Below are 56585 nucleotides of genomic sequence, written 5' to 3'. Positions count from 1 at the left end.
TGCTCCTGCCCGGCCTGGCCCTGAACGCGCTGATCTTCCGGTACCGCACGCTGAGCGCGGTAGAGCGGACCGTCCTCACCCCGGCGCTCAGCCTGGCCACGATGATCGTCGCCGGCCTGGGCCTCTACGTGGCCGGATTCCGGCTGGACCGGATCTCGTGGGCGCTCGGCACGGCCGGGATCACGCTCGCGGTGCTCGCCCTCAAGGCGGTGCCCGAGCGGGTCTGGCAGGGCGAGGAGGAGGACGAGGAAGAAGGCCCCGAGACCCAGGTCATCCCGATCTTCCGGGACGACGCCCCGGCCCCCGACCCGGCTGCGCGGCGGCCCGGCCCGTTCGCACCCCGATCGGCGGAACAGAAGGCCGACCGGCGCATGGTCGTCCGGCAGCTGCTGCCGATGCTCCTGGTGCTGGCCGTGCTCGGCGGCGCGGGCTGGCTGTCGTACGCGAACTCGCAGGACAGCTACCGGGTCACCGTCACCACGCTCTACTCCGACCTGCCGGGGCCGGTGGGCACGGACGGCGGCTGGGACGTGAGCATCCGCGCGTCGGGGCTGGTCGAGGCGGACGGGCCGTACACGGTGGTGGCGACCGACCCGACCGGGAACCGGACCGTCGAGCGGACCATCCCGGGCGGCGACGGCGTGTGGGGCGCGACGATCCGGCTGCCCTCGGCGACCCGGATGACGATCGGGTTGTATCGCGCGGGGGACACGGCGGCGTACCGCACCGTGATCGTCGCGGCCGCCCAGTAGCCGCCGCCGGGGCGCGGGGTAGGTTGGTCTCCTTCACGCGACTGGCGGCACCGAGGATGGCGACCACCATCGGGGAGCGCGGTCGTGGGCGCCGTCCGCCTGGGTGCCCACGGCTGAAGTGTTGGGAGACTTCGCATGACTGACCAAGCAAGGCTGCTGCCCGGCGCACCCGTCGCCGAGGCCGTGCTCGCCGACGTGGCCCGCCGCGCCGCGGCCCTCCGGGAGCGGGGCGTCGAACCGGCCCTGGCCACCATCCTGGTCGGCGACGACCCGGCCAGCGCCGGGTACATCCGGATCAAGCAGAAGCAGGCCGCCGAGCTGGGCTTCGTGTCGCCGCACGAGCACCTGCCGGCCGACACCACGCAGACCGACCTGCACCGCGTGATCGCCCGGTTCAACGACGACCCGGCGGTACACGGGCTGCTCATCCAGTACCCGATCCCCGGGCACCTGGACTACGACGCGGCCCTGGCGACCGTCGACCCGGACATGGACGTCGACGGCATGCACCCGCTCAACCTGGGCCGGTTGTCCAGCGGCCTGCCCGGCCCGATCCCGTGCACGCCCGCCGGCATCGAGGCGCTGCTCGCCCACTACGAGATCCCGGTCGCCGGGCACGAGGTGGTGATCCTCGGCCGGGGCGCGACCATCGGCCGCCCGCTGGCCATGCTGCTCGCGCAGAAACGGCCGACCGCCAACGCCGCCGTCACCGTGGTGCACACCGGCGTGCCGGACTGGTCCCGCTACACCCGCCGGGCCGACGTCCTCGTCGCGGCCGCCGGCGTCCCCGGCATCATCCAGCCCGAGCACGTCCGCCCGGGCGCGACCGTGATCGGCGCGGGCGTCCGCTACGAGGGCCGCCGCCTGCTGCCGGACGTCGACGAGTCGGTCGCCGAGGTGGCCGGCGCGATCACCCCGCGCGTCGGCGGCGTCGGCCCCACCACGGTCGCGATGCTCTTCCGCAACGCGGTCGCAGCCGCCGAGCGCGCCTGATCTCCGTCGTCACGCCGTCCGGCTCTTGGGCCGGGCGGCGCGACGTTAAGGTGTTCGTGACGCCGCGCCGTATCGACATCGGTACGCAGCGGCGCCGTGACACCCGAGTCAGGACGGCGAAGGGACGCGGCTGTGGGCGACGATCCGAACTCACTGCTGGCCCAGGCACGTGCGCGGCTACGGTCCCCATCGGGATCGGGTCTCGGCCTCTCCCGGCAGGAACTCGCCGACGCGGTCAGCGCCTACATCTGGAACACGTGGGATGAGACCGATCGGGTCGACGCGACCTGGATCGGCCACTTGGAGCAGGGTCGATACCGCTGGCCTCGTCAGCGCAGGCGTGAGGCTCTGCGCGCGGTCCTCGGTGTGGTCACGGACGCCGAGCTTGGCCTTTTCTGCACCCCTCGGGGACCTCACTCCCGAGATCAGCGACGGGGCGGCACACCGGCTTCGCCCGTCTCTGAACCGCCGTGGCACGCTCCCGGCGATCTGCTTTCCGAACTCGCGACCGAACCCGGCGACGTCGCCGGGCCGACGTGGCGTTGGGGGTCCTTCGCCTCGCAACTCAACAGCTCGATCGAGCGACGCCAGGCCTGACGACGATTCTGAGAGGCGCCGAGGCCGCGTCTCGTGCTGCGATCGGCGACTTCGACCGTGCGAGAAGGGCACTGGACCAATCCAGTGACGCGTTCACTGCCATCCGACCAGGCGGCGAAATCGAACGGATCGCCGATCTGCGGCGCGACGCGGGCAAACACATCGACCGGCCGGCGGTGGCCGAGTTCGTGCGAGCCCTGCCGCGACCAGTTTCCTCCGCCGTATGACCGCTCCTACAGGCCGGTTCACCGAGCCGGCGATGTGGGAGAGCCTCGGCCGGATCGCCGCGGCGCTGGGCGTCGAGGTCACCGGCGCGCAGCTGCTGCACCTGGCCAACAACGCCGTATTCGCCCTGCCGGCCGCGGAACTGGTCGTGCGGATCACGCGCACGACCACGCTGCACGCCAGGGTGCGCAAGGTTGCCATGCTCGGTGCCTGGTTCGACCAGGCGAACGCGCCGACGATCCGCCTCAGCCGGCTCACCACCACACAGCCGATAGCCGACCGAGAGCTGCTCGCCACCGTGTGGGAGTACGTGGTTCCGTACGGCCCGCCCCCCGACGCCGGGGATCTCGGTCGGGTCTTGCGTACGTTCCATGAAATCGATGTGGACCGACTACCGCTACCCGCGTGGGATCCGATCGGGGACGTCCGAGCCCGCCTCGACGACGCTGAGGAGATCGACGAGGCTGACCGTGACTTCCTGCTCTTCTGGTGTGCGGAGCTTGAGCCTCGCCTGCGCGCGTTCGCGGAACGCGGGATCGTCGGGCTGGTGCACGGAGACGCGCACGAGGGCAATCTGCTCCGCGGGAAGTCCGGACGCGTGCTGCTCTGCGATTTCGATGCCACCTGTCTCGGCCCCTGGCAGGTCGACCTGGTCCCGGCTCCGGCAAACGAGGCCCGTTTCGGCCGCACGGGGTCGCACGGGAGACTCGCCGCCGCGTACGGCTACGACGTCACGGACGACCCGGCCTGGCCTCTGCTGCGGCAGGCGCGAGAGCTGAAGATGATTGCCGCCGCCGTACCGCTGCTCGGCACCGATCCCCGGATTGCCAACGAGTTCCGGCTACGCCTCGATTCCGTCCGCACCGGAGACACGGCTGACCGGTGGACCGCCTTCGCCGACCTCGTCCGTTGACGCCACGTCGAATCGGCCAAATCACCGAACAGAACCACCGGCAACTGCACCTTCCCGCGTCGCCGCCGCTCGGACATCGTGGCATTGCGCCCGACGCGCTCCCGGCGGTCTGTCGCCGATCATTCCTCCGCGTGGAAAGGACGTGGCTGACGTGCTCTTTGGAGCAGTGGCCGGTGCATCGGTCATCGGATTCCTGGCCGGTCTGCTGGCCTTCCGTATCAAGCAGCAGTGGTGCCCGGCCTGCGGTGTGACGCTGACCTGTCCGGAGTCGAGCGGACACAGCCGATGATGCGTGATGAATTGCTGGAAAGGATCGCAGAACTTCCGCCGGACGTGGACGTCGGTATTCGGCTCGGCGACGACTGTCTTGACATCGCCGGACTCGAGACCTGGGGGAACGGCCTCTTCGTGGCCCTGACGTGCGATGAGAATGACCTTCGCGACGTCTTCCTCGGGTGGCGGAGGCCCGGTCCCATCACCGACCGCCCGGGCCTGGGCGGCTCCTTCTGACGCGCGACGCGGGGGTCAGCTGTTGATCGCGTCCAGGTCCCGCACGGCGTAGCGGTGGTGCTCCCACTCCTCCTCGAGGATGGTGTGCAGGCACGAGAGCGTCGTCTCCGGGTGCTGGGGGTTCCACGGGTTGCGGCGCGCCACCGTCAGGTCGTCCACGGTGACGGTGGCCAGGAAGTCGCGCACCATCGCGACGTGTCCCGCCCGGACCTCGAGCACCTCGGCGTACGCCGGTTTCTCCGCCTGGAAGACCGCCATGTCGTAGCCGTCGGTCTCGTACTCGATGTTGGGTTGACCGAGGGGGTGGAACGGCTCGGCCACCTCCAGGATCGCGCGGCGCAGCCAGGTGTCCGTCGCCATGACCAGGTGGCGCAGCGTCTGCGCGAACGACCACTCGCCGGCCACCGAGACGTCGACCAGGTCCGCCGGGACACGCTCCACGGTGGCCGCCCAGGTGCGCTCGATCGCGGCCCAGGCCGCCCGCAGGCCCTCCGGATCCGCCGCACGCCGCTCGGCACGGCCGGGGAAGCGGCGGTTGAGCTCGGCGTCGACCAGCGGGACGACGTCGACGCCGTTGACGACGAGCGTGCCGTCGAACAGCCAGGGCGCCTCGATCTCGGCGCCGTTCACGTCGACGCCGCGCAGGACGGCCTCGGACAGGTCGGCCCGCACGAAACGGGCGCCGCTGAGATCCGCGTCGGTGAAGTCCTTCACCACCGCAACCTACGCGAACGCGGCGTCCGATCCTCGCCAGACGTGCGGCCCGTGGTCGGCCAGTCTCGGTCCATGAACACGCAACTTGACGGCAAGGTCGCTCTGGTCACCGGCGGCGGACGCGGCATCGGCGCCGCCGTGGCGCTGCGCCTGGCCCGGCACGGCGCCGATGTGGTGCTGACGTACCAGCAGAATCAGGAACGCGCCGCGGACGTGGTGGACCGGATCGAGGCCACCGGGCGCCGGGCGATCGCCGTACGGGCGGACAGCGCCGACCCGGTGGCGGTGGTCGCCGCGGTCGACCGGGCCGCGCACGAGCTGGGCCGGCTGGACATCCTGGTGAACAACGCCGGCGCGTTCCTGCTCGGGCCGCTGGAGCAGCTGAGCCTGGCGGACTTCGAGCAGACCGTAGCGGTCAACGTCCGGGCGCCGTTCGTCGCCTCCCAGGCCGCGGTGCGGCACATGGCGGCCGGTGGCCGGATCATCACCATCGGCAGCAACATGGCCGAGCGGGCCGTCTTCCCGGGCTTCACGCTGTACTCGATGAGCAAGACCGCCCTGATCGGGCTGACCAAGGCGCTGGGACGCGAGCTCGGGCCGCGGGCGATCACCGTGAACCTGGTGAACCCCGGACCCACCGACACCGAGTTGAATCCCGCCGACGGCCCGAACGCCGACACGATCAACGGGTTGACCGCCCTCGGCCACTTCGCGGAACCGGACGACGTGGCCGCCGCGGTGGCGTTCCTCGCCGGGCCGGACGGGCGCTACGTCACCGGCGCGACCGTCAACGTCGACGGCGGCTTCACGATCTGACCAGGCGGCCTGATCAAGCCGCGAAGTGCGGGTCCTTGGCCATGGCGACGTACGCCGCGAGGGACCGCGGGTCCGTGTCGACGCGCCACTTCTCGTGGTAGTTGTAGTGCGTGTCGGTGTCGAACCAGACCACCGCGCCGAAGGCCGGGTGCTGCTCGACCCAGGTGGCCAGGGCGGTCGTCCAGTCGGCCTTGGTGCGGCCGCCGCGGTCCACCGAGCCGGTCTCGGTGATCATCAGCGGCTTCCGCGCGCTGTAGAGGTCATAGATCGGCTGGAAGAGGGTGCCGGGCAGCTCGCGGTGCAGGTTGTAGCCGGACACCCCGACCCAGTCGACCATGTCGTCGCCCGGGTAGTACTTCGCCTTGGTGTTCCAGGCCGCCACCGGCTCGTCGTTCCAGTTCGGACTCCACACCCAGGAGACGTTGTCCGCCTTCGCGTCGGCGAACTTCTCCCGGATGCGCTTCCACGCCGCCACGTACCCGGCCGCGTTGTTGCCGTTCTTCGCGGCGCTCCAGGCGTACCAGTCGCCGTTCATCTCCCAGCCCCAGCGCAGCAGCACCGGCCGGCCGAGCCGCTTCAACTGCCGGGCGTTGCGCTCGATCAGGTCGTCGAACTTCCCCGAGAGGATCGAGGCGTGGTCGGTGCCGCGCCAGGAGATCATCGGGTACGTGTCGTCCGGCAGCCACGGGATCGATCGGGGCAGGGTGTCCTGCCACGCGTAGAAGTAGTGCAGGATCCGCGGGTCGCGGCCGGTCTGCTGCCGGCGCAGCTTGATCGCCTGGGTCTCGGACAGACCTTCCAGATCCAGGTACGCGCCCAGCATCGCCTTGCCGGGGCGGAACGGCACCGTGCCCCCGCCCTTCGTCACGATCGCGGGTCCGGCGGGCTTGGTGGCCTTGCCCGGCGCGGACGCGGAGGCCGACGGCGTGTGCACCGGCCCGGTCGTCGCCTCGGCCGGTGCCGACCTGGACCGCACCTGGCCCACGGCCAGCGCCGCGACGGGGGCGACGGCCAGCGCGGCCAGCCCGGCGACCGCCTGCCGACGGCCGAAGCGGCCCGGCGCCCGGTGGATGCCCGCGTTCACGTGAGGTTCCGTCCGGCACGCAGGGCCATCTTGCGCGTCATCCGCCAGGCCGGCTGGGCCAGCCGCTTCACCTGCGGCACCAGCTGCGGGCCGCCGTCGCGGACCAGCGCCACCAGGTCCGCGCCGCTGTGCGCCGGGGTCGGCTGCAGCCGCGGCACGGCGAACCGGTGCTCGCCCGGCCGGTGCAGCCGCCGCCCGACCTCGGTGGCGTGGTCGTAGCCGGTCTCCCGGACCAGCTCACGCACCCGCCGCCCGTTGTAGCCGTGCGGGTAGGCGAACCCGCGCATCTTGAGCTGCAGCCGCTGCTCCAGCTCCTCGTGGCTGCGGACGATCTCGTCCTTCAGCTGGTCCGGGGGCAGCACGTCCAGCGGGTGGTGGATCAGGCTGTGGTTGCCGATCTCGACGCCCGCGGCGGCGACCTCGCCCAGCTCGTCCCAGGTCAGCAGCCGGCCGAAGTCGGGCGCCCAGCGGCCCAGCCAGCCGGCCCGGTCGCCCAGGTGGCCGACGGAGGCGTACAGGGTGGCGCGGGCGCCGGTCTCGGCGAGCACCGGCAGGCCGGCGGTGAGGAAGTCGCGGTAGCCGTCGTCGAAGGTGACCGCGATCAGCTTGTCGGTGGTTCCGGCGCTGAGCAGGTCCAGCGCCTCGGCCAGCCCGACCAGGCGGTAGCCCGCGGCGGTCAGCGCGCTCAGCTGCTCGGTGAGGCGACGCGGCGGCACGGCGAGCTCGCTCAGCGGCCCGCCGACGGCGGACACCGAGTGGTACATGAGCGCCGGCAGGGTCTCCCGGGTCGGCGTGGCCATGTCGGTCACCGCATTCCTTCCTCGTTCGCTACCGGACCACACCCCTATCGGACGGCGCCCAGCCGAGTTTCGAGGTTTCCCCCGCGTTTCGCCCGGCAAAGGCTAGACGGTCCCGCCCCAGGTCAGTAGCTATCCGGGCGATTCCGGGCGAGCGTCGCACCAACGGACGATCAAGCTCGGACCCATCGGCCGACCCGCCGACTCGGCCGAAAGTCATAGGCGTGGATCGGCCCACCGGCAGAAGCGCGGGGGGCGCCTCGACCGGCAGGGTGCTTCACCATGACCGGAAATCGTGCGATCGACCCGCTGCGCCTGGCCGAGTCGGCCCTCGAGGCGGCGGTGATCCTGGGCGTCACCGCGATGCCGGTGGCCTGGCGAGTCCTCGACGGCTCACTCACAGCGATTCTCACGCTGATGCTGGCACTCCTGACGTCTGGCGTCTACGCACTACACGCCGTAACCTTCGACTGCTTCCGGATGACGGGCCACCGCGTGAAACGCAGTTTTTCGGTTACCCAAAGTAAGGACTGAACCGCTACCGCGCGCCGCCCGTACCCCGAGGTAGAGACCCGCAGCACTACCCACGGGAGCGGCCAATGTTCCGGCTCATTCAGCTGAACACTCACCTCGGTGTCCCTCGCATCGGCGTCGACCCGGACGGCTACGCCTCCGAACGCGCCGCCCTCGCCCGCTATCGCGCCACGCCCGCCAGCTTCTTCGGCGTCGGCCGCTTCGACGACGAGGGCACCCTCGCCGAGATCATCATGGACACCGTCTGCGGCCCGATGGGCGACTGCCCCCGGCCCGCGACCGTGGTGCACGCCCGGACCTTCCAGCGCCTCTGCGACACGTGCGGCTTCGGCCTCGAGGTGCTGACCGTGCCGGAGCTGGCGTTACGACTGGGGATAGCGGTACGCCTGGCGCCCGTGCTGGCCCGGTCCGGCCGGCACGCGGCGGCGGAGTTCGCGTTCACGGCGAGCAACCGGATAGCCCGCGAGTTCGCCACCCACATCGACGACCCGACCTGGCGCAACGAGGTCTGCGCGGAGCTCGCCCGCAACCCGAGCTCGGTCAACGGCCTGCTGATCGGCGTGGGCGCCCTGAGTCACCGCGAGGTCCTCGACCTCTATCCCGCGCTCCGCACCCTGGGCGAGCAGATCCCGGCCTGCGTCCACGGCGATCTCCTCCGGGCGACCGCCCGCCCGCTCTCCCCCGCCGGCGTCGCGGCACTGCGCCTGTGCATCTGATCCAGCGGCGCTGGGCTCAACCCACCGGCGCCGACTGAGCCCGGTCCACCGGCGCTGGGCTCAGCTCGCCGGCGCGTGCGCGGGTTGAGCCCGGTCCACCTGCGCCTCGGCCGCGGTGCGCCACCAGCGGCGCGACAGCAGCGCGGCCAGGGCCGCGCCGGTCGCGTTGACCAGGACGTCGTCCACCGACGACACCCGGTCCAGCTGGAAGACGTACTGCGCGGTCTCGATCAGGACCGAGCAGACCGCCCCGAGCGCCAGGATCCGCGGCACGGAGGCCAGCGCGGCGAACCGCATCGGCGCGAAGAACCCCAGCGCCGCGAGGACCAGCAGGTTGCCGCCGATTCCCAGCGGCCCCATCGTGATCAGGTCCCGCAGCGGGATCAGGCTCACCCGGCCGGGTACGACGCCGGCGCCCGGCCCGGGCATCACGGTCAGCCACACGAACGGCAGCGTCCCGTAGATCATCCCCACCTCGGCCAGCGAAAACCGCCACGCCGAGCCGCCGCGGGTCCTCCGCAGCCACGCCAGAGCCCCCGCCAGCAGCAGGGCGAGCGGCACCCCGGCCAGCGTCATGAGCACCACACCGTTGTCGGTGCTGAGGCAGCCGTCCCACAGCCCGTCCAGGCACGCCGGCCCGGCCATCAACAGCGGCCTCCGCACGACGTACGCCCCACCGGCCAGGCCGAGAATCGCCAGGCCGAGGAGCACGATCTTCCGGTTCATGCCCCCATTACAGACGGTGATTCGTATCGCGGGCGTAAGCATCTCCGCCTACGCCCGCGATACACGGCCGTCAGGGCCCCGACGATGTCTCGCCGCCACGGCCGCGTGGTCCCGGCGGCTGCGGGCCGGGCACGCTCAGCACGTCGATCGTCGTGGGTGTGCCGGTGGCCGGCCGGTCCATGCGCCACCGCCGGACGGTCTGGTCCGTGCCGGTGCTGGCGAGGGTGGTGCCGTCGTGGACGAAGGCGAGGGCGTTGACCGCGCCGGTGTGGCCCTGCAACGTCTTGCCCTCGTGCGAGCCGGTCCTGCTCCACAGCCGCACCGTGGCGTCGCTGCTGCCGCTGGCGAGCCACCGGCCGTCGGGGCTGAACGCGAGGGTGTTGACGGCACCGCCATGCCCCTTGCCGTCGTTGTTCTCCGATGCCGGCAACCACCGCCGGCGCTGCCCGGTGATGTCGCTCAACCAGATGCGCGCGTCGGCCTTGTACGGCTCGTGATACCGCTCGCGGGCGACGTTCCGGCGCCCGCCGGCGGCGGCGAGGGTCGTGCCGTCGGGTGCGACGGCGAGCGCGAGGACCTCGTCGTCGTTGGCCCGCCACGGCCCCAGCCGCGGCCGCCCCGGGTGGTGCGGATCCCAGACCGTCACCCAGCCACCGGCCCCGCCGGCCGCCAGCCTCGGCTTCCCCTTCCGCTCGGCGAAGGCGAGGGCGTTGACCCGCCGGCCGGGGGCCGGGGTGAACGTGCCGGAAGCCTTGAAGGTCTTGGCGCCCCGCATGTGGATCTTCACCGTGTCACCGGCGGCGACCGCGAGGGTGGTGCTGTCCCGGCTGAACGCCAGCGCGCTGACCGCGGCGGAGCGGCCGGTCACGTTCCTGGTGGCGGGCAGGGTCAGCATCGGTGCGGTGAACCGCTCACGCCCCGGTGCCGTGTCCCACAGCCGGACCGCGCCGTCCACGCCGGCGATCGCCAACCGCTTGCCGTCCGGGGCGAACGCCACCGGGCACGGGACCTGACCGGTTTCCGCGCTGGTCTCCACCCGCTCGGTCACCTGAGGCGCGGGCACGGTTCCCAGCGGCTGCCCGGCCCGGTCCCACAAGCCGAACGCGCAGTCCCACCCGGCGGCGACGAGCATCCCCCCGGCCGGCCGGTAGGTCAGCCCGCGCGGTGGCAGCAGTGATTCCCGCAGCGTCTCGCAGGTGATGTTGTGTGAGTTGTAGGTGATGCCGCGCAGCGTCATCAGGATCGGCGCCTTGCCGGGAAGTTGATCGCGGTCGCGATGGCAGGCAGGTTGCGTGACGACGCTGTCGTAGGGCAACCGCACGATGCGGCGGGTATCGGCCTCCAGGACCGTCAGCTCGTTCTCGTCCTTGGCGAGCAGGTATCCCTCGAGCACCCCGACCCGCACCACGGACAGCAGCCGCGGCTCGATCGTCTTGTCCTGGGTGGAGATCTCCGCCGGATACGACACCGCGTAGATCTGGGCCGGCATCCACGGCACCTCGATGGTGTGCACCAGGTACGCCGTCGCCGCGACGGTGCCCAGCACCAGGAACGTGCGGCCGCGCAGCCATCGGGCACGGCCCGCGAACCGGGCCAGCTTCCGTGCCCTCACCAGGGCGTTGACGGCCGCGTCGGCCGCGACGGTGGCCACCACAAGGACCAGGCACGGCTCCCACAGGTCCCTCGGCACCGGCAGGCGCAGATAGACCAAGCCGCCGGCGGCGAACGCCAGCAGGAGCCACCGGGCCTTCACCGTGTGCCGGCGCGACGGGCGCAAGCCCAGTTCCAGCCGGACACAGACGGCGACGAGCGTCACGCCGGTCACGAAGAATTCGGTCGGTGACAGCAACGCCGTCACCGCGACGATCGCGACCACGATCGGCCAGGTCGCCACCGGGAAGCGAGACCGATCCGGGTCGCGCCACCAGGACACGCCGAGCCACCCGACACCCAGCGCGAGCGCGGGCATCACCGGATAGGCGTACATGGCGATCGTCCCCAGCAGCACCTGCAACGGCGCGGCCGCGATCAGCCCGGTCGTCGTGGTCAGCGAGTACTTCGCCACCGCGAAGACCTTCACCAGGAAGAGCACCGCGAGCAGGACGGAGCCCACGGCGGTGGCCTGCCCCAGGTCGATCGGCGTCCGCCGGGCCCGTTCCCCGGCCGGCGGCGTGACCGCCCCGGTCGATACGGCGGGAGGTTCCGGCGTCCGCGCCGAAGGGGGCTTGCTCCGCTGTCTGGCCGGCAAGGCCGGGCGCTGAGGGCGGGATCCTGGGTTACGAGACACGATGGCTAACCGCGCGGCCCGCATGACGGTTGCTGCCCCGACGGCTGACACCCGACGGTTAGGGCATCGGTGTGCGGGAAGCCCAAGGGTGGACATTCGCCGAACGTGAGGAGCACCCGGTGGCTGAGAAGACCGAGCAGGAGAAGCGGGAGACCGTCAAGGAGCTGGTCAAGGACGCTCGGATCTGCATGATCACGACGATGACGGACGACGGGCGGCACGTGAGCCGCCCGATGGCCGTGCAGGATGTCGAGTTCGACGGCGATCTGTGGTTCTTCGCGTACGGCGACTCGGATCTCGTGGCGCAGATCGGCCGGCACCCGCAGGTGAACGTCGCGTTCAGCGACACCAGGCACAAGTCGTGGATCTCCATCTCCGGCGAGGCCGTGCGGACCGACGCGCCGGCCAAGGCCAAGGATCTGTGGAGCCCGGCGCTCAAGGCGTGGTTCCCGGAGGGTCTGGAGACCCCGGGACTGACGCTGGTCAAGGTGCACGCCGAGACCGCCGAGTACTGGGACGCCGCGCACAGCAGCACCGTGCTCACCCTGATCGGGTACGCCAAGGCCGCCGCCACCGGCAGGCAGCCGGACGCCGGCGAGAACGAGACCGTCCGCATGTAGGTTCCGTGCATGACCTTTGACGACCTGGTCCGGCGGGCGACAGCGCTGGTCGAGGATGGGCGCCGGGCGGTGCTGGGCATCGCCGGCGCCCCGGCCGCGGGCAAGACGACGCTGGCCGAGGAGCTGGTGAAGGCGATCGACTCGGACCGGGTCGCGCACGTACCCATGGATGGTTTTCATCTCGCCGACGTCGAGCTGGAACGCCTCGGGCGGCGCAACGCCAAGGGCGCGCCGGACACCTTCGACGCCCTCGGGTACGCCGCCCTGCTGAGGCGGCTGCACGCCGACGAGGACGACGTGATCTACGCGCCGGGCTTCGAGCGGACCATCGAGCAGCCGATCGCCGGCGCCATCCCGGTGTTCCGCAGCGCGCGGCTGATCGTCTCCGAGGGCAACTACCTGATGGTGGGCGACGGACCGTGGGCGGGCGTGCAGCCGCTGCTGAGCGAGGTCTGGTACGCCGACCTGGACCAGGAGGAGCGGATCCGGCGGCTGATCGACCGGCACCGGCGCTTCGGCAAGGACGAGGCGGACGCGGTCGAGTGGGCGACCGGCACCGACGAGCTCAACGCCCAGGTCATCCTGGCCACCCGGGAACGCGCCGACCTGATCGTCCCGGCCGCGTTGCTCCGCGGGCTGGGCGCGCCGCCGCAATAGGCTCACCGGCATGGACCTGCCGGGCGGCGCCAGCGTCTCGATCGCGACCGCGCGGCCGGTGACCGAGGGCTGGTCGAACACGATCGCCGTGAACCCGCGGGTGCTGCGCTGCACCGCCGACGACGGCCGCACGGTGGTCGTGAAGATGCGCCGCCCGCCCGGCGACCCCCGGCAGCGGGACGGCTTCCACCGGGAGCTGTCCGCGCTGCTGCTGCTCGCCGAGCTCGGCTGCGACGCGGGACCACGGCTGCTGGCCACCGACGACAGCGCCGGCCTGCTCGTGCTGGAGGACCTGGGCGACGGCCCGGCGCTGGAGGACCTCCTGGTCGGTGCCGACCCGCAGGCGGCCACCGCCGGGTTCGTGGCGATGGCCGAGGCGGTCGGCCGGATGCACGCGGCAACCCTCGGTCAGGCGGAGGCGCTCGGAGCGCCGTGGTTCTGGGACCAGATAGACGGGCCGATCAAGGAGATCCTGAGCAGTGGCCCGATGGTCCTCTCCAACGGCGACCTCGCACCGCAGAACTGCCGGGTCACCGGCGGACGGGCCCGGCTGCTCGACTTCGAGGACGCCGCCTGCCAGCACCCGCTGCTGGACGTCGCACACTTCCGGCTCCCGTTCTACGGCGGGCCGTGCTGGGCGCGGGTGCCCGCCTTCGTCACCGAGCGCGTCGAGTCGGCGTACCGGAGAAGCGCCGGCCGGACCGCGGACCGCTCCTGGGCCGAGGGCATGGCCGCCGCCGTCGGGGCCTGGACGCTCATCCGTCTCGTACGCGTGCCGAAGCTCCTGATCGAGGACGCGCCGCACCCGATGGGATTCTCGCGGCGCGGCCAGATGCTCGACACCCTGCGGGCGGGCGTCGAGGCGACCGACGGGGTGCTCCCCCAGCTGGCGGCGCATTTCGCGGCGACCGAGCGTGATCTGCGGCAGCGCTGGCCCGGGCTCCCCGCCGCACAGGCCGTTTACCCCGCGTACGCTTCGGCGGGTGACCACCCCGAGTGAAGCGGTCGAAGCGCCGCCACGCCGCCGCCGGTCGTCCCGTGCGGTGATCTTCCCGCTGATCATCACCGTCGCGACCCTGCTGCTCTTCGGCACGTCCTGGGGCACGCTGGTGGCCGCCGGCAACGACTGGCCGACGCCGGTGTTCGTCGTGCTGACGCTCGTGTGGGTCGCGTGGGCGGTGAGCTTCCCGGTGCTGATGGTGCGCGGCCACGGCGGCGCTCACCGGGACCAGGCGGCCATCATCGCCGACACCAGCCTCGGCGTGGTCTGGGTGCTGTTCACCTGGTCGGTGCTCAGCCTGCTGCTCCGCGCGGCCCTGGCGATCGCCGGGGTCGCCGATCCGGTCCGCTCCCGCGTCGTCACCGCGGTGGTCGCGCTGATCGCGCTGGTCCTGCTCCTCTGGGGGTACGCCGAAGCGATGCGAGTCTCGCGCGTCCGGCGGGTCGACGTGGTGCTGCCACGCCTCGGCGCCGGCCTGGACGGGCTGCGGGTGGTGCTGCTGACCGACACGCACTACGGCCCGATCGACCGGGCGCGCTGGTCCCGCGGCGTGATCGACGTCGTCAACACGCTGGACGCGGACGTGGTCGCGCACACCGGCGACATCGCTGACGGCGAGGTCGCGCAGCGCCGCGAGCAGGCGGCCCCACTCGGGGACGCGCGGGCGACGCTGGCCCGGGTGTACGTGACCGGCAACCACGAGTACTTCTCCGGCGCCCTGGGCTGGGTCGAGCACATGGGCGCGCTCGGCTGGGAGGCCCTGCACAACCAGCACATCGTCATCGAGCGCGGCGGCGACCGGCTGGTCATCGCGGGCGTCGACGACCGGACCGCGGGCGGCTCGGGCCTGGAAGGGCACCACACGGACCACGCGACCGCGCTGGCCGGCGCCGACCCGGACCTGCCGGTGCTGCTGCTCGCGCACCAGCCGCAGATGATCGGCGGCGCCGTCGAGCACGGCGTCGACCTGCAGATCTCCGGGCACACCCACGGCGGCCAGATCTGGCCGTTCCACTACCTGGTGCGGACCGACCAGCCGTCGCTGCAGGGGTTGTCCCGGCACGGCGAGCGCACCCAGCTCTACACCAGCCGGGGCACCGGGTTCTGGGGTCCGCCGTTCCGCATCTTCGCCCCGAGCGAGATCACCCTCCTCACCCTGCGCACCTGACCTCTCCGCACCGCCCGACCACGCGCGCCAGGGGCGATCACGGTGCTTCGTCGTCGCGGCGGGACAGCTCGTCGGCCGCTTCCAACATCTGGGTGGCCAGGGGCTCGAGGCCGATGCCGGCCAGGACCAGTCCGGTGGAGACGCGTTCGACGACGCCCCACTCCCAGATGGCCGTCACATCCGTGTCCGTGTGGGCGGCCAGCCGGCGGGCGCGGTCCCACGGGTCGCCGGCCATCAGCTCGACCGGGTCCTCGCGCATCATCACGCCGAGGTCGTACTCGGGTTCGGCGATCAGGCCGTCCGGGTCGACCAGTTTGAAGCCGTCGCCCGCCTGGAGCGCGTTCCACTCGTGCACGTCGCCGTGGACGAGGACGGCGCGCTCCGGATCATGCGCGCGGATGCGGCGCTCGGCGGCGGCGACGGCGTGCTCGACCGTGCGCTCCTGGCAGGGCCGATCCAGCTCCACCCAGCGCCGCCGGATGTGATCGATCAGCCATCGGCCCTTCCCGGCGCCGGTGGGCAGGCCGGTCGCGGGTCTCCAGACCTCGCGGGCGGCGTCGGCCAGGATCGGCAGCCGGTCCTCGAGCGGCAGGCCCAGTTCGTACAGCGACGGGCCCAAATGCTCCAGCAGGAGCGCACCGCGACCCTCGTCGGCCTCGAACAACCGAGCGCAGCCCTCGCCGCCGGCCAGCCGCAGCACGGTGATCTCGTCGCGGGCCGCGTTGCCGAGGCCCGGCACGATCACCTTCAGCACCGCGGGCGTCCCGTCCGCCCGCGTCACCGCCGCCACGTAGGCCTCGGTGGCGTCGCCGAACGTACGGCCCACCGTCAGCCCCCAGCGTGCCGACAATTCGCCGACCAGGGCGGGCAGGCCCGCCAGCCAATGGTCCGCGCCGGCGACGCGCGCCTTGGCCACAACGGTGTCCGGGACATCGATCATGCGCGCGATCGTGACACGCGCGACAGCCGCGGGCCACGTAATTCCGTTGAAGCGCTCTCCCGCTCACCGGAGGATGGGGTTACCGCCCGACCAACTCTGAAGGAGTCCGCATGCGCCTGCTTCGTGACCTCTGGGACACGTCCGCGCCTCGGACCCTGGTGATAGGCGTGCTCGTGCTGCTCGGCGCCATCGGTCAGGCGAGCGCCCTGGCGCTGGCCGGCGGCGTCCTCGTCGATCGATCCATGACGATGTTCACGCTGCTCGCGATCGCGCTGCTCGTGTCCGTGCTGGGTGACGTCGCGGTCGGGCTGATCGCCGCCGGGCTGACCGCAGACTGGGCCGCCCGGGCCCGCCGCAAACTCAACCGGGTCGCCTTCGGGCAGGATCTGCCGGCCCTGGACAACACACCGGTGGGCGAGCTGCTCGACCGGATCGACGGCGACGTCTACCAGGTCGGCTCCGAGATGCGCGGCAGCGGCGTCCGGATCGTCCAGTCGCTCGCGGTGGCGACCATGTCGGTCTTCACCGCGTTCGTCGTCTGGTGGCCGGCCGGGGTCGGCATGCTCCTGGTCTCGCTCCTGCTCATCGCGACCATGCGCAAACCCATCGCGCGGATCGGCCCGGCCCGGATCGCCGAGGAGGAGGCCTGGTCGGACCTCGCCGCCGTGATGGAGGAGGCGATCCACGGCCAGGACGACGTGCGGACGAGCCTGGCCGCGCCGTACGTCCGCAAGCTCTACGCGCAGCGGGCACAGGAGGTGCTGACTCGGGGACGCCGGGTGTGGCGGAGGTCGTCGCGCATCACGATGGGCGCCGGAGCGATCACCCGTACGCTCATCGCGGTCCTGGTTGTCGGGGGTGCTGTCGCCCTGGTCGCCGGGCTGATCGACGGTGCCCGGCTGACCGCGATCTGGCTGCTGGCGCTGGGCTTCGGCGGCACCCTGGAACACGTCACCCGGATGGTGCCCGAGCTGCAGAACGCGCTCGGCGCCTGGAGCCGCGTCCAGCTGCTGCGGCAGGTCCCCCAGGAGCCGACCGGCGGCGACGACCCCCGCGACGGCGACCTCGAGATCAGAAACCTGACCTTCCGGTACGGCGAGGCCGACTCCGGCCGTCCGCCCGCGCTGCGTGACGTCACGCTGACCTTCGAGCGCGGCCGGTCGTACGCGTTGATCGGGCGCACCGGGTCCGGCAAGTCGACGCTGGCCAAGGTGCTCACCCGCGCGGTCGACGTGCCGCGCGGCACCGTGTTCCTGGCCGGCGCCGACATCAACGACCTGGACATCGAGGGCCTGCGCCGGTTCACCGCGATCGTGCCGCAGCGCACCGACATCCTGGCCGGCACGCTGGCCGAGAACATCGCGCTGTTCGACCGGGAACTGGTGCACCGGGCCGGCGCCGCGCTGGCCGAGCTCGGCCTCACCCCGTGGGTGGCGAGCCTGCCCGAGGGCGTCGAGACCCGGCTCGGCGAGGGCGGCTACAAGCTGTCCGCCGGGCAGGAGCAGCTGGTCGCCTTCGCCCGGATCCTGGTGCGCGACCCGCAGGTGGTGATCCTGGACGAGGCCACCGCCCGGATGGACCCGGTCACCGAGTCCTGGGTGCAGCGGGCCACCGACCGGCTGCTGGAGGGCCGGATCGGCGTGATCGTCGCGCACCGGCTCACCTCGGTGCAGCGCTGCGACGAGGTGGTCGTGCTGGCCGACGGCGAGGTGCTCGAGGCCGGACCGCTGCGGACCTCGCGCCGCTTCACCGAGTTGCTCGCCACCAGCAACGCGGCCGTCCCGGCGAGCGGGTCCGGCGGCGGCGTCCTGCTCGCCGAGCGGGACTGGGACGCCGAGCTGGCCGCCGAGACCGGCGCCGAGTCCCTGGTCAACAACCTGCCGAAGGCCGACCCGCCGCCGCTGCCGGAAGCGCCCCGCGCCCGGACGCTGCGCGAGATCATCCGGCTGGCCACCAACGACCCGCGGTACGGCCTGGCCGCCGTGGCGTTCTTCGCCGTCCTGGTGCTGCTCGGCCTGGACGGCGCGATCCTGCCGCTGCTCTGGGCGAACGTCGTCGACGGTGTCGGCGATCCGCTCTACCCGGCGATCGGCATCGCGGTGGGCCTGGTCGTGGCGATCCCGACGCTCTTCTACACCGGCGCCTGGTTCCCCGAGTGGTGGGTGCGGCAGATGCTGCGGATCAGCCTGCGCCTGGTGCACGGGCAGATCGGGCCGCGCCGGGTCAGCAAGTACACGCCCGCCGAGGTGGTCGCGCAGGGTGGCGACACCGAACGCGTGGTCATGCTCGCCGACAACACCATCGACCTGGCGATGAGCGTCCTGATGATCATCGCGATGACGTGGGCGTCGGGCAGCATCGTCCCGGCGCTGTTCTTCATCGGGACGATGCTGGTGTCCGGGCTGACCGCCACGCTCTTCGGGCCCCGGCTGGAGGCGGCGGCCCGCCGGACCGTGGCGGCCCGCGCGGCGTTCGCGACGGCCCTGGTCAGTTCGCTGACGGCGGCGCGTACGGTCAAATTGGCCGGCGCCACCGCGCCGGTGCTGGACCACCTCGCCGAGCTGGACGCCGACCGCAGCCTCAAGCAGCGCCGCGAGATCTCCATCCAGGTGTGGGCGCGGTCCACGCCGTCGGTGCTGAGCGGCCTGCTGCCGATCGCGGCGTGGGCGCTCTACCTGGCCGGTGACCTGGCCGCCCCGGCGACGCTGATCGCGGTGGCCACGCTCGGCAGCGCCCGCTGGTTCGCCTGGGTCGCGGCGTCGCTGGTGTCGCACTTCCCGTCGGCACGGGTGTGGACCCGCCGCACGGTGGCGATGTCCGGGGCGTCCGAGTACTCCTCTCCGGTGGACGGCGTCGACCTCGCCCTGGGCACGGCGCCCGCGCCCGCCACGGCCGAGCGCAACCCGTTGCAGCGGCTCACGTTGAGCGGCTTCAGCGCCGTGCACGAGAATGGCACGGTGGGCGTGCAGGACGTCGACCTGACCGTGGACCGCGGCCAGCTGGTCCTGGTCGTCGGCCCGGTCGGCAGCGGCAAGTCGTCGATGCTGCGGGCGCTCGCCGGGATCGTGCACCACACCGGGCGGCTGGCCTGGAACGGCAGCGCGGTCGACCAGCCGGAGCTGTTCCTGCGGCCCAACCAGGTCGGCTATGTGGCGCAGCTGCCCCGGGTGCTGTCCGGCACGGTCGCCGACAACATCCAGCTGGGCCACGAGGTGGACGCGGAGGACGCGGTCAGCACGGCCCAGCTGGAACACGACCTGGCCGCGGCCGGCGGTGGCCTGCAGCTGCTGATCGGTCACAAGGGCACCCGGTTGTCCGGCGGGCAGCTCCAGCGGCTGGCCCTGGCCCGGGCGCTGGCGCCGCGTACCGAGCTGCTGATCGCGGACGACGTCTCGTCGGCGCTGGACGTCACCACGGAGCTGGAACTGTGGCGGGCGCTGCGCTCGCACGGCGTCACGGTGGTCGGCTCGACGTCGAAGCGGGCCGCCCTGGTCCAGGCCGACCACGTGGTGGTCCTGATCGGCGGGCGTGTCGAGGCGCAGGGGCCGTGGCGCGAGCTCGAGGACCGCTGGGGTCACCTTGCGGGCTGACACCTGGGGTCGCTGTGCCCGCTGACACCTGCGGTCGCCGTGCGGGCTGACAGCGTTCCGGTGCCGGATCGGCGGCACGTCGACGCCGATCTGGTCAGCCGGCTGATCGCCGCGCAGTTCCCGCGATGGGCCGGCCTGCCGGTCCGGCCCGTCGCGGTGAGCGGCTGGGACAACCAGACCTTCCACCTCGGCGACACCATGTCGGTGCGGCTGCCCACCGCGGCGGAGTACGCGCTCGCGGTGGAGAAGGAGCACCGGTGGCTGCCGGTGATCGCGTCCCAGGTTCCCCTGCCGGTGCCGGTGCCGCTGGCCAAGGGCTCGCCGGGCGACGGGTACGGGTTCCCGTGGTCCGTCTACGAGTGGATCGACGGCGCTCCAGCCACTGCCGACGACCTTCCTCCGTTCGCGGACGACCTGGCCGCCTTCCTCGTCGCGCTGCGGAAGGTCGACCCGGACGGCGGGCCACCACCCGGGCTGCACAACTGGTTCCGGGGCGGGCCGCTGGAGGTCTGGGACGCGGACACGCGGCGGGCGATCGCCACTCTCGGCGAGGGGATCACCCGGGATCGCGTCACGCGGATCTGGGAGGAGGCGCTGCGGTCGTCGTGGGATCACGCGCCGGTGTGGTTCCACGGCGACGTCGCCCTGAACAACCTCCTGATCAGGGACGGCGCGCTGGCCGCCGTCATCGACTTCGGGACGTGCGGGGTCGGCGACCCGGCGTGCGACCTGGTGATCGCCTGGACGGTCCTGACCGGGGCGAGCCGGGAGGCCTTCCGGGCGCGGATCGACGTCGATCAGGGGACGTGGGCGCGCGCACGGGGGTGGGCGCTGTGGAAGGCGCTGATCACCTCCGACGAGGCCGTGCTCGCCGAGATCACCGCGGATTCTGCGTGACACGCATCTTTGCTTGGCACGCAGTTTTTGCTACTGTCGTCCCGTGGGATGGCGCGAGGAGAAGAAGCAGGCGACCCGGGCCGCCCTGAGCTGGGCGGCGGTGCGGCTGACCGTCGAGCGCGGCTTCGACAACGTCCTCGTCGAGGACATCGCCGCGGCCGCCGGGGTGTCGCCGCGCACGTTCAACAACTACTTCTCGAGCAAGGGCGAGGCCATCTCCGCCCGGCACCTCGACCGGTACCTGCGGATGGTGGACAACCTGCGGGCCCGGCCCGCCGGCGAGCCGCTGTGGGACGCGATCCGGGCGGCCGTCGCCGGCGTCGTGCGGGACGGCCCCGCCGAGCCGGGCGACGATCTGCCCGACCGGGAACGCTGGTTCGCCGGCGTCGGCGTGATGGTGCGGCATCCGGCGCTGCAGGCCGAGTTCCTCCGGGCCGGGGCGCGCGCCGAGGCCGCCCTGGCCGAGGTCATCGCCGCGCGCACCGGCACCGACCTGGACAACGACCTCTACCCGCACGTGATGGCGGCGGCCGTGCTCGCCACCGCCAACACGGCCATGAACCGCTGGATGACCCGCCCCGAGGCGACCGACCCTGGTCGCGACCCGGCGACCGGCGTCTCGGAGCTGATCATCGACGCACTGACCATGCTGGCGGCCGGCTTTCCGGCACCCGTGCGGAAGCACCCGCGCGGAAGCACTGATCCGGCACCCGCGCGGAAGCACTGAGAGGAGCCGCCGCACAGGGCCCTCCCCGAACGTGGTCAGGCCCAGGATCGGCGGCGCGCCCGGCAATTTCGGCCGACTGTCCACAGTGGCCGGACCACCCGGGAGAACCCGGCGGCGGGTATGGCCCGGACCACCTACGGCCCGGGGCCGTGATGACGGGACTTTGCTGTGCACGTACTCGAGGAGGGGTTTTCCGATGTTTGACGTCGTAGTGGCGGGGGCCGGGCCGAACGGGCTGATGACGGCCTGTGAGCTGGCGCTTCACGGGGTGCGGGCGGTCGTGCTGGAGCGCGACGCCGAGCCGCGCACCGAGCAGCGGGCCAACGGCGTGGTCGGGCAGGTCGTGCGGATGCTGGACCGGCGCGGGCTGCTGGAGCGGCTGACCGGCAGCGACGAGCCGCCCCGGCCGGCGCCGGAGTACATGTTCGCGGCGCTTCCACTGCCGCTGCACCGGCTGGCGGAGAACCCGGTCTACACCGTGCTCGTGCCGCAGCGGCGGATCGAGGAGGTGCTCGCCGCGCGGGCCGCCGAACTCGGCGTGGAGGTGCGGCGCGGGGTGGAGGTCACCGGCTTCGAGCAGCGGGCGGACCACGTGCGTGTCGGTCAGCTGGAGACGCGCTGGCTGGTGGGCGCGGACGGCGGGCACAGCGTGGTGCGGAAGCTGGCCGGGATCGGATTCCCGGGCGTGACCACGGATCGGACCGTGTCGCGGGCGGCGCACGTCAGCGTTCCGCGGCGGCTGCTGGACCGGCGCGGCGGCGGACTGGACGTGCCGGGCTTCGGGATCGTCCCGCCGTTCCGGCACACGCGGACCGAGCGCGGGATGTTCGTCTACGCGCCGTTCCCGGACGGGCGCCGGATGATCAGCGTGACCGACCGTGAGCCGGCCACCGACGAGCCGATGTCCATCGCCGAGCTGCGGGCGGCGGCGGAACGGGTGCTCGGCGTGCCGCTCGACGTGGACGAGCCGGCCGGCGACGGGCCGCATCTGCTGCGCCGGACGACCGGCGGCAACACACGGCTGGCCGAGACCTACCGGCGCGGGCGGGTGCTGCTGGTCGGAGACGCGGCACATGTGCACTCGGCGATCGGCGGCCCCGGCCTCAACCTCGGGCTTCAGGACGCGGTCAATCTGGGCTGGAAGCTGGCGGCCGAGGTGCGGGGTCAAGCTCCTCGAGGGCTCCTCGACTCGTACGAAGCGGAGCGCCGCCCGGTGGCCGAGCAGGTCGTCATGCACACGATGGCCCAGTCGGTGCTGGTCGGGCCGGGCCCGGAGGTCACCGCGCTGCGCACGCTCGTCGGCGGCCTGCTGGAGGACGAGCCGGCGTTGCGGCGGATCGCGAACCTGATCGCGGGCGCCGGCGCCGGCTACGCGCCCGACCTCACCCTGGCCGACGGCACCCGCCTGGCCACGCTCACCCGCGACGGCGGGTTCCTGCTGATCGACCGGGGCGGCTTCCGGGACAGGGTGCCGCGGGACGTGGTCCGGGTGGTGGACGATCCCGGTCCCGGCGAGTCCCTGCTGCTGCGGCCCGACTGCTACCTGGCGTGGACCTCGGCGCAGCCGGCGGCCGAGCTGACCGCCGCCGTCGAAGGCCTGATCAGCTCGCGTCTGCCTCGAGCTGCTTGACCACCTGCGCGACCGTGCCGGACGGGATCGCGAAGCCCACACCGACGCTGCCGGTGGAGCCGTCCCCGGCCGTGGCGATCGCGACGTTGATGCCGATCACCTGACCGGACGTGTCGACCAGGGCGCCACCGCTGTTGCCCTCGTTGATGGCGGCGTCCGTCTGCAGCAGGCCGGTCAGGCTCTCGGCACCGGTGTCGACCTTGCGGTCCAGCGCGGAGACGATGCCCGAGGTGACGGTGCCCTCCAGGCCGAGCGGGGCGCCGAAGGCCAGCACGGTGTCCCCGACCGCGACCGAGGCGTCCGGGGCGAACGTCGCGGGGGTCAGCCCGGACACGTCGGTGGCCTGCACGAGGGCGAGGTCGTGGGTGGCGTCGGCGGCGACCACGGTGGCGGGGACGGTACGCCCGTCCGACAGCCGGACGCTGACCGTCCCGTCCGAGGCGATCACGTGGTTGTTCGTGAGGATCAGGCCCTTGGCGTTCAGGATCACGCCCGAGCCGAGCGACGACGAGCGGCCGCCGTCGACCAGGACCGTGACGATGCTGGGCGACACCTTCGCGGCGACGGCGGCGAGGTCGCCGGACGTACCGGACGTGCCGGAGTTGACGATCGGGGTGGCCGTGCCGGTCGTCGCGGTCGAGGCGGCGGCAGCGGTGTCGCTGGTGTAGTGGTCGGCGATCGCGCCTCCGGCCACACCGCCACCGGCGACGAGGGCGAGGAGCGCGGCGCCACCGGCGACCCGGCGCGGCCACAGGGAGTCATGACGGTGGGAGCGCGGCGGCGGGATCAGCAAGTCGGTCATGACCCAACAGTCGCGCCGCGCGTTGTCACGACGTTGTGAGCCGTCTGTGAGTCCGCTGAATCTGCTCGATCTTCCTTCAGCAGGCGTCCCCTAGGCCGAAAGTCGGAGCGATTAGGGGTTCGCCGAGACCGCAGACCGAGGCGGCACACAGGTTCATCAGGCAATCCTTGAGTCACATCCGAAGGACCCAGGAGGCGCGATGACCGGCAAGGGAGTTCTGAGTGTGGTCGGCAACGCCGTCGGCGGGCTGATCGGCTGGACCGCGGATCCGGCGCCGAGCGCCGACCCCGATTCGCTGCGCGTGCTCTTCGACGACCTGGGCGTTCCGGTCACGGTTTCTCTCGATGCGGCGGTACGCCGATTCCAGGCGCAAGCAGGCCTGCGCGTCGACGGGGTCGCCGGACCGAAGACCGTGCACGCTCTCGCCCGCTACGCGGAAGAGGCCCGTGACCTGCGCTTCATCACCGATCTCGCGGCCTGAGGGGGCGTTGGCGGCCTGGGGGCGTTGGCGGCCTGGGGGCGTTGGCGGCCTGAGGGGGCGTTGGCGGCCGCCCCCGTACTGCTAGCCGACCTGGGTGGCCACGAAGTCCTCGGCCTCGTCGAGCGACCCGTTGTAGTTCAGGTGCGCGGCGAGGCTGCTCCCGCTCTGACAGAACGTGTCGTTGCGGTTGCAGAAGGACTGCGTGCGGTCCGCGAACGCGTCGAGTTCGCCCCGTCCCCGGGCGAAGACGCCGGACCGATTGCCCTGGGCCACGTTGAACGACTCACCGGCGGTGAACGTCGGGTCGCCGAACAGCACGACCGCCGCCACCCGGTCGCTCACCGCCGCGGGCACGGCCGGCCGGCCGCCCCTCGCTCCGGCGAGCACGTCGCCCGTGACCTGGGCGCCCTGTGAGTAGCCCATCAGGACGAACTTCGTGTCGGCGCACTGGGCCGCAGTGACCTCCAACTTGGCCGCCATGTCGGCGACACCCTGACGGACGCTGTTGTTGTAGTTGCCCAGCGTGGCCGGATAGTCGACCGCGGTCGACTTCACGGTCGCGTCCAGGTTCTGGGTGAGGTTGCGGGCCAGCGGCCCGAGCAGCACCCCGAATCCGGGACGCTCGGTCGACGCGCGTGCGCCGATGATCTCCACGTCCGCGCATCCGTTGCCGGGCGCCTCCGCCGCGAACGTCAGTGGCGCCACCGCGAGACCCCCGGCCACCACGACGCCGGCCGCGGCGATCATGATTGCCTTGCGTAGTCGCATTCGGAACTCCATTCCTCGGTGTCCGACTTCTTGCACCGAGTACGCAGAATTCCGGGTCGCCGGACGTGCTCTATGGACTTAACCACAGGTCAGGCCACGTTTGAACCACATGCACCAGCCGTGCGTAAACCCAGTCAGGCGTCGTAGTCGACGACAACGACCTCCGTCAATGGCATGGCCTGACAGGTGAGGACGTAACCCGCTGTGACCTCATGCGGGTCGAGCGCGAAGTTCCGCCGCATCGTCACCTCACCCTCGACCACCTGCGCCCGGCACGTCCCGCACACCCCGCCCTTACACGCGAACGGCAGATCCGGCCGCGCCCGCTGCGCGCCCTCGAGCACGGTGTCCCCGTCCGCCACGGTCACCGTCGTCGACCGCCCGTCCAGCAGCACGGTCACCTCACTGCCCACACCCGGCAGATCATCCGCCCGCACCACATCGGGCGGCGCCTCGTCCACCCAGAACAGCTCCCGATGGATCCGCTCGGCCGGCACACCCCACGCGCCGAGCACCTCGGTGGCATCCACGACCATCCCGAACGGCCCGCACAGCCACCAGTGATCCACGGCGTCCACATCGATCAGGACCGGCAGGAGGGTACGGAGCTTCGCCGCGTCCAGCCTTCCGCTGAGCAGATCCACCTCCCGCGCCTCCCGGGACAGCAGATGAACGAGCTCCAGCCGCGCCGGATACCGATCCTTGAGGTCGGCCAGTTCCTCCGCGAACATCACCGTGTCGGCCCGCCGATTCCCGTAGATCACACAAACCTGCGTCTCCGGCACGGCCGGCGCGCCCGCCCCGATCAACGCGGGCGCCCGGTCGAGCAGGGATGCCGCGATCGAGATCACCGGAGTGATACCGGACCCCGCCGCGATCAGCACGTGCCGCCCCGGCGAAGTCAGGTCCGGCGTGAAGGTCCCGGTCGGAGGCGCCACCTCGACGAGGTCGCCGGGGCGCACCGCACGCACCAGCCAACCGGAGACCAGACCGCCGGGCACCTCACGCACCCCGATGCGCGGCGCCGCGCCCGCCGGAGCGCAGATCGAATAGGTGCGGCGCTCGTCGGCCGGATCGCCCGGCTTCCGCACGGTCAGCGACTGGCCCGGGCGGAAGGCGTACCGGCCGGCCAGCTCGGACGGCACGTCGAAGGTGACCGCCACGGCGTCGTCGCACAGCCGCTCGACCGAGGCGACCCGCAACGGATGAAACTCGCGGACCACCACGTCAGATCTCCTTCACATGCTCGAACGGCTCCCGGCACACCGGGCAGCGGCGCAGCTCCCGGCAGGCGGTAGCGCTGAACGCCGCGATCTGCTCCGACTCCGGATGACCACACTGCGGACAGGCGATGCTCCGCCTCGGCGCACCCAGCACGAGCGGCACCGGCCCATCGTGGCGGCGCGCGGCGGGCCCCGGCGGCGAGATCCCGGCAGCGGACAACTTCGCCCTGCCCTCCGGCGTGATCCAGTCGGAGGTCCACGCGGGCGACAACTCGGTCCGCACCTCGACAGCGTCGAAGCCCGCACCAGCCAGCGCACGCCGGATGTCCGCCCGGATCTCATCCATCGCCGGGCATCCCGAATAGGTCGGCGTGACCGTGACGACCACGCCGCCGTCGTCCTGGCGCACGTCCCGGATCACGCCGAGGTCCGCGAGCGTCAGCATCGGCATCTCGGGGTCGGTGACCGTGGCGGCCACCTCGGCGGCGGACGGGCTCACCAGACACCCCCGGGAACCGACCGCGCCAGGCCCTGCATCTCGTCGAGGATCTCGGCCAGCGCGGGGGTGTGAACGCCGTCTCGGCCACTCTCCGCCAGCGGCGAAATTTCGAAATTCGCAGCGCGCGCACCGCCGCCTCCCCCACCCCTGTGGGTGGGCGGCAATGTAGCGCCCGGCAGCGACATTTCTGCCGCGTCGTCCACAGCGGAAACAGCGTCAGGCGCTTCTGTGGACAACGACGCGTCGGCGGCCGAGGACTCCGCCGGGGCAGCGGCCGAGGACTCCGCCGGGGCAGCGGCCGAGGACTCCGCCGGGGCAGCGGCCGGCTCCGCCACGGTTGCGGCGGTGAGGACCTGGCTCAGGATCGCGTTGAACTCGGGACGCCAAGTCGTGGGAGCCAGCGGGGACGGCTCGTGGTCGAGCTCGGCGAGCAGCGGCCAGAGGGCGTCGATCGCGGACTGCATGCGGGAGTGGGACTCGTCGGTGCCGTCGCCGAGGCGGACCACCCAGTGGGCCGCGTACTCGCGGTGGTAGGTCAGCTCCTTGACCGCCTTGGTCGCGACGGCCGCCAGGATCGGGTCGGCGGTGTCGCGGAGGCGGTCCAGGACGGCGAGGCGCCAGGTCGCGAAGGCGAGGAGGCGCGCCACCAGGTGGGCGAAGTCGGCGTCGGCGCGCTCGACCAGCTGGACGTTGCGGAACTCAGCCGGCCCGCGCCCGAACGCCAAGGCGTCCTCGCCCCGGGCGCCGGTTGAGGCGTCTCCGGCAGCCGACGAGGCAGCGACAGGGGCGTCTCCGGCAGCCGACGAGGCAGCGACAGGGGCGGGGGCGGCGGCCGACGAGGCAGCGGCAGGGGCGGGGGCGACGTCGGCGGAGGCCTCGGCGGCTCGGGTCAGCAGGAGGCGGGCCTGGCCGAGCAGGTCGAGGGCGATGTTGGCGATGGCCACCTCGTCCTCGAGCTCAGGCGCCAGGGTCACCCACTGCTGCAGCCGGTGCGACATGATCAGCGCGTCGTCGCCGAGCATCAGGCAGTACTCGGCGAGAGCCGCACGGTCCACCCCGGGCGGGATCGCCGCGGGCACGCCGGCCAAGGGGTCCGCGAAGCCCGTGCCGTACGCCCAGCGGGTGTCGTCGTCGTGGTCGGTGAGCGCGCCGTACGCGTCGTCGAAGGACATCAGATGTGCGGGACGGAGTCGGGGATGGCGTAGTACGTGGGGTGCCTGTACGCCTTGTCGCCGCTGGGGGCGAAGAACGGCTCCTTGTCGTCGGGGCCCGAGGAGACCACGTCGTCGGAGCGGACCACCCAGATGCTCACGCCCTCGTTGCGACGGGTGTAGAGGTCTCGCGCGTGGTGCAGCGCCATCGTGTGGTCGGCTGCCCGCAGCGAGCCGACGTGCACGTGGTTGAGGCCCCTCTTGGCCCGGACGAACACCTCGAACAGAGGCCACTCGTGGTTCATGACGCCTTCTTCCGTGCGTGTGCGGCGGCCGCCGCGCGGACCCAGGCGCCGTCCTCGTGGGCTTGCCGGCGGCGGGTGATCCGGGCGGCGTTCATCGGCCCGTCGCCGGAGATGACGCGCTTCAGCTCGTCCCAGTCCGGCGTACCGAAGTCGTGGTGTCCTCGCTCCTCGTTCCACCTCAGGGCGGGGTCGGGCAGGGTGACACCCAAGGACACGGCCTGGGGTACGGACATGTCGACGAACCGTTGGCGCAGCTCGTCGTTGGTGTGCCGCTTGATCTTCCAGGCCATCGACTGGGCGGTGTTGGGCGAGTCGCCGTCGGGCGGGCCGAACATCATCAGCGACGGCCACCACCAGCGGTTCACCGCGTCCTGCACCATCTCGCGCTGGACGTCCGTGCCGCGCATCATCGTCATCAGCAGCTCGTAGCCCTGCCGCTGGTGGAACGACTCCTCCTTGCAGATCCGGATCATCGCCCGCCCGTACGGGCCGTAGGAGCTGCGGCACAGCGGCACCTGGTTGCAGATGGCCGCGCCGTCCACCAGCCAGCCGATGACGCCGACGTCGGCGAAGGTCAGCGTCGGGTAGTTGAAGATCGACGAGTACTTCTGCCGGCCCTCGATGAGGCGGGTGGTGAGGTCGCCGCGGTCGGCGCCCAGCGTCTCCGCGGCCGAGTAGAGGTAGAGCCCGTGCCCGGCCTCGTCCTGCACCTTGGCCAGCAGGATCGCCTTGCGCCGCAGCGTCGGCGCCCGGGTGATCCACTCTCCCTCGGGCTGCATGCCGATGATCTCGGAGTGCGCGTGCTGGGCGATCTGCCGGATCATGGTCTTCCGGTACGCCTCCGGCATCGGGTCGCGCGGCTCGATCCGCTGGTCCCTGGCGATGGTGTCCTCGAAGTCGAGCATCACGTCTCCCATGTGAAGAACCCCTGACCGATCGTCGCGGCCCGCGCACTCCGTGAGCTCATACCCGCTCCAGCAGCATGGCCAGGCCCTGGCCGACTCCCACGCAGAGGGTGGCCAGGCCACGCCGGGCGTCCTCGCGTTCCATCCGGCCGAGCAGGGTGACCGTGAGCCGGGCGCCGGAGCAGCCCAGCGGGTGGCCGAGCGCGATCGCGCCGCCGTCCGCGTTGACCCGCTCCTCGTCCAGCTTGAGCCGCCGGATCACGGCTAGCGACTGGGCGGCGAACGCCTCGTTGAGCTCGATCGCGTCCAGGTCGCCGACGGTCCAGCCGGAGCGGGCCAGGACCTTCTCGGTGGCCGGGACCGGGCCGATGCCCATGATGTGCGGCGGCACCCCGGCCGCGGCTGCGGTGACCACCCGGGCGCGGGGCGTCAGGCCGTAGCGCTCGACGGCGGCCTCGCTCGCCACGATCAGCGCCGCCGCGCCGTCGGACAGCGGCGACGAGGACCCTGCCGTGACGATGCCGTCCTTACGGAACACCAGCTTGAGCGCGCCCAGCTTCTCCAGCGTGGAGCCGCGCCGCGGGATCTCGTCGGCCGCGAAGTCGCCGACCGGGACGAGCTCGGCGTCGAACCTGCCGGCGTCGATCGCGGCGATCGCCCGCTGGTGGCTGCGCAGCGCGAACGCGTCGCTGTCGGCCCGGGTGATGCCGTCGAGCTCGGCCACCTCCTCGGCGGTCTCGCCCATGCTGATCGTGGTCTTGCCGCGCTCCTTGAAGATCGGGTTGGTGAACCGCCAGCCCAGCGAGCTGTCGACCACCTCGCCGGGACGGGCCCACGGGGTGCCGGGCTTGGCCATCACCCAGGGCGCGCGGGTCATCGACTCGACGCCGCCGGCCACCACGATGTCCGCGTCACCGACCCGGACCGCGTTGGCGGCCGCCTGGATCGCGGTCAGCCCGCTCGCGCAGAGCCGGTTGACCGTGAAGCCGGGCGTGGTGTCGGAGAGCCCGGCCAGCAGCGCGGCCATCCGGGCGACGTTGCGGTTGTCCTCGCCCGCCTGGTTGGCCGCCCCCAGGATCACCTCATCAATCACATCCTCGGGTACGCCCGCCCGCCGCACCGCCTCGCCCACGACCAGCGCCGCGAGGTCGTCGGGCCGGACGCCCGCGAGCGACCCGCCGTATTTGCCCTGAGGTGTGCGAACGCCGCCGACGAGAAACGCTTCAGGCATGCTATTTCTCCAGCTCAGTGTGCCGCCTCGACTGCAGGACGAAGAACCTGCCACTGACGAACCAATCGTCCGTCAACGCGGCGGTGGCCGCCGGGTTGGCGCCGGTGCCGTGCAGATCGCTGAACGCGGCGGTCTGGTTGACGAAGACGCCGCCGGTCAGGTTCTCCGACAGGTGCACGCCGGCGTCCAGCGCGGCGTCCCGGGCGGCCTCGATCACCTCGGGCGACGTGGAGTAGACCGACGCCGTCAACGCGCCGTGGTGGCGTACGGTCTCGACGAAGATCTCGAGGCTCTCCGCCGTGGACGCGGTCGTGATCACGAAGGACACCGGCCCGAACCACTCGCGGGTGTAGACCTTGTCGTCGGCGGCGTCCAGCCGGACCACCACCGGGGTGCGGATCGTCGCGTCCGGCCACTGCGGGTCGGCCACCTCGCCGGTCGGCCGGACCACGCTGGCGGCGCCGCTGGCCTCGGTGAGCCGGGACAGCACGCCGTCGTTGACGATCGCGCCGAGGGTGCCGGCCGCGCGCTGCGGGTCGCCGAGCAGCTTGTCGACGGCGGCGCTCAGGTCGGCGGCGAACTCCTCCGGCGTCCTCGTCCCCGCGTCTGTCCGCACGCCGCCGGCCGGGACCAGGAAGTTCTGCGGCGTCGTGCACATCTGGCCGCTGTAGAGCGAGAGCGAGAACGACAGGTTGCGCAACAGGCCCTTGTAGTCGTCGGTGGAGTCGACCACGACCGTGTTGAGCCCGGCCTTCTCGGTGTAGACGACGGCCTGGCGGGCGTTCGCCTCCAGCCAGTTACCGAAGTCGCTGGACCCGGTGAAGTCGACGATGCGCACGTCCGGGTGGGTGGCCAGGGTTACCGCGATGCCGTCGCCGGGCGACTCCGCTGCCAGCGTCACCAGGTCGGGGCTCTGCCCGGCCTCGGCCAGCACCTCACGGGCGATCCGCACGGTCAGCGCGAGCGGGAGCACGGCGCCGGGGTGCGGCTTGACGATCACCGGGTTGCCGGTGACCAGGCTGGCGAAGATCCCCGGGTACGAGTTCCAGGTGGGGAACGTGTTGCAGCCGATGACCACCGCGACGCCGCGGCCGGCGACGGTGGCCGTCTTGGTCATCCGCAGCGGGTCGCCGCCGCGCTGAGGCTTGGTCCAGGTCGCCTCGGCCGGCCCGCGCGTGGTCGCGTCGAGCGCGGCGGCCACCGCCTCGAGGCCGCGGTCCTGTGCGTGCGGGCCGCCCGCCTGGAACGCCATCACGAACGCCTGGCCGGTGGTGTGCTGCACGGCCTGCGCGAACTCGAACGAGCGGGCGTTGATCCGGCGCAGGATCTCGGCGGCCACCCCGGCACGGCCCTGCGGCCCGGCGGCGCGCCAGGCGGGGGTGGCGGCGCGGGCGGCGGCGATCAGCGCTGCGGGGTCCGCCGTCGGATAACGGATGCCCAGCTCGAAGCCGTAGGGCGAGCGCTCGGTGGCGACGCTCCCGGTCACGCCGGGCAGGTCTATCTCGAAGTCGCCGTTCAACTGGTCACGGAACGCCTGCTCGCCGGCCGGGGCGGCCTCCTCGCCGTAAACCGACTTGCTGGGCGACTCGGGATAGGCGGACCAGTAGTCGCGGGACCGGGTCGCGGCGACCGCCCGGTCGAGCAGCTCACGATGCGTCTCGTACAACTCGGCGGGGGTTGTCATCTGCGCTCCTGTGCGGTTGGCTGTCTTCATTATCTACCGTCCGTTCGTTCGGTTATCAAGCCTTGGGGGTGGTGATGGCACAGACTGCGGCGCATCTCATGTTCGAGCGCGACCAGGCCTTCCTGCGGGCCGACAGCATCATCGCGGAATTCCGGGGCCCCAGCCGGGTGATCGAGAGATGACCGACTCCCCTCGCCGCCGCGGCCGGCCCGGCCACGACCAGGGCGCGGTTCTCGCCGCCGCCGTGCGGCTGTTCAACGCGCGGGGATACGAAGCGACCAGCATGGGTGACCTGGCCGAGGAGCTCGGCATCACCAAGTCGAGCATCTACCACCACGTCTCCAGCAAGCAGGACCTGCTCCGGATGGCCGTCGACCACGCGCTGGACGGTCTGCAGGAGGCGGCGGACGAGGCCGCGGCCATGCCGGCGCCGCCCGTCGAGCGGCTGGAGCTTCTGATCCGCCGTAGTGTGCTGGTGCTCGCCGACCGGCTGGAGTTCGTGACGTTGCTGCTGCGCGTACGCGGGAACAACGGGGTCGAGAAGGAAGCGCTGAACCGCCGCCGGATCCTGGACGCCCAGGTCACCGAGCTGGTGAAGCAGTCTCAGCTGGACGGCGACCTGCGTGCCGACGTCGATCCGGCAACCGCGGCGAGGCTGATGTTCGGCATGGTCAACTCGCTCGCCGAGTGGTACCGGCCCCGGCGCGGCGGCGCCACGGCTCTGGCCGACGCCGTGGTCACGATGGCGTTCGAAGGGCTGCGTACCAGAAAGGTCTAGTCGTGGAAGATCGAACTCCTCGTCCGGAAGATCTGGAACCGATCGAGCGGGCGTCCGTCGACGAGCTCCGGGGGCTGCAGCTCACGCGGCTGCAGTGGTCGCTGCGGCACGCGTACGAGAACGTGCCGCAGTACCGGAAGATGTTCGCCGCCTCCGACGTGCACCCTTCGGACCTGCGGGACTTCTCCGACCTGGCGCGCTTTCCGTTCACCGACAAGGCCACCCTGCGGGACAACTACCCGTTCGACATGTTCGCGGTGCCGCGCGACCGGATCGCCCGGATCCACGCGTCGTCCGGCACCACGGGACGACCCACCGTCGTCGGCTACACGCTCGACGACGTCCGCACCTGGGCGCGGCTGATGGCCCGCTCGATCCGGGCGTCCGGCGGCCGGCGCGGCGATCGCGTGCACATCGCGTACGGATATGGGCTCTTCACCGGGGGTCTGGGTGCGCACTACGGCGCCGAGGAGCTCGGCTGCACCGTGATACCCGTGTCCGGTGGCATGACGTCCCGGCAGGTGATGCTGATCCAGGACTTCCAGCCGGACGTCATCATGGTCACGCCCAGCTACATGCTCGCCATCGTCGACGAGATGCGGCGCCAGGGCGTCGACCCGCGCGGCACCTCGCTGCGGGTGGGCGTCTTCGGCGCCGAACCGTGGACGCAGAACCTGCGGCTGGAGATCGAGCAGACCCTCGACATGCACGCGGTCGACGTCTACGGGCTGTCCGAGGTGATGGGCCCCGGTGTGGCCAACGAATGCGTGGAGACCAAGGACGGGCCGCACGTCTGGGAGGACCACTTCTACCCCGAGATCGTCGACCCGGTCACCGGCGACGTCCTGCCCGACGGTTCCTACGGTGAGCTCGTCTTCACCTCCCTGACCAAGGAGGCCATGCCGGTCGTCCGTTACCGCACCCGCGACCTCACCCGGCTGCTGCCCGGCACGGCCCGCCCGATGCGCCGCATCGAGAAGATCACCGGCCGCACCGACGACATGATCATTCTCCGCGGGGTCAACCTCTTCCCCACCCAGATCGAAGAGCTGATTCTGCGTACGCCCGCGCTGACGCCCCACTTCCAGTGTGTGCTGACCCGTGCCGGCCGGCTGGACGCGCTCACGGTCCGGGTGGAACGGCGTCCCGGTGCCGATTCATCTTCTGCCGCGCGCGAGCTGGAAACGCTGATCAAGGACACGATCGGAGTGAGCGTGACAGTCGAGGTCATCGAGCCCGACGGGGTGGAGCGCTCGATGGGCAAGATGAAGCGGATCGTCGACCAGCGGTAACGTCTCGACCCGTGGTGCTCCTCGCCGTCGGGCTGTTCGCCGTCACCAACATCGACGACATCCTGATCATCGCCCTGTTCTTCGCCCAGGGAGCGGGCCGGCCGCACACCACCCGCACCATCGCCGTCGGCCAGTACCTCGGATTCGCCGGCATCCTCGCCGTGGCCGTGGCGGCCGCCCTCGGAGCGACCTTCCTGCCCGACGCCGCCATCCCCTACCTCGGCCTGCTGCCGCTCGCCCTGGGCGTCAAGGCCGCGATCCAGTCGTGGCGCCACCGGGGAGACTCCACCGACTCCTCCGTGGGCTCGTCAGGGCCCCGGATCCTGGAAGTCGCCGCCGTGACCTTCGCCAACGGCGGCGACAACATCGGCGTGTACGTGCCCGTCTTCGCCACCGCGGGCATCGGCGGGATGGTCACCTACGCCCTTGTGTTCCTCGTGCTCGTCGCCGTGTGGGTCGCCGCCGGACGGTTCTTCGCGACCCGGCCGCCCATCGCCGAGGCGCTCAGCCGATGGGGTCACATCCTGCTGCCCGTGGTCCTGATCGGCATCGGCGTGCTCATCCTGGTCGAAGGCGGGGCGTTCGGACTCTGACCACCACTCCCTGCGACCATGAGGCGCATGACCTCGTGGCAGGACCTGGAACGAGCGGAGCCGGAGTTCGCCGGCCGGGTGCGGGCACTGTTCGACGCTCACCGGCACAAGACACTCGCCACCATCCGGCGTGACGGCGCGCCCCGGATCTCCGGGATCGAGACCGTGTTCGAAGAGGGCGAGCTCGCGTTCGGCTCCATGCCCGGAGCGCGGAAAGGGGCCGACCTGCGGCGGGACCCGAGGTTCGCGCTGCACAGCGCCACGGTCGACCCGGTCGAAGGCGCGGAGGCCCAGTGGCCGGGCGAGGCCAAGATTGCCGGGCGGGCGGTGGCTGTCGACTCGGACGAGGACCGGTTCCGGGCCGACATCGCGGAAGTCGTGCACACGCGACTCAACGCTTCGGCGACGCTGCTGGTCGTCGAATGGTGGACGCCCTCGGGCGGGCTGAGCCGGGTCGAGCGCGAGTAGACGGCGCGGGCCCACCCACACCGCGGGACCGCCAACGCGGCGCCAGCCCACCGACGCGCCAGCCCGCCAGCCAGACGGGCGCGGCGCCAGCCCGCCAGCGCCCACCACGCGGCGCGAGCCCACCAGACGCGGCGTCAGCCCAACCGACGCGGCGCGAGCCCGCCGACGCGGATCGCCGCCGCCCCTGGCCGGGACGGCGGCGAGCGCATGACGCTGTTCTTGGCTGGAGCGGCGGCAAACAGCCGACGCGGCTCTCGGCCGGGACGACCGAGCAGCTGACGCTCCCAAGATCGAAATCTCGCGCGCGCGGCCATCCGCCTCCCCCACCCCTGTGGGTGGGCGTTGAACGTATCGCGCGAAATCGGCGTTCCTGTGAACTGTCCACAGGGTCAGCGGGCCAGGACGGTCGCCCCCTTGCCGGTGCCCGGGCCGGCCGCGTTGACGGCCTGGACGACGATCCGGTACTTGGTGTTGGCCGGGACTCCGCGGGCCGCCGTGAACGTCCAGGTGCGGGCCTTCACCGTCTTCACGACCGGGGCGCCGGTGGCGATGCCCTTGGCGTTCAGCCGCTGGGCGGTGATGCGGTAGCCGGTGATCGGGGAACCGCCGGTGTAGGCGGGCGGCGTCCACCTCACCGAGGCGGTGACCGCGCCGCCCTTGGCTCCGGCGGTGCCGGTCACCGTGTGCGGCGTTCCGGCGGTCGAGATCGGCCGGGCTACGGCGCTGAGCGCGGAGAGCGGACCGGCGCCGGCCGCGTTGATCCCACGGACACCGAAGCGGTACGCCCGCCCGTTGACCAGCCCGTCGATCACCTCGGGTGACTCGTTGTCGGAGACCAGCCGCATCGCGCCGGTCGGGCGGCCGGTCGCCGCGTCGATCACCTGGATCTCGTAGAGGTCGGCGCCTCCGGCCGGTGCGGTCCACCGGACGGTCGCGTGCCGGTCACCGGCGCTGATCGCCCCGATCTGCGGAGCTCCCGGCACCGTCACCGCAGCCTGCGGCCCGGTGGTAGCCGGCTTGGTCGGAACCGGAGTCGTCGGAACCGGGGTGGTCGGAGTCGGAGTCGTGGGGGTGGGAGTGGTGGGAGTGGACGGGGTCGTCGGCGGGGTCGTGGGCGTGGACGGGGTCGTGGGCGTGGGATCGACCCGCGCCGGCACCGGGGTGACCGCGTTGGAAACCAAGGAGAAGTCGCTCGCCCCGGCCGCGTTCACCGCGCGGATCCAGAACGTGTAGGACGAGCCGTTGGTCAGGTTGCGGAACGTCATCTCGGTCGCCTCAGGGCCGGCCACGTCGACGTCCACCACGATGCCTTCGTCGTTGAGAGCCTGGACCTCGTACCCGAAGATCGGGGTGCCGCCGTCCGAAGCCGGCGCCGTCCAGCGGACCACGGCCGACTCGTCCCCGGCCGTCGCCGATCCGATCATCGGTGCGCAGGGCGCAAGGGGCGCCCCAGCCGTGTGAGCGACACATCCGGCCGGACCAGCGGGATCGGCGGGGCCAGACGGACCAGCCGGATCGGTGGTGCCGTCGTCGCCGGTCTCGTCGCCGTCGTCGCCTCCTTCGTCGCCCTCGTCGTCACCGTCTGCCGGGGCAGCCGCCACCGGGATGACCGGCGCCGACGCCTCACTGAAGGCACCCACCCCAGCAGCCGTACTGACCCGCAGCCGGAAGGTGACCGGCACCCCGTTGGTGAGCCCGGCAGCCACGAAGCTGGTCGCGTCGGCGGGCAGCGTGATCAGGGTGCTGACCCCGCCGGCGGTCTGCTCCAGCGTCAGCCCGGTGACCGCGGCGCCGTCGGTCGCCGGCAGGGTGAACAGCGCCGTGGCCTGCCCGTCCCCGGCGAGCGCCGTGACCCCGAAGAACGCCTCGAACTGGCCGGCGTCGACGGTCTCGTCGGCGAACCGCAGCTTCTCCACGTTGCGGACCGTGTCGACCCCGTCGGGGCCGTTGACGATGAGCGCGTCGCCGGCCTTCTCGATGAGGTACTGGGCGCGGTTGCCGGAGAACACCGCCGAGTCGGTGCCCGCGCCGGGCGAGGTCAGGATTTCCCGTACGGTGAAGATCTGACCGGGGTTGATCGTGCCGGCGAAGACGTCGGCCTGGAGCTCGGTCATGCCGGCGGCGGACCGGATCTCGGCGCCGTTCGCGTCGCGGACGCTGAGCCGCACGTTGACGGAGCGGTCGCCGTCGAGGATGTCGTTGCCGCCGCGGCCTTCGAGGATGTCGTCGCCGGCGCCGCCGAGCAGGATGTTGCCGTCGCCCCACACGTCGCCGTGCAGGTCGCAGGGCCGGCCGGTGGAGTTGCCGACGGCCGACACCGGCGTGGGCAGCGTGGTTACCACCTGGTCGAGTCCGCGGATCCGGGCCACGCCGGCCGCGTCCAGGGCGTCACAGCCGAGGAATCCGCCGTCTCCGACCGCCGAGGGCACCACGTCGTCCCCGCGCAGCGTGTCGTTCCCGGATGTGCCGGAGAGCGCCTCGACCTCGTTGTAGCGGTCGCGCACCCCGATGGTCAGCGTGCCCAGGGGCGCGAGAGGGAGAGCCAGATCGGAGTCGGTCCCCTGAATGGACCAGTCGTAGCCCGAACCGCCGGCGTTCTTCTCGATGCCGGGGCCCTGGACACCGATGTCGTCGCCGCCCTCCATGTCGTAGTCGTCGTCGCCGCCGTCGCCGATCAGCACATCGTTGCCGGGCTTGTTGGAGTCGTCCAGGAAGAACAGGTTGCCGCTGTCGCCCTGGAGCAGGTCGGGGCCGTTGCCGCCCTGCTGCCAGTCGTCGCCGGCGTCGCCGAACACCGCGTCCTCGCCGTCGCCGGCCAGCACGAAGTCGTCGCCCTCGCCGGCGAACGTCTCGTTGATGTTGGCGCCGCCGTCGGTGAAGTCCTTGCCGGTGCCGCCCATCACGATGTCCAGGCCGATGCCGCCGGCGATGGCGTCGTTGCCGGGGCCGCCCTTGGGGATGTCGTCGCCGGCCGCGTCGGTGATGATGTCGTCGCCCTCGCCGCCGACGGCGACGTCGTTGCCGGCGCCACCCTCCAGGACGTCGTCCCCCTCGGCGCCCCAGACGGTGTCGTTGTCGTTGCCGGCGCGGACCCGGTCGGCGTCCTCGGTGCCGTTGTAGACCGACTGCCCGTTGATGCCGGGCCGGTCGGCGCTGTTGCGGGAGCGGTAGGCGATGGTGCCGTCGGCGAGACGGATCAGCAGCGCATGCTCGTCGCAGGCGGTCGCCGGGTCGTCGTCGACCTCGTTGCCGCCGGTCCTGGCGATGTGCGACAGCTCGAACTTGCAGTCGGCCGTGGCGAACGAGTCGGCCTTGAGCGTGTGCGCGTCGGTGTTGCGCATGATCAGCTCGGCGAACGAGTTGCCCTCCAGCTGGGTGCGCAGGTTCATGCCGGGCGTACGGGCGAGGTAGTAGAGCCGGTCGCCGTTCTGCAGGTTGGTCAGCTGGTTCTCGAAGACGTGGTTGAAGGTGCTGCCCAGCAGGCCGCCGAAGGGGTCGGTCTGCTCGGCCAGGCCGCCGATCCACAGGTCGACGTCGTCCAGCCCGGACGACGCGGCCGGGGCGTTCATGAACGTCGCCGCGCCGGCCGTCTCGCCGTCCACGAGAGCCTGGGCCGCCGCGCGCTTGCCGGCCACGGTCGAGGCGTTCAGGACCGAGGGGTGCTGTCCGTACGCGGCGATGAAGTTGACCAGCGACTCCGGGTGCTTCAGGTGCTCACCGAAGTCGACCCAGCTGGTGTAGGGCGCCAGCGCGGGTGCGACCGAGCGGCGGAACACGTTCAGCGACGGCAGCCCCTCGGAGCGGCCCCGGGCGATGTTGACCGCGGCCAGGTCCATGGGCAGGCCGAGCAGGTTGTTCCGCAGCGTGTCGGTGACGAACTCGTCGAGCTCGTTGCCGACCTGGTCGGACATGCCCATCACGATCGAGCCGGCCGCCTGTTCGGGGCCGAGCGTGCCGCCGGCCGTGAACGCCGGCGGGTTGAGGAAGCCGTCGAGCAGCGGCATCGACGCGTCGGTACCGTCGGCGAGGGTGCGGCTGATGCGCTCGGTGAGCATCGAGTGCCCGAAGCGGTAGACGGCGTGCGCGAACTCGGCGGTGATCGCCGGGTTGATCTCGGTCTGGGTGAACGCGAACGGCTGGAACGGGTTGATCGCCGGCTGGACCTTGCGGGCGAACTCCTCGAAGACGAGGTGCTGGTACTCCATCTCGTTGACGAAGCGGGCGGCCTGGAAGATCCGCTCGCCGTTCCACGAGCCGTCGGCCAGCTGCCAGTCGCCCAACGCGGCGAGGCCCGGCGCCGTGTCGTCCTCGGTGAGCACCCGCTCGATGTCGCCGACCAGGCGTTCGTGCTCCGAGTGGAAGATGGTGTGCACCGCGGTCAGGCCGATGTTCTCGTTGGCCCGCCCGTCGCCGGCGATGTAGTGCGCGTCGAGCATCTCGTCGTCGTAGGTGCCGGCCGGCTGGGACGCGAAGTCGGCCGAGGCGGTCGTGTCGTCGTCGGCGCGCGGCGCGACCGGCGGGGTGGCCGGGTTGTGGTCGGTGTCCACCGCGCCGGGGTCGGCGTTGTGCGCGATGTCGGAGAGGAACGCGGTGTCGAAGGACAGCACGTCGGCCGGCACCGCGACCGGGTGCGTCAGGTCGCCCTCGACCAGGCCGTGCCTGGTGACGTACTGCGGGAGGCCGCTCGCCGGGCCGGGCACGAACTTGCCGTAGGCGTCGGCCAGGACCGCCGGAACGGCCAGCACGTCCTTGTCGGCAAGATCAAGACCTAGCCGGGTACGGGCTTGAGCCTTCGTCTCCGCCCAGGTGGGCAGGCCACCGGACGCCCCGGCGAGAAGGTTGCCGGTGGAGACCGGGCGGCCGGCGGCGTTCAGCGCGTACTCGCGGAGGAAGACCTGGTGCGAGGCGTGCGAGGTGTACGTCTGGGAGTTGTCGACGTACGGGCTGTCGGTGTTGCGGGCGTCCTGGACGTCGTCGGCGGTGCCGAGCTTCCCGTCCGGGCCGGGCTGGTTCGCCGCCCGGGTCAGCGCCATGAACCGCATCGAGGCCGGCACGTACCTGGCGTCGCCCGGCTTCGGGTCGTCGGCGTTGCCGGGGATCCGGTCCGGGCCGGCGATCAGCGGGTCGTCGGCGCGCAGCGGGACGATGACCGAGCCGCCGCCCTTGACCGTCTGGTCGATGCCGTGGTCGAAGAACTGCCCGAAGAGCGTGAACCACGAGTTGTACGGCGCGCTGAGGCCGATGTCGGTGGTGACGTTCGGGATGAGCACCGTGGAACCGTCCATCTGCACGCCACCGGTGCCGGTGGTCTGGCTGCGCACCGGGTATCCGCCGGCGGCCAGGGCGGCCGGGTTGCTCGCGGTCTGGTCGGCGATCAGGTTGCTGATCAGGCGGGGCTGCGAGTCCACCACGGTGTTGCTGGCGCTCTTGTCCGCGTACGTGGTGGGGAAGCTCGGGCTGCCGGGGCCGAACATCCCGGCCGGCGCGCTCTCCGCGGCCTTGAAGTTCTTGCCGCCGAGGCGCGGGAAGATCTGGTCGGAGGCGCCGTACGTCTCCTCGCCCGGCACGAGGTGGTTGCAGCTGCCGTCCACCGTCCGCAGGCCGAACGCCAGCAGCGGGCTGGCCAGCTGGTCCGGGCCGTCGCCGACCAGGGCGCCGCACGGGCCGGTGGCGCTGGTCGTGTCGCGTACGTGAGCCTCGGAGATCTTGATCTGCTTGAGGATGTAGGCCAGGTCGGTGGGGGTGACGGTGAATCCCTGGCCGATGGGGGCGGCCTGGGCGGGGGTGGCGACGAGTGTGCCGGCCAGCAGGGCGGCGACGGCCGCGGCGGTACGGAGCTTCATGCGGTGACTCCTTGGGAGCGGAGGAGAACCGGGAATTTCATCAAATGGTGGGCTTGCGCGGTTTGAACGGACTCGCGTGACCCTGACCACACGCTGAAGCCGCCCTGAACTCGTTCAGGGCGGCTTCAGAGGGGGTTCGCTACTTGTGGGTGTGATTCACCGACTCGTCGTCGACCAGGTAGGCGCCGTTGCTCAGGTCCACGCCCGGTCCGGGCAGATTCGCCGAGACCTGTACGCGGTCCGCGGGCAGCCCGGCCGCCCGGCCCATGGCCTCGCGCACCGTGGCGATCGAGTTGTCGCTGAGGACCGCCCCGAAGTACCGGATCGTCAGGCCCCGGCTCTGCGGCTCGGTGTCGTAACGCCCCAGGACATCGGTGACGATGCCCTCGGCGTCCTCCGCCTTCCGCACCTGCTCGGGCGTCCGGGTCGCGGTGATCACCCCGAACGTGATGTCGTGCACCAGCACCGGCTGGACCAGGTAGAACGCGACATCCGCGGGCTGGAGGTCGCGCATCATCGCCTCGGTCGTCTCGACCGACACGCCCTCCGGCGCCACGAAGGTCATCTCCGGGACCAGGTACTCGAGCATGTCCTGGCTGAACACCGCGAACGTCGCCGGCTCCAGCGACCCGACCCTGGGGCTGGCCTTGGCGATGGCCCGCATCTCCCGGGCGATCCGGGCGCGGTCGGCCCCGGGACCGGGACGGATCGCGATCGCCGCGCGCTTGCGGACCATCGCCTTGTCGAAGGTGGTGGTCGCCTGACCGTCGCCGGTGTCGTCGCTGACGATCCGGGCGACCGGCGTGGTGGCCGCGACCGGGCTCGCGAACCATCCCGCCGACCGCCCGACCAGCGCGACGCCGGCCAGGAGCACGATCAGTACCAGGCAGATCCGGGCCCGCATCAGGACCCCAGGGGGAAACCGGGGGCGTAGACCGAGGGCTGCTCGTCCCGGTCGTCGAGGCCCGGCCGGTCGGAGGTGATCGGGTCGTTGATGTTCACGTCCCCGACCGCGAACTGGATCATCATGTCGTTGTCCTCGTGCACCAGGTTGTGGCAGTGCACCATGTACCGGCCGCCGTCGTTGCCGTCGCCGGTGGTGAACTGCATGAGCGCGGTGACCGTCTCGTTCTCGCCGAGGTAGAAGACGTCCTTGCCGCCGCCCTCCCACGGGTGGGCCTTGCCGTCCGGAGTGGTGTTCCGGCCGATGATCTTGCCGTCGATGAGGTGGATGTGCAGCGGGTGGAACCAGCCGCCCGACTCGTTGACCAGGTCCCAGATCTCCACGTCGTAGGGCTTCGGGTTGCCCAGGACGCGCTGGAACTTCGTCGCCTCGACGTCCTCCCAGGTCTCCCCGTTGATCGTCCAGAGGCCGTGCTTGCGTTCCACGCGCACCCGCCGGCGGGCCTTCGCCATGTCCGGTGTCAGCTTGTTGACCTCGATGGCGCCCCGGTTGCTGAACGGCTGCGGGCCCAGGTCCAGCGTCTTCGGGATCACGTACGGGTCCGGCGCCCCCGAGTCGGCGACCACCTCGAACTGCATGATCTTGCCGGTGTTGGCGAAGTCGACGTTGTTCTTGTTGCTCAGGTTCTTCAGCTCGATCTTATGACCGGCCTTGTACTTCCGGAAGTCGATCAGGATCTCGTACCGCTCGGCCACCCCGTGCCGGTACGACTGCACCGCGGTCACCTTCGGCGTCATGCCGGCGTCGGTGCCCACGACGTACATCGGGTCGCCGGTACTCAGCGTGAAGCGGAACGAGCGGGAGATGCCGGCGGCGAGCATGCGGAAGCGGTAGACCCGCGGCTTGACCCGCATCTTCGGCCACGGCACGCCGTTCACCAGGATCGTGTCGCCCATGAAACCGGCGTGGTCCGAGTCGTCGAACGCCACCGAGCCGTCCGCCTTGAACGCCATGTCGCTGACGAACAGCGGGACGTCGTACTCGCCCTGGGGAAGCTGGGCCTGCTCGTACGGGTCGTGCAGGTGGTACTGCGCGGCCATCCCGGTGAACACGTTCTGCGCGGTGCTCAGGTGGTTGTGGTCGTGGTACCAGAGCGTGCGGGCCTGCTGCCAGTTCGGGTACTTGTAGGTCTTGCAGTTCCCCGACACGGTCCAGTCGTTGGCGTACCCGTCGTACTGCGGCAGCGACGCCGAGCCGTGCAGGTGCGTGACGGTCCGGAACGGCAGCCCGTTCAGCTTCTGGACCGTCAGCCGGTTGGCGATCCGCACCTCGGTACGGGTGCCCTGCTGCACGGAGATGGTCGGGCCGGGGAAGATCCCGTTGTAGCCGGCGATCTCGGTGGTCAGGCCCGGCACGATGCTCGCGCGGCCGACCTTCTGCGTGAGGCAGTACCGCTGGAACGGCCCCTTCTCGTCGACGCCCTGCTCGGAGGGCATGAGCACGGGCGGGCGCCGGAACATGCTGGTGTACGGCTGAGGCGTGTTCTTGGCGGCCAGCTTGCTCGAGGCCGCCACCACCTCGCCACCTGCCGTGGCCACGACGAGCCCGGCGCCACCCAGCGCCGCGGCGCCCTTGAGCACGTTGCGGCGGCTCACATTCCGATCCGACATGGGTCGATCTCCGTCTCGGGGGTTTGGACGACCGTTCAGGGATCGCAAACGCTAGGGCGGTCACCTGAGGCATTCCGCCCGCGAATCTGTGGCCTTACCAGGCAATCCACGCCCGCCGATTCAGGAAGTTCTCAGAAACCGCTCTCCCCCGCTCACCGCGACGGGCCGGCGGTGCTTCCGCGGATCACGAGCTGCGGGCGCAGCACCACCTCGACCCGGTCGGTGCGGGCCTCGTCGAGGCGGGACACCGCGGCCGCCACCGCGTGATGGGCCTGGGCGGGCGCGTCCTGGTTCACGGTGGTGAGGTCGATGTGGGCGAGTCGCGCGAGCGTGCTGTCGTCGTACCCGACAACCGACATCGCGGCCGGAACGTCGACGCCCGCCCGGAGGAACGCGTCGAGCAGGCCGACCGCGCAGCGATCGTTGGACGCCATGACGGCGGTGGGGCGGTCGCCCGCCGCGACCAGCGACCGGCCGGCCCGGATGCCGCCCTCCTCGGTGTGGTCGCCGGCGATCACCCGCGAGGTGAGCCCCGCGCGGCGCATCGCGGTGCGGTAGCCGCGGCGCCGGGCCGAGGCCACCGCACCCTTGCCGCCGTCGACGAACGCGATCTCACGATGCCCGAGGGATATCAGATGGTCGAGCGCGGCGGCCACCCCCACGTCGTCGGCCGGGCGGACCACGTCGACCGACGGCTCGGCGACCTGGCGGCCGACCACGACCACCGGCACCTGGGCGGCGAGCTTCGCCAGCGACGTGACGGAGGCGTCGGGGCCGAGCAGGAGCAGCGCCTCGCACCGGAAGTCGAGCAGTGACGCGATGGCCCGGGACTCGTCGTGGCTGCGGGTCAGCGTGGACAGCACCACCTCGTACCCGATCCGGTCCGCCTCGACCTGGATCTCCTCGACGAGCTCCGCGTGGAACGGGCTGCGCACGTCGAGCAGCACCCCGAGCTGATGCCGGCGGCGGCGGGCCAGCAGCGAGGCCGCCCGGTCGACCCGGTAGCCGATCTCGGACGCGGCCGCGAGCACCCGCGCGCGGGTCTGCTCGCTGGGGCCGGGCGCCCCGCGCAGCACGAGCGACACGGACGCCGTGGACACACCGACCCGGGCGGCGACGTCCTCCAGCCGCGGCCGTTGATCCACAGCGAACCTCCCTTGACACCCGGACGAGACCCGGCTGATAGTACTCGTGCTTAAAGCGCTTTAAAGGAGGCCTGCACCATGACCCAGCAGATCGGCGTGGCGGTGATCGGCGCGGGCATGGTCGGCCGCGCGCACGCCAGCGCGTACCGGAACGCGGCGAGCCTCTACGACCTCGGCGGGCCCGTCGCCCGCCTGGTCACGATCGCCGACGTGCATGAGCCGTTCGCGACCGACGCGGCACGGCGGTTCGGCTACGAGAAGACGGAGACCGACTGGCGCCGGGTGATCGACGACCCCGAGGTGCACGCGGTCAGCGTCGCCGTCGCCAACAACCTGCACCGCGAGATCACCGAAGCCGCCTTACAGAACGGCAAGCACGTCCTGTGCGAGAAGCCGCTGGCCCCTACGATCGCCGACGCGGAGGCCATGGTGAAAGCGGCCGCATCCTCGGAAAGGGTCAACGCGGTCGGCTTCACGTTCCGCCGCTCCCCCGCCGTCAACGCGATCAAGGCGCAGGTCGAGGAACGGCTCGGCGCGGTACGCCACTTCATCGGCAACTACTGGTGCGACTACGGCTTCGACCCGCAGCGCCCGATCAGCTGGCGCTACCGGGGCGGCCGGGGCAGCGGCGTGCTGGCCGACATCGGCAGCCACCTGGCCGACCTGGCCGAGTTCTTCTGCGGCGAGACCGTGGCCGTGCACGGCACCACGATGGCCACCCTGATCAAGGATCGCCCGCGCCCGCTCGGGGTGGCGGTCGGGCACGCCGGGGGCGTCGAGCTCAGCACCGAGCGCGATCCGGTCGAGAACGAGGACGTCTGCACGTACACCAGCCGCCACGCGAACGGCGCGGTCGGCACGTTCGCGTTGTCCCGGGTCGCGTACGGGCATGCCAACACCCTCAAGTTCGACCTGTTCTGCGAGGGCGGCACCGCCTCGTTCGACCTGAACCGGCCGGCCGAGTTCAGCATCATCGACGACGGCCCCGCCCGGGCCGGCAACGGTCCTCGCACGGTGTCGATCGGCCCGTGGCACCCGTACGTCGCGGGCGGCCTGCCGATGGACTTCCCGACCGTCGGGCACGGGCAGAACGACTTCTTCGTCTTCCAGGCCCGCGCGTTCCTCGACCAGATCGGCGGCCTGGGCCGCCTGCCCGCCTGCCCCGACATGGCGCACGGGCTGCACAACCTCCGCGTCCTCGACGCCGTCACCAGAGCCTTCAAGGAAGGACCCGCATGAAGCTCGGCGCCTACACCGCCTGCCTGCACGACCGTCCGCTCGACGAGGCCCTGAGCACCCTCGCCGGGCTGGGCCTGACCAGCGCCGAGATCAACTCCGGCGGCTTCATCGGCACCCCGCACCTGCCGGTCGGCGACCTGCTCGCCAGCGCCGGCGCCCGCGAGGACTACCTCGGGCGGTTCGACCGGCACGGCATCACCCTGACCGGCCTGAACTGCAACGGCAACCCGCTCAACCCCGACCCGCTGGTCGGCCCGCAGCACACCGAGGACCTGCACCGCAGCATCGAGCTGGCCGCCCTGCTCGGCGTCCGGCGCGTGGTGACTATGTCCGGCCTCCCGGGCGGTCACCCCGGTGCGAAGACCGCCAACTGGGTGGTCAACCCGTGGGACAGCCAGTTCACCGACATCCTCGACCACCAGTGGGACGAGGTGGCGGTCCCGTTCTGGAAGGACATCCAGGCCCGCGCCGCCGCGGCGGACGTCAAGGTCTGCGTCGAGATGCACCCGCACAACATCGTCTTCAACCCGGCCACCCTGGAACGCCTGGTGGAACGCACCAACGCCACGCACATCGGCGCCGAGATGGACCCCAGCCACCTGTTCTGGCAGGGCATCGACCCGGTCGCCGCGGTCCGCCACCTGGGCGACCTGGTCTTCCACGCCGCCGCGAAGGACACCCGGATCAACGCCGGCAACGTCCGCCTCTACGGCGTCCTCGACGACCGCTTCACCCGCACCCCGGCCGGCGCGGACCCGCTCAGCATCGGCGGCGACAACACGCTCAACGTCTGGCCCAGCTCTCCGTCCTGGCAGTTCGTGGCGGTGGGCCGGGGCTACGGCGTCGACGACTTCTGGACCCCGTTCCTGCAGGCGCTCGCCGACGTCGACCCCGGCATGGCCGTCAACATCGAACACGAGGACGCCGAGCTCGACCAGTTCGAGGGCCTCCGCCAGGCCGCCGAGAACCTGATCGCCGCCTCCCACAAGATCAAAACCGTTTGACGGGTACGACCACTCCACGGTCCCGCCACCTCGGCGAGCCCGTGGGGTGGTCCCGCCTTTGCCGCCCGTTCCGGGCGTAGCTGCCGGGTCGAGCCTGTCCGCCTGTGGGAGGGCGGCGCCGACGGCCCGGGGTCAGTCGCCGTGCGCCGTGGTGAACCCGCGCAGGACCGCTGCGACCGCGCCGGCGAGCTCGGCGCGGCTGGCGGCGGTGCCGGGAGGTGGGGCGCTGCGGGCGCCGGCGCCGGCCAGCCGGTCGAACATCAACCCGTCGATGCAGGCGACGAGGTGGTCACCGGCCCGCTGCGGATCGGGGGCGCCCGCGGCCGCGAGCATCGACGCCGACTGGGCGCGCGCGGCATCCCCATGGGCGAGGATCGTCCGGATCTCTCGACGCCCTGCCGGAGGACGCGACCGTCCGGACAGGCACGCGGGTCACGGGCGTCTCGGCGGACGGCGTGGTCGTCGGCCAGGGCCGGGACGGAGACGTGCGGATCGAAGCCGACCTGGTGGTCGGCGCGGACGGGATCCGCAGCGCCGTACGGGAGCAGTTGTGGCCCGGCGTCTCCCGGCCCGTACCCATCGGGGTCACCGCCTGGCGCGGAATAGCGCCGGCCTGGCGCGGCGAGCTTCCCGTCGCGATCAGCTGGGGCCGCGGCGCCGAGTTCGGCATCGTGCCACTGGAGGACGGCCGGATCTACTGGTTCGCCGCCGTCAACGCCACGCCCGGCACCGCGCCCTCCGAGGTCGACTCCCGGTTCAGCACCTGGCACGAGCCGATCCCGGCCCTCATCGCCGCGACCGGCACCGTCCTCCGCGACGAGCTCGCGTGCCTCGACAAGCCCCTGCCGACGTACGTGCAGGGCAGGGTCGTCCTCCTCGGCGACGCCGCCCACGCGATGACGCCGAACCTCGGCCAGGGCGCCAACCAGGCGCTCGAGGACGCCGTCGTGCTGGCCGCCCTGGCCGGCCGGGCGGACGTGGCGGCAGCGTACGACCGGGAGCGCCGCCCCCGCAGCCAGCAGGTGGCCCGCGCGTCACGGACCATCGGGCGATTCGGTCAGCAGCTGGCGAACCCGCTGGCCGTGGCCGGCCGCAACGCCCTCATGCGAGTGGTCCCGCCCCGGTTCGCCCTGCGCTCGATGGCCCGCTACGCCGACTGGCGCCCGCCGCCCACGGCACCGGTGTCCGTGCCGTCCCGTCCGGGGCCGGACGCATGACCGGAGACGCGGCGTCCACCGAGGTGGTGCTGGTCCGGCACGCGCTGCCCGTCCTGCGGAGCGCCGACGGCCCGGACGAGCTCACCCGGCCGCTGACCGCGGAGGGGATGCGCCAGGCGGCGGAACTGGTGGCGACGTTGACCGAGCCGCGGCCGGCGGCCATCTGGTCCAGCCCGCACCGGCGGGCGATCCAGACCGTCCAGCCGGCCGCGGACGCGCTCGGCCTGCCCGTCCGCACCCGCTGGGAACTGCGGGAGTGGGACGACGGCCTGCCCTTCACCGAGGACTGGGAACCGCATTACGCCGCGAGCTGGGCGAACCTCTCCTTCGCCCGGCCCGGCGGCGAGAGCCTCGATCAGCTCAGCGCCCGCGCCGTCGACGCGGTGCTGACCATCGTCGATCGGCACCGTGGCCAGCTCGTTCTCGTCGCCGGCCACGGCCACCTCATCTCGCGGATCCTGGCCGGCTTCGGGCTGGCCGTCGACTACACCTTCGCCCGGCGGATGCCGATGCCGGCGATCTATCGGCTCCGTTTCACCGGCCGGAGCGCCGTTCCTGGGATGTCCGGCCCCGGGGTGTCCGGCCCCGGGGTGTCCGGCCCTGCCTGACAACCGCCGGCGAATCGGTCAGCTCCGGGAGCAGGTCGCGCCGTTCAGGGCGTACGCGGAGGGAGGTCCGCTGTTGCCGGTGTGGGTGGCCTGATAGCCGAGGCTGACCGAAGCGCCGGGCGCGAGAGCCGCGTTGTAGCCGACGTTGGTCGCGACGACCGGCCCCGATGTGGGCGAGTAGGTGGCGTTCCAGCCGTTGGTGATGGTCTGGCCCGCGGGCAGGCTGAAGGCCAGGTTCCAGCCGTTGATCGCGGAGCCGCCGGTGTTGGTGACGGTGACGTTGGCCGTCAGCCCGGTGTCCCAGGCGCTGACCGAGCCGGTGACGGTGCAGGCGGCGCCCGCGGGCGGCGGGGTCTCCGACGCCGGCGGCGTGGGCGGGGTGGTGCCCCCGAACTGGGTGAAGAACTGCCAGACCTCGCCGGAGACCCACGACGACGAGGCGTTGCGGTCGACCGGGAGCGGCACGTGGTCACCGTCGAACGCGGCCCACCGGACCGGATATCCGGCCTGGCATCCCGCGTACTCGGTGGTGACGTGGGTGCCGCTGCCCGACGCCGGCTCCGGCGGGTTCTGCGCCGCGCAGCCGTTGACGCGGACGAAGTTGTCCCGGAGAGCGCGGCCCTGCGAGATGTTCAGAACGCTGTCACGAATGCCGTGGATGCCGAAGTAGGCGACCGGCTGGGAGACCGACGAGCATCCACTGAGGTTGGCGCCGGCGATCGGCGCGACCGCCCGGAAGACTGCCGGCCGGGCGCAGGCCAGGGCATAGCTCATCGCGGCGCCGTAGCTGAAACCCAGCGCGAACCGCTGCGTGGTGTCGACGCACAGCTCGTTCTCGACCGTACGCAGGATGTCGTCGACCAGGGTGACGTCACGGCCTCCGGTATTGGCCCAGCCGGCGTCGAGACCCTGGGGCGCCACGAAGATCGCGCTGTCGGCGGCCCGCTGCTGCAGACCGTAGAACCCGTTGCCGGCCACGTCGGCGGCGCTGCCGTTGAGCCAGTGCAGGCCGACGACGAGCCGATAGGCCCGGTTGCCGGCGTAGTTGCCGGGCAGCCGCAGGATGTAACTGCGGGACCGGCCGCCGCTCTGGATCGTGTAGGTGCCGTCGCGGACGGCCGGGGTCTTCCCGCATCCGGCGGTGGCGGCCGCGGCGCTGCCCTGCCACGCCGACGCCGTCCTGCCGGTCACCACCGCCACTCCCCCGGCGATCAGCATCGCCGCCGCGACGGTCGCCGCGCTCAGCGCTCGGCGCCTGCGTGTTCTGCGCTCGGCCATCGAAGTCCTCTCGTCGTCCTGGGCATCAAGACCGCCGAAACCACCAACACATCGGCGTCGGTCTTTGTCTTGGTTGTGTCGAGAGTATTACGGGAGCGCTCCCACGCAAGTGTCGGATGTTCCGTCAGATTCGGGAGTAGTACCAGCTCAAGGGCCGTTTTCCCGACCCGTAACACTTTCCCGGCGGCCATTTCTCGCCAATCGCGCGAAACGGTAGGCGGGCGCGAGCGAGGGCGGCCGGTGTCAGGCGCCGGGCCGGACGGCGAAGGCCGCCTGCGCGATCAGCTCGTGCCCGGCGGCGTTCGGATGGTCGCCGTCGGCGGCGAGCAGCGCCGTGGGATCGCCCGACCCGTCGGCGCCCTTGAACAACCGTCGCGTGTCGACGAAGACGGCCCCGGTGTCCGCGGCCGCCTGCCGCAGCGCCTCGTTGCACGCGTCGGTGAGGGCGGCCGCCCGCGCGACCTGGTCCGCGGTGTACGCGCCCTGGGCCGCCGCCCCGTCGCGGACCACGTTCCAGTAGCCGAACACCAGCACGGACGCGGCCGGGTGGAGCGCGCGTACGGTCCGCACGATCGCGGCCACGTTCTCGCGCACCTTGTCGGCCGGGCCGGCGGACGAACCGTCGCCGAACGCGTCGGCCATGTCGTTGGCCCCGACCATGATCAGGACCACGGTCGCCCGCCGGGCCGGTGGCTCGTCCGGGCCGTCCCGCAGGCCGGCCAGGACCATCGCCGAGGTCACGCCGGGGCGGGCCAGGTCGGCCACGGCGGCGGGCGGCACCAGCATCCGGGCGAACAGGTCCGGGAAGGGCGTACACCCGCATGCCGTGCCGGCCGGGACCGAATCGCCGAGACCGACCACCGACGCCTCCTGCCGCGGAGGCGCCGGGGCGCAACCGGCGAGCAGCAGGATCGCCGCCAGCACCGCCGCGAGTCTCATGACCCGGAGATGGGACAGGCCGGCCCCGAGGACCGGGCCGGGCAGTCCAGCCGTGAAGACGGGGCCGGGCGGGCCAGCCGTGAGGACAACCAGTCGAACGCGGGCGGTTCCATCGTCCGCCAGACCGCGTCGCTGTGCCCGCCGTGCGCCACCACCCCGGTCGTGACCGACATCGGGGCGGTCGCCAGCCGGGCCATCAGCAGGCTGTCGCGGCGGGGGTGCCCGTCGTCGGCCGCGTAACCGAGGTAGAGCGACGCGGCGGGCCGGGACAGGTGCCGCAGCCGCCAGGCCACGTCGTTGGTCGTCCGCTCGGAGCCGTCGCCGACCCGGATGCCGGCGGTGGCATAGCCGGACAGGCTGGCCGCCGCGGCGTACCGGTCGGCGTGGCGCAGCAACAGATCGGCGGCACAGAACCCGCCCGCGGAGTACCCGATCAGACCCCAGGCGGCTCGATCCGCGCGTACCCGGAAACGGGTCTCGATCGCGGCGGGCACATCCACGGTCAGGTAGGTCTCCGCCTGCGGGCCGCCGACCAGGTTGGTGCACTCGGTGTCGACCAGGGGGTCCGGCGTCTGGTAGACGAACGCCACGACCGTCGGCGCCATCCGCCCGGCGGCGATCTCCTGGTTCAGGTAGCCGACCGCGTTCAGCTTGCGCAGCCAGCCCTTCGGCGAGCCGGGAAACCCGTGGAAGGCCTCGACCACCGGATAGCGCTCGTGGCCGGTCGCGTACCCGGGCGGCAGATAGACCCACGCGGGCATGGTCATCCCCGACGCCGGGCCGGCGATGGTGATCTCCACCAGACGGCCACCCGGTCCCGCCGCCGTGGCGGTGACGAGGTCCGGGGCGGAACCCACGGTCGCGGTCATCCGGTTGAGCTGCAGCGCCGCGGTGGCGGCCACGCCGAGCACGCTCGCCACGACCAGCGCCGAGCGCAGGACCGGGCCGGCGCGATCCCAGAGGACCGCGATCGCCAGCCCGGCCGCGAACACCAGCGCCAGGCCGGTCAGCAGCAGCGGCAGCCCGTCGATCCTCATGGCCGGATCACCGCCGGCAGCACCTGGGGCGGAGCGAGCGCCGGGGTGGTCCGGGCCGACGCCCACGCCACGGCGTCGGCCCAGCCCGCGACGACACGCACCGGGATACCCAGCCCGGCCGGGGCGGGCCCCGATCCCACGACGGCCACCGCGGCGAACCGGCCCGGGAACTCGGTGATCAGCCGGCCGGCCAGCGGGACTCGCGCGGCCGCGACCACCAGAACCCATCCGTGCGAGGTGGTCCGCAGGTCGGCGCCGAGCGAGGCCGGCAGTCCCGGCAGGTCAAGCGTCCGCGGGCCGGGAGCGATCGACACCGTGATCGCCGGTGACGATACCGGCGACGCCGGGCCGCCCACGGCCAGCAGCACCGGGAAGCTGAGGTCCCGGCCGGTGTACCCGTCGGGAACCGTGACCGCCGGGGGTGTGGACAGCTGCCACGCGTCCGACCCGGACGGCTGCCAGGGGCGCGGCCGTCCGTCCGTGAACGCGGCGTCCAGCCGGCCGTCCCGGCCGTGAGCCACGGCCGTGGTGCCGGTCTGCCCGGCCAGTGCCTGCCATGAGGGATAGAACTGCTCGGAGCGGTTGTAGACCAGCCCGGCGGTGAGCACCACCAACGCCTGCGTCGTCACCAGCGTCAGCATCCGCAGCGGGATCCGCACCGGCCCGCCTCTGCTCCACCCCAGGACAGTGGCCGCGGCGGCCGCCAGCGTCAGCACCACGGCCAGCGCGAGCAGAGGCAGCCCGGTCAACGTCATCGCCCGGCCTCCGTCCGCCGGCGCCGGTCCCGGGTCGGCAGGAACGCCTCGGCGGACAACGCGGCGACCGCGATGCGCGGCAGATCCCGCACGGTGGGGAAGCACAGGAAACGCGGCGACCAGGAAGGCTGATACTTGACGTTGGACCGGTACAGCGACTCGATCTGCCACAGCTTCGACGCGAGCATCAGCAGCCGGTGCGAGAACCGGAGCACCGGGCCGGCGCCGAGCTCGTCCGCCCGGGCGAAGACCGACCTCAGCACGGCGAAGTTCAGCGAGATCCGTTCCGCGCCCATCGCCTTCGCGGCGTTGACCGAGCTGACCACCATGAACTCGATGATCCCGTTCCCCGCGGTCCGGTCGCCGCGCATCAGGTCCAGTGACAGACCGTGAGTGCCCCACGGGACGAACTGCAACAACCCGCGGATCCGCCCCTCGGGGTCACGGCACGTCACAACCACACAGTCACCGTCGCGGTCGTCCCCGATCCGCGACAACGCCATCGAGAAACCCCGCTCCACCTTGCCGTCGCGGAACGCCTCCGCGGACCGCCTCGCCTCGGCGAGCGCCGGTGGTGTCAGGTCGCGCAGCCGGGTGACCTCGCAGGTGAAGCCGGCCCGCTCGACCCGGCCGACCGCCTGCCGGACGCCACGCAGCGGCCGGCCGAGCACGGTGAACCCGGCGACGTCCAGGATCGCCTCGTCACCCACCTCCACCACGTCCAGCCCGGCCCTGCGGTACGCCTTACCGCCGGCGGTGCCGCAGCCGAGCACCGCGGGCGTCCAGCCGTGCGCGGCGCAGTCCGCCAGCCAGCCGCCGATCACCTGCGGCCACTCCGACGCCGGTCCGATCGGATCGCCGGACGCCAGGCTCACCCCGTTGATCACCCGGTAGGCGACCACGGCCCGGCGCGACGGCGCCCAGAACAGCGACTTGTCCGGGCGCAGGGCGAAGTAGCCCAGGGAGTCCACGTCACCGAACCGGTGCAGCAGCCCGCGTACGGTGTCATCGTCCTCCGCGGTGCGCTGCGGCAACCGGTGGGCCGGCCGCAGCAGCAACACCACCGCCACCCCGACGGCCAACGACCCGAACATGCCGGTCGTGTAGCTGACCTGCTGGGCGATGAACGGATGAGAGAACCGCAGCGGCCCCGAGACGCCGATCAGCCCGAGCGCCGACTCGCGAACCCGGTCCAGCACCCCCGGCCGCCCCACCAGGAACCGAGAACGCAGCCCGATCTCGGCCAGGCCGATGGCCATCCCGGCGGCGGCGAACCCGAGAAGGGCCGCCAGGGCGCGCCACCGGTTACGCGGGTCGGCCCGGGCGTGGAACCGGCGCCGCACCACGATCAGCATGATCAGCAGCGCCGCGGAGACGACCGCCGCGTCGTAGTGCCAGCCCCGGGCCAGCTGCAGCACCACGCCCGCGCCGGCCAGGACCACCGCCACCTGCCAGGCGCGGTGCTTGCCCCGGCGCAGCCCGAGGCCGAGGTAGATCAGCAGCAGGCCGGACGCGGCGCTGGCCGCCCGGGCGGTGAGCACGCCGCTGGCCGGCATCCAGAGGCCCAGCTCGCCGAGCCGGCCATGCGGTGAGGGAAAGAGGACGGTGATGATGTTGTACGCGCCGACCAGCTGGACCAGCCGGGCGACGGCGACCCGGGACAACGGCGGCTGCGGCCGCCACGGCGGATCCGCGTCCGCCTGCGCCACATCGGCATCTGGCATGGCGTAACCCTCTGCCCGTCGTCTGACGGCAGCCTGGGAGAAGTCTGTCGGGTTGCTGTGCACCGGCAATGCGGGCCGGGCAGAGTCACGGCAGGGTCAGGGCGTGGCCAGGTGCGGCCGATCCCAGTGGTCCGGCATCTCGACAGGTTCCCAGGCCGGATCCGGGCGGTAGTCCGTCCACCGGCCGTCGAACGGCGACGCCCCCGCGGCGGCCAGTGCGATCAGATGCTCGCCGGCGGCTCGGATCGCCGGAACCTGCTCGACGGTCCAGCGCCCGGGCGTCCCGGTCATCGCGGCGAACTCGTCCTCGTCCTTCCACCTCGCCACCCGGTCCGGGGTGATCCACACGTCCAGGGCCCGGTCCGTCGCGTCGACACCGGCCGCCCAGCGCACCCGCGGCGACTCGAGGTTGCCGTACCAGCCGGCGAACTCGCCGTCGGGCGTGAAGAACCACCACACCGACCAGTCGCCCACGACCGGCGTGTACTGGACGATTCCCGGCCCGCGCCACGTGGTGTGCCGGCGTTCCCGGACCGCGGCGGCGCGCTGGTCGAGCGGCAACGATCGCACGGTGGTGCCGTCCGCCAGCAACGACTCCACCTGCGGTGAGCCCGGGGCGATCCACAGCACCAGGCCGTCCTGGTCGTCCGCGATCACCCTTCCCAGCCGTACGAAACGTGCCTCTGCCCTGCGCCCGTAGCGGTAGAGGACCGTGTCGCCGTAAGCCCACACCGCTAGATCTCCGAGCCGACGCGGTGCAGGGTGCCGTCCGGGTCGACATAGGAGAACTCGCGCATCCCCCAGGCCATGTCACGTGGCTCGCTCAGCCGCCCGCCGAGGCCCGCGGCCGCCCACTCCCGGTGCACGGTGTCGGCGTCGTCGACGAAAAGGTAGGCCATCGACGACGTGGCGCCCGGATCATGGCCGGGCGACTCGCTCAGGTGCAGCGACACCGAGCCGCGGTCGGCGAACCCGTACCGCTCCGGCCCGTCGTAGGCCCGGACGGTGAAGCCCAGCCGCCGGTACCGGTCCAGGGCGGTGTCCAGCTCACGCACCGGCACGATCGGCGCGACCCTTTCGAAGACAGCCATGCCCGCCAGCCTTGCATAATGTGCGCCGTGAAACAGGCCCGGCTGACCGCCGCACTCCTGCTGCTGCCCCTGGCCGCCTGCGTGGTCCCCTCGCCGGTGGCGCTGCCGTCGAGCCCTCACAGCGCCGACCCGGCAGGGTCGGGCGCGCCGCCCACCGCCCCGGTCACCTATCGCCCGGCGCTGTGCGACGCCGCCCGGCCGGCGTCGCACGACCCGTTCCCCTACAACAGGGACGCCGCCCGCCGCGACGGGATGCTGCAGTTCTCTCCCGGCCCCAGGCCCGACTACTCCGTGGGCGGCACGGCCAGTTTCGAGAACCTGGACGCCGGCACGCTGGCGATCCTGATCGAGGACCGCTACATCGACCCCGACGGCGCCCAGAACCTCTCCCCCGAGGCCTGGGACATCTTCCAGTTCCTCTGCGGTCACCCGGACGTCCGGGCGGCGGGCTACACCGTGGCCGTCGACCGGGAGGACTACCGCGTCTCCATCGAGGCCGTCTACGCCGAGGAGATAACCTCCGAGCTGCGCGCCGACGCCGAGTCCTTCTGCGCCAAGGCCGACGAGGTCGAGGTCGACGAGCACCTCGAGTGTTTCTGGGACTGATCGGACTAGGACACGGTCGATCAGCCCGGCCGGGTCGGCCTGCTGGCGGTGCGCTATTGCCGGGACTTCTCGCGTTGCCGGGGCTCCTCGCCTTGCCGGGACCCCTCGCCTTGCCGGGGCTCCTCGGTGCGTGCGCTTGTTGCCGGCGCTTTCGCCGGGCGTGGGCTTTCGCTTGGTCTGCCAGGCGCCCGGGTGACTGCTCACCGTCGCTGCCGCCGCTCGCGGCTCTGCCCGGGCGCGGTCAGTGGTAGCCGGGCACGAGAGTGGTAGCCGCGGCCTGCGGTGGTAGCCGGGCACGAGAGTGGTAGCCGAAGGCGGCATCCGACCTGGACGGCCCGCCACGACCGCTCTGGCCGACCGGTCTCGCGCGGCCGGTGGTAGGACCAGGCGCTATCCGAGACCGCTGACCGCTCTGAGCTACCACGCGCGCGGACCGTGGTAGCCCAGCGCGG

General features: G+C 72.0%; 52 protein-coding genes, 1 pseudogene and 1 riboswitch (1 of these 54 running past the window's edge). Of the genes and pseudogenes, 26 read left to right on the top strand and 27 right to left on the bottom strand.

The annotated features are described in order from the left end of the window. The 5 genes from QSK31_RS11325 to QSK31_RS11305 form a co-directional block, all read left to right on the top strand. Positions 1-752, top strand: the 3' portion of a protein-coding gene (locus QSK31_RS11325) for a DUF1616 domain-containing protein (protein WP_285683409.1). Its footprint begins 145 nt before the window's first position; the window shows 752 of its 897 coding nt (coding positions 146-897); the start codon falls outside the window, past its left edge; it ends in the stop codon at positions 750-752. 27 nt (positions 753-779) lie between these two features. Then, positions 780-864, top strand: a riboswitch (ZMP/ZTP riboswitch). 23 nt (positions 865-887) lie between these two features. Beyond that, complete coding sequence (locus tag QSK31_RS11320; protein WP_285683408.1) at positions 888-1745, top strand: bifunctional 5,10-methylenetetrahydrofolate dehydrogenase/5,10-methenyltetrahydrofolate cyclohydrolase; 858 nt, start codon at positions 888-890, stop codon at positions 1743-1745. Between the two features lie 132 nt (positions 1746-1877). Further along, positions 1878-2342, top strand: a complete 465-nt coding sequence (locus tag QSK31_RS11315; RefSeq protein ID WP_285683407.1) for a hypothetical protein — start codon at positions 1878-1880, stop codon at positions 2340-2342. A 223-nt stretch (positions 2343-2565) separates the two neighbouring features. Beyond that, positions 2566-3480 carry an aminoglycoside phosphotransferase family protein gene (locus QSK31_RS11310; RefSeq protein WP_285683406.1) on the top strand — a complete coding sequence of 305 codons (915 nt, stop codon included), beginning with the start codon at positions 2566-2568 and terminating at the stop codon, positions 3478-3480. A gap of 231 nt (positions 3481-3711) precedes the next feature. Further along, positions 3712-3990, top strand: coding sequence for a hypothetical protein (locus QSK31_RS11305; RefSeq protein ID WP_285683405.1), 279 nt, complete (start codon positions 3712-3714; stop codon positions 3988-3990). Positions 3991-4005: 15 nt separating this feature from the next. Here QSK31_RS11305 and QSK31_RS11300 read toward each other — a convergent pair whose 3' ends face one another. Then, positions 4006-4704 carry a DinB family protein gene (locus QSK31_RS11300; RefSeq protein WP_285683403.1) on the bottom strand — a complete coding sequence of 233 codons (699 nt, stop codon included), beginning with the start codon at positions 4702-4704 and terminating at the stop codon, positions 4006-4008. A 72-nt stretch (positions 4705-4776) separates the two neighbouring features. Between QSK31_RS11300 and QSK31_RS11295 the strand changes: the two genes are divergently transcribed. After that, the gene (locus tag QSK31_RS11295) at positions 4777-5520 is read left to right on the top strand and encodes an SDR family NAD(P)-dependent oxidoreductase (RefSeq protein ID WP_285683402.1); all 744 of its coding nucleotides are present in this window, start codon (positions 4777-4779) and stop codon (positions 5518-5520) included. A 13-nt stretch (positions 5521-5533) separates the two neighbouring features. On the opposite strand, the gene QSK31_RS11290 is transcribed toward QSK31_RS11295, so the two are convergent. Both QSK31_RS11290 and QSK31_RS11285 read right to left on the bottom strand, forming a co-directional pair. Beyond that, positions 5534-6604 carry a glycoside hydrolase family 26 protein gene (locus QSK31_RS11290; protein WP_285683401.1) on the bottom strand — a complete coding sequence of 357 codons (1071 nt, stop codon included), beginning with the start codon at positions 6602-6604 and terminating at the stop codon, positions 5534-5536. Beyond that, positions 6601-7404, bottom strand: coding sequence for a polysaccharide deacetylase family protein (locus QSK31_RS11285; RefSeq protein ID WP_285683899.1), 804 nt, complete (start codon positions 7402-7404; stop codon positions 6601-6603). The genes QSK31_RS11290 and QSK31_RS11285 overlap by 4 nt, the downstream gene beginning before the upstream one ends. 279 nt (positions 7405-7683) lie before the next feature. Between QSK31_RS11285 and QSK31_RS11280 the strand changes: the two genes are divergently transcribed. Both QSK31_RS11280 and QSK31_RS11275 read left to right on the top strand, forming a co-directional pair. Further along, positions 7684-7935, top strand: a complete 252-nt coding sequence (locus QSK31_RS11280; protein ID WP_285683400.1) for a hypothetical protein — start codon at positions 7684-7686, stop codon at positions 7933-7935. A 65-nt stretch (positions 7936-8000) separates the two neighbouring features. Further along, positions 8001-8651 (top strand): hypothetical protein, encoded by a 651-nt coding sequence (locus tag QSK31_RS11275; protein WP_285683399.1) that lies wholly within the window; start codon positions 8001-8003, stop codon positions 8649-8651. Between the two features lie 60 nt (positions 8652-8711). Here QSK31_RS11275 and QSK31_RS11270 read toward each other — a convergent pair whose 3' ends face one another. Further along, positions 8712-9377, bottom strand: coding sequence for a VanZ family protein (locus tag QSK31_RS11270; RefSeq protein ID WP_285683397.1), 666 nt, complete (start codon positions 9375-9377; stop codon positions 8712-8714). 70 nt (positions 9378-9447) lie between these two features. Then, the gene (locus tag QSK31_RS11265) at positions 9448-11625 is read right to left on the bottom strand and encodes a WD40 repeat domain-containing protein (protein WP_285683396.1); all 2178 of its coding nucleotides are present in this window, start codon (positions 11623-11625) and stop codon (positions 9448-9450) included. 158 nt (positions 11626-11783) lie between these two features. Between QSK31_RS11265 and QSK31_RS11260 the strand changes: the two genes are divergently transcribed. Genes QSK31_RS11260 through QSK31_RS11245 form a run of 4 tightly spaced genes read left to right on the top strand, consistent with a single transcriptional unit; the run spans position 11784 to position 15109 of the window. Next, complete coding sequence (locus tag QSK31_RS11260) at positions 11784-12284, top strand: pyridoxamine 5'-phosphate oxidase family protein (RefSeq protein ID WP_285683394.1); 501 nt, start codon at positions 11784-11786, stop codon at positions 12282-12284. A gap of 9 nt (positions 12285-12293) precedes the next feature. Beyond that, positions 12294-12941: a nucleoside/nucleotide kinase family protein gene (locus QSK31_RS11255; RefSeq protein WP_285683392.1), complete on the top strand. Its 648-nt coding sequence runs from the start codon at positions 12294-12296 to the stop codon at positions 12939-12941. A gap of 10 nt (positions 12942-12951) precedes the next feature. Continuing rightward, complete coding sequence (locus tag QSK31_RS11250) at positions 12952-13941, top strand: phosphotransferase family protein (RefSeq protein WP_285683391.1); 990 nt, start codon at positions 12952-12954, stop codon at positions 13939-13941. Beyond that, positions 13925-15109 (top strand): metallophosphoesterase, encoded by a 1185-nt coding sequence (locus QSK31_RS11245; RefSeq protein WP_285683389.1) that lies wholly within the window; start codon positions 13925-13927, stop codon positions 15107-15109. Before QSK31_RS11250 ends, QSK31_RS11245 begins: the two co-directional genes overlap by 17 nt. A gap of 37 nt (positions 15110-15146) precedes the next feature. On the opposite strand, the gene QSK31_RS11240 is transcribed toward QSK31_RS11245, so the two are convergent. Continuing rightward, positions 15147-16049, bottom strand: a complete 903-nt coding sequence (locus tag QSK31_RS11240) for an aminoglycoside phosphotransferase family protein (RefSeq protein WP_285683388.1) — start codon at positions 16047-16049, stop codon at positions 15147-15149. 110 nt (positions 16050-16159) lie between these two features. Between QSK31_RS11240 and QSK31_RS11235 the strand changes: the two genes are divergently transcribed. The 4 genes from QSK31_RS11235 to QSK31_RS11220 all read left to right on the top strand — a co-directional run bounded on the left by QSK31_RS11235 (position 16160) and on the right by QSK31_RS11220 (position 22893). After that, positions 16160-19639 carry an ABC transporter ATP-binding protein/permease gene (locus QSK31_RS11235; protein ID WP_285683387.1) on the top strand — a complete coding sequence of 1160 codons (3480 nt, stop codon included), beginning with the start codon at positions 16160-16162 and terminating at the stop codon, positions 19637-19639. 60 nt (positions 19640-19699) lie between these two features. After that, positions 19700-20536 (top strand): aminoglycoside phosphotransferase family protein, encoded by an 837-nt coding sequence (locus QSK31_RS11230; RefSeq protein ID WP_285683385.1) that lies wholly within the window; start codon positions 19700-19702, stop codon positions 20534-20536. A gap of 43 nt (positions 20537-20579) precedes the next feature. After that, on the top strand, positions 20580-21263 hold the full coding sequence (locus tag QSK31_RS11225; protein ID WP_285683383.1) for an acyl-CoA-like ligand-binding transcription factor: 684 nt from the start codon (positions 20580-20582) through the stop codon (positions 21261-21263). Positions 21264-21459: 196 nt separating this feature from the next. Further along, positions 21460-22893 carry an FAD-dependent monooxygenase gene (locus tag QSK31_RS11220; RefSeq protein WP_285683382.1) on the top strand — a complete coding sequence of 478 codons (1434 nt, stop codon included), beginning with the start codon at positions 21460-21462 and terminating at the stop codon, positions 22891-22893. Here QSK31_RS11220 and QSK31_RS11215 read toward each other — a convergent pair. After that, the gene (locus QSK31_RS11215; protein ID WP_285683380.1) at positions 22865-23695 is read right to left on the bottom strand and encodes a S1C family serine protease; all 831 of its coding nucleotides are present in this window, start codon (positions 23693-23695) and stop codon (positions 22865-22867) included. The two genes, QSK31_RS11220 and QSK31_RS11215, sit on opposite strands and share 29 nt — an antisense overlap. Before the next feature lie 199 nt (positions 23696-23894). On the opposite strand from QSK31_RS11215, the gene QSK31_RS11210 reads away from it, so the two are divergent. Further along, the gene (locus QSK31_RS11210) at positions 23895-24176 is read left to right on the top strand and encodes a peptidoglycan-binding protein (protein WP_285683379.1); all 282 of its coding nucleotides are present in this window, start codon (positions 23895-23897) and stop codon (positions 24174-24176) included. Positions 24177-24257: 81 nt separating this feature from the next. On the opposite strand, the gene QSK31_RS11205 is transcribed toward QSK31_RS11210, so the two are convergent. From QSK31_RS11205 to paaN, 8 genes and pseudogenes are all read right to left on the bottom strand, one after another. Beyond that, the gene (locus tag QSK31_RS11205) at positions 24258-24944 is read right to left on the bottom strand and encodes a cutinase family protein (RefSeq protein ID WP_285683378.1); all 687 of its coding nucleotides are present in this window, start codon (positions 24942-24944) and stop codon (positions 24258-24260) included. Between the two features lie 134 nt (positions 24945-25078). Continuing rightward, complete coding sequence (paaE, locus tag QSK31_RS11200; protein ID WP_285683377.1) at positions 25079-26170, bottom strand: 1,2-phenylacetyl-CoA epoxidase subunit PaaE; 1092 nt, start codon at positions 26168-26170, stop codon at positions 25079-25081. A 1-nt stretch (position 26171) separates the two neighbouring features. Further along, positions 26172-26669 (bottom strand): 1,2-phenylacetyl-CoA epoxidase subunit PaaD, encoded by a 498-nt coding sequence (gene paaD / locus QSK31_RS11195; RefSeq protein ID WP_502872941.1) that lies wholly within the window; start codon positions 26667-26669, stop codon positions 26172-26174. A gap of 416 nt (positions 26670-27085) precedes the next feature. Next, a pseudogene (locus tag QSK31_RS49200) lies at positions 27086-27838 on the bottom strand (1,2-phenylacetyl-CoA epoxidase subunit PaaC); the annotation flags it as partial. Next, entirely contained in the window at positions 27838-28122 is a 285-nt protein-coding gene (gene paaB / locus QSK31_RS11185) for a 1,2-phenylacetyl-CoA epoxidase subunit PaaB (RefSeq protein ID WP_285683374.1), read from the bottom strand. The pseudogene QSK31_RS49200 and the gene paaB, both read right to left, overlap by 1 nt. After that, positions 28119-29039 (bottom strand): 1,2-phenylacetyl-CoA epoxidase subunit PaaA, encoded by a 921-nt coding sequence (gene paaA / locus QSK31_RS11180; protein ID WP_285683373.1) that lies wholly within the window; start codon positions 29037-29039, stop codon positions 28119-28121. The genes paaB and paaA overlap by 4 nt, the downstream gene beginning before the upstream one ends. Before the next feature lie 46 nt (positions 29040-29085). Further along, on the bottom strand, positions 29086-30258 hold the full coding sequence (locus tag QSK31_RS11175; RefSeq protein WP_285683371.1) for a thiolase family protein: 1173 nt from the start codon (positions 30256-30258) through the stop codon (positions 29086-29088). A gap of 1 nt (position 30259) precedes the next feature. Beyond that, positions 30260-31942: a phenylacetic acid degradation protein PaaN gene (gene paaN, locus QSK31_RS11170; protein WP_285683369.1), complete on the bottom strand. Its 1683-nt coding sequence runs from the start codon at positions 31940-31942 to the stop codon at positions 30260-30262. 178 nt (positions 31943-32120) lie between these two features. Between paaN and QSK31_RS11165 the strand changes: the two genes are divergently transcribed. From QSK31_RS11165 to QSK31_RS11150, 4 genes are read left to right on the top strand one after another with little or no spacing between them, the layout of a single operon-like run. Beyond that, on the top strand, positions 32121-32720 hold the full coding sequence (locus QSK31_RS11165; protein ID WP_285683368.1) for a TetR/AcrR family transcriptional regulator: 600 nt from the start codon (positions 32121-32123) through the stop codon (positions 32718-32720). 2 nt (positions 32721-32722) lie between these two features. Then, a complete protein-coding gene (gene paaK, locus QSK31_RS11160; protein ID WP_285683367.1) occupies positions 32723-34012 on the top strand; it encodes a phenylacetate--CoA ligase PaaK in 1290 nt (429 codons plus the stop codon). A gap of 11 nt (positions 34013-34023) precedes the next feature. Continuing rightward, positions 34024-34605, top strand: coding sequence for a cadmium resistance transporter (locus QSK31_RS11155; protein WP_285683366.1), 582 nt, complete (start codon positions 34024-34026; stop codon positions 34603-34605). A 27-nt stretch (positions 34606-34632) separates the two neighbouring features. Further along, positions 34633-35073: a pyridoxamine 5'-phosphate oxidase family protein gene (locus QSK31_RS11150; protein ID WP_285683365.1), complete on the top strand. Its 441-nt coding sequence runs from the start codon at positions 34633-34635 to the stop codon at positions 35071-35073. 389 nt (positions 35074-35462) lie between these two features. Here the strand turns inward: QSK31_RS11150 and QSK31_RS11145 are convergent, their stop codons facing one another. The 4 genes from QSK31_RS11145 to QSK31_RS11130 form a co-directional block, all read right to left on the bottom strand. After that, complete coding sequence (locus QSK31_RS11145; protein WP_285683364.1) at positions 35463-40916, bottom strand: peroxidase family protein; 5454 nt, start codon at positions 40914-40916, stop codon at positions 35463-35465. 139 nt (positions 40917-41055) lie between these two features. Further along, complete coding sequence (locus QSK31_RS11140) at positions 41056-41820, bottom strand: hypothetical protein (RefSeq protein WP_285683362.1); 765 nt, start codon at positions 41818-41820, stop codon at positions 41056-41058. After that, positions 41820-43490, bottom strand: coding sequence for a multicopper oxidase family protein (locus QSK31_RS11135; protein WP_285683360.1), 1671 nt, complete (start codon positions 43488-43490; stop codon positions 41820-41822). Before QSK31_RS11135 ends, QSK31_RS11140 begins: the two co-directional genes overlap by 1 nt. A 152-nt stretch (positions 43491-43642) precedes the next feature. Further along, positions 43643-44635: a LacI family DNA-binding transcriptional regulator gene (locus tag QSK31_RS11130; RefSeq protein WP_285683359.1), complete on the bottom strand. Its 993-nt coding sequence runs from the start codon at positions 44633-44635 to the stop codon at positions 43643-43645. Positions 44636-44713: 78 nt separating this feature from the next. Between QSK31_RS11130 and QSK31_RS11125 the strand changes: the two genes are divergently transcribed. Further along, positions 44714-45874 (top strand): Gfo/Idh/MocA family protein, encoded by a 1161-nt coding sequence (locus tag QSK31_RS11125; protein ID WP_285683358.1) that lies wholly within the window; start codon positions 44714-44716, stop codon positions 45872-45874. Further along, positions 45871-46878, top strand: coding sequence for a sugar phosphate isomerase/epimerase family protein (locus QSK31_RS11120; RefSeq protein WP_285683356.1), 1008 nt, complete (start codon positions 45871-45873; stop codon positions 46876-46878). The genes QSK31_RS11125 and QSK31_RS11120 overlap by 4 nt, the downstream gene beginning before the upstream one ends. Before the next feature lie 132 nt (positions 46879-47010). Here QSK31_RS11120 and QSK31_RS11115 read toward each other — a convergent pair whose 3' ends face one another. Beyond that, positions 47011-47211 (bottom strand): hypothetical protein, encoded by a 201-nt coding sequence (locus QSK31_RS11115; RefSeq protein WP_285683355.1) that lies wholly within the window; start codon positions 47209-47211, stop codon positions 47011-47013. 62 nt (positions 47212-47273) lie between these two features. On the opposite strand from QSK31_RS11115, the gene QSK31_RS11110 reads away from it, so the two are divergent. Together QSK31_RS11110 and QSK31_RS11105 are read left to right on the top strand one after the other, a co-directional pair. Beyond that, the gene (locus tag QSK31_RS11110) at positions 47274-48095 is read left to right on the top strand and encodes an FAD-dependent monooxygenase (RefSeq protein WP_285683898.1); all 822 of its coding nucleotides are present in this window, start codon (positions 47274-47276) and stop codon (positions 48093-48095) included. Continuing rightward, positions 48092-48703 carry a histidine phosphatase family protein gene (locus QSK31_RS11105; protein ID WP_285683353.1) on the top strand — a complete coding sequence of 204 codons (612 nt, stop codon included), beginning with the start codon at positions 48092-48094 and terminating at the stop codon, positions 48701-48703. The genes QSK31_RS11110 and QSK31_RS11105 overlap by 4 nt, the downstream gene beginning before the upstream one ends. Before the next feature lie 18 nt (positions 48704-48721). Here the strand turns inward: QSK31_RS11105 and QSK31_RS11100 are convergent, their stop codons facing one another. The 7 genes from QSK31_RS11100 to QSK31_RS11070 all read right to left on the bottom strand — a co-directional run bounded on the left by QSK31_RS11100 (position 48722) and on the right by QSK31_RS11070 (position 55527). Then, positions 48722-49981, bottom strand: coding sequence for a CE1 family esterase (locus QSK31_RS11100; protein ID WP_285683350.1), 1260 nt, complete (start codon positions 49979-49981; stop codon positions 48722-48724). 243 nt (positions 49982-50224) lie between these two features. After that, on the bottom strand, positions 50225-50920 hold the full coding sequence (locus tag QSK31_RS11095; protein ID WP_285683349.1) for an SGNH/GDSL hydrolase family protein: 696 nt from the start codon (positions 50918-50920) through the stop codon (positions 50225-50227). Then, entirely contained in the window at positions 50917-51957 is a 1041-nt protein-coding gene (locus QSK31_RS11090; protein ID WP_285683347.1) for an alpha/beta hydrolase, read from the bottom strand. The genes QSK31_RS11095 and QSK31_RS11090 overlap by 4 nt, the downstream gene beginning before the upstream one ends. Further along, a complete protein-coding gene (locus QSK31_RS11085; RefSeq protein ID WP_285683346.1) occupies positions 51954-52712 on the bottom strand; it encodes a hypothetical protein in 759 nt (252 codons plus the stop codon). The genes QSK31_RS11090 and QSK31_RS11085 overlap by 4 nt, the downstream gene beginning before the upstream one ends. Next, entirely contained in the window at positions 52709-54436 is a 1728-nt protein-coding gene (locus QSK31_RS11080) for a phosphatidylglycerol lysyltransferase domain-containing protein (protein ID WP_285683345.1), read from the bottom strand. Before QSK31_RS11080 ends, QSK31_RS11085 begins: the two co-directional genes overlap by 4 nt. Before the next feature lie 96 nt (positions 54437-54532). Further along, the gene (locus tag QSK31_RS11075) at positions 54533-55168 is read right to left on the bottom strand and encodes a ribonuclease FAU-1 family protein (RefSeq protein WP_285683343.1); all 636 of its coding nucleotides are present in this window, start codon (positions 55166-55168) and stop codon (positions 54533-54535) included. Between the two features lie 2 nt (positions 55169-55170). Further along, complete coding sequence (locus tag QSK31_RS11070) at positions 55171-55527, bottom strand: bleomycin resistance protein (protein ID WP_285683342.1); 357 nt, start codon at positions 55525-55527, stop codon at positions 55171-55173. A 27-nt stretch (positions 55528-55554) separates the two neighbouring features. On the opposite strand from QSK31_RS11070, the gene QSK31_RS11065 reads away from it, so the two are divergent. Then, entirely contained in the window at positions 55555-56133 is a 579-nt protein-coding gene (locus QSK31_RS11065; protein ID WP_285683341.1) for a hypothetical protein, read from the top strand. Positions 56134-56585 lie beyond the last annotated feature (452 nt).

This window comes from Actinoplanes sp. NBRC 103695 (genome assembly GCF_030269485.1).
Classification (GTDB): Bacteria; Actinomycetota; Actinomycetes; order Mycobacteriales; family Micromonosporaceae; genus Actinoplanes.
The sequence above is the reverse complement of the archived record's forward strand: the minus strand, read 5'-3'. Positions and strand labels throughout refer to the sequence as shown.

What these genes read in the sequence shown, in the direction of transcription:
- QSK31_RS11100 (WP_285683350.1), bottom strand. Translation starts at nt 49,981, where the DNA reads ATGGCCGAGCGCAGAACACGCAGGCGCCGAGCGCTGAGCGCGGCGACC.
- paaN (WP_285683369.1), bottom strand. Translation starts at nt 31,942, where the DNA reads ATGACAACCCCCGCCGAGTTGTACGAGACGCATCGTGAGCTGCTCGAC.
- QSK31_RS11150 (WP_285683365.1), top strand. Translation starts at nt 34,633, where the DNA reads ATGACCTCGTGGCAGGACCTGGAACGAGCGGAGCCGGAGTTCGCCGGC.
- QSK31_RS11270 (WP_285683397.1), bottom strand. Translation starts at nt 9,377, where the DNA reads ATGAACCGGAAGATCGTGCTCCTCGGCCTGGCGATTCTCGGCCTGGCC.
- QSK31_RS11280 (WP_285683400.1), top strand. Translation starts at nt 7,684, where the DNA reads ATGACCGGAAATCGTGCGATCGACCCGCTGCGCCTGGCCGAGTCGGCC.
- QSK31_RS11210 (WP_285683379.1), top strand. Translation starts at nt 23,895, where the DNA reads ATGACCGGCAAGGGAGTTCTGAGTGTGGTCGGCAACGCCGTCGGCGGG.
- QSK31_RS11085 (WP_285683346.1), bottom strand. Translation starts at nt 52,712, where the DNA reads ATGACGTTGACCGGGCTGCCTCTGCTCGCGCTGGCCGTGGTGCTGACG.
- QSK31_RS11165 (WP_285683368.1), top strand. Translation starts at nt 32,121, where the DNA reads ATGACCGACTCCCCTCGCCGCCGCGGCCGGCCCGGCCACGACCAGGGC.
- QSK31_RS11105 (WP_285683353.1), top strand. Translation starts at nt 48,092, where the DNA reads ATGACCGGAGACGCGGCGTCCACCGAGGTGGTGCTGGTCCGGCACGCG.
- QSK31_RS11275 (WP_285683399.1), top strand. Translation starts at nt 8,001, where the DNA reads ATGTTCCGGCTCATTCAGCTGAACACTCACCTCGGTGTCCCTCGCATC.
- QSK31_RS11095 (WP_285683349.1), bottom strand. Translation starts at nt 50,920, where the DNA reads ATGAGACTCGCGGCGGTGCTGGCGGCGATCCTGCTGCTCGCCGGTTGC.
- QSK31_RS11135 (WP_285683360.1), bottom strand. Translation starts at nt 43,490, where the DNA reads ATGTCGGATCGGAATGTGAGCCGCCGCAACGTGCTCAAGGGCGCCGCG.
- QSK31_RS11205 (WP_285683378.1), bottom strand. Translation starts at nt 24,944, where the DNA reads ATGCGACTACGCAAGGCAATCATGATCGCCGCGGCCGGCGTCGTGGTG.
- QSK31_RS11310 (WP_285683406.1), top strand. Translation starts at nt 2,566, where the DNA reads ATGACCGCTCCTACAGGCCGGTTCACCGAGCCGGCGATGTGGGAGAGC.
- QSK31_RS11215 (WP_285683380.1), bottom strand. Translation starts at nt 23,695, where the DNA reads ATGACCGACTTGCTGATCCCGCCGCCGCGCTCCCACCGTCATGACTCC.
- QSK31_RS11220 (WP_285683382.1), top strand. Translation starts at nt 21,460, where the DNA reads ATGTTTGACGTCGTAGTGGCGGGGGCCGGGCCGAACGGGCTGATGACG.
- paaB (WP_285683374.1), bottom strand. Translation starts at nt 28,122, where the DNA reads ATGAACCACGAGTGGCCTCTGTTCGAGGTGTTCGTCCGGGCCAAGAGG.
- QSK31_RS11070 (WP_285683342.1), bottom strand. Translation starts at nt 55,527, where the DNA reads ATGGCTGTCTTCGAAAGGGTCGCGCCGATCGTGCCGGTGCGTGAGCTG.
- QSK31_RS11235 (WP_285683387.1), top strand. Translation starts at nt 16,160, where the DNA reads ATGCGCCTGCTTCGTGACCTCTGGGACACGTCCGCGCCTCGGACCCTG.
- QSK31_RS11175 (WP_285683371.1), bottom strand. Translation starts at nt 30,258, where the DNA reads ATGCCTGAAGCGTTTCTCGTCGGCGGCGTTCGCACACCTCAGGGCAAA.
- QSK31_RS11320 (WP_285683408.1), top strand. Translation starts at nt 888, where the DNA reads ATGACTGACCAAGCAAGGCTGCTGCCCGGCGCACCCGTCGCCGAGGCC.
- QSK31_RS11140 (WP_285683362.1), bottom strand. Translation starts at nt 41,820, where the DNA reads ATGCGGGCCCGGATCTGCCTGGTACTGATCGTGCTCCTGGCCGGCGTC.
- QSK31_RS11115 (WP_285683355.1), bottom strand. Translation starts at nt 47,211, where the DNA reads ATGCTCGCGGCCGCGGGCGCCCCCGATCCGCAGCGGGCCGGTGACCAC.
- QSK31_RS11145 (WP_285683364.1), bottom strand. Translation starts at nt 40,916, where the DNA reads ATGAAGCTCCGTACCGCCGCGGCCGTCGCCGCCCTGCTGGCCGGCACA.
- QSK31_RS11295 (WP_285683402.1), top strand. Translation starts at nt 4,777, where the DNA reads ATGAACACGCAACTTGACGGCAAGGTCGCTCTGGTCACCGGCGGCGGA.
- QSK31_RS11120 (WP_285683356.1), top strand. Translation starts at nt 45,871, where the DNA reads ATGAAGCTCGGCGCCTACACCGCCTGCCTGCACGACCGTCCGCTCGAC.
- QSK31_RS11250 (WP_285683391.1), top strand. Translation starts at nt 12,952, where the DNA reads ATGGACCTGCCGGGCGGCGCCAGCGTCTCGATCGCGACCGCGCGGCCG.
- QSK31_RS11285 (WP_285683899.1), bottom strand. Translation starts at nt 7,404, where the DNA reads ATGGCCACGCCGACCCGGGAGACCCTGCCGGCGCTCATGTACCACTCG.
- paaA (WP_285683373.1), bottom strand. Translation starts at nt 29,039, where the DNA reads ATGGGAGACGTGATGCTCGACTTCGAGGACACCATCGCCAGGGACCAG.
- QSK31_RS11080 (WP_285683345.1), bottom strand. Translation starts at nt 54,436, where the DNA reads ATGCCAGATGCCGATGTGGCGCAGGCGGACGCGGATCCGCCGTGGCGG.
- QSK31_RS11255 (WP_285683392.1), top strand. Translation starts at nt 12,294, where the DNA reads ATGACCTTTGACGACCTGGTCCGGCGGGCGACAGCGCTGGTCGAGGAT.
- QSK31_RS11090 (WP_285683347.1), bottom strand. Translation starts at nt 51,957, where the DNA reads ATGAGGATCGACGGGCTGCCGCTGCTGCTGACCGGCCTGGCGCTGGTG.
- QSK31_RS11125 (WP_285683358.1), top strand. Translation starts at nt 44,714, where the DNA reads ATGACCCAGCAGATCGGCGTGGCGGTGATCGGCGCGGGCATGGTCGGC.
- QSK31_RS11240 (WP_285683388.1), bottom strand. Translation starts at nt 16,049, where the DNA reads ATGATCGATGTCCCGGACACCGTTGTGGCCAAGGCGCGCGTCGCCGGC.